The sequence below is a fragment of the Streptococcus gordonii genome, from assembly GCF_001553855.1.
Classification (GTDB): Bacteria; Bacillota; Bacilli; order Lactobacillales; family Streptococcaceae; genus Streptococcus; species Streptococcus gordonii.
Map to the genome: position 1 here is coordinate 170,693 of NZ_LQWV01000040.1, position 57,671 is coordinate 228,363.

56 protein-coding genes, 2 pseudogenes and 1 riboswitch (2 of these 59 running past the window's edge) are annotated in these 57,671 nt (G+C 40.5%); of the genes and pseudogenes, 13 read left to right on the forward strand and 45 right to left on the reverse strand.

Annotated features, from left to right (window positions below; genetic code table 11):
• Window positions 1–836: the 3' portion of a UDP-N-acetylmuramoyl-L-alanyl-D-glutamate--L-lysine ligase gene (locus tag AWH02_RS10250; RefSeq protein WP_060554120.1), read on the forward strand. Its footprint begins 610 nt before the window's first position; 836 of the gene's 1,446 nt are visible here — the last part of the coding sequence; its start codon lies off the left edge, out of view; the stop codon is at window positions 834–836.
• A 250-nt stretch (window positions 837–1,086) separates the two neighbouring features.
• Here the strand turns inward: AWH02_RS10250 and AWH02_RS10255 are convergent, their stop codons facing one another.
• The 9 genes and pseudogenes from AWH02_RS10255 to treP form a co-directional block, all read right to left on the reverse strand.
• Window positions 1,087–1,740: a DUF1803 domain-containing protein gene (locus tag AWH02_RS10255; protein WP_060554119.1), complete on the reverse strand. Its 654-nt coding sequence runs from the start codon at window positions 1,738–1,740 to the stop codon at window positions 1,087–1,089.
• On the reverse strand, window positions 1,733–2,245 hold the full coding sequence (locus AWH02_RS10260) for a YiiX/YebB-like N1pC/P60 family cysteine hydrolase (RefSeq protein ID WP_060554118.1): 513 nt from the start codon (window positions 2,243–2,245) through the stop codon (window positions 1,733–1,735). The genes AWH02_RS10255 and AWH02_RS10260 overlap by 8 nt, the downstream gene beginning before the upstream one ends.
• A 91-nt stretch (window positions 2,246–2,336) precedes the next feature.
• Window positions 2,337–3,272 (reverse strand): manganese-dependent inorganic pyrophosphatase, encoded by a 936-nt coding sequence (locus AWH02_RS10265; RefSeq protein WP_002899779.1) that lies wholly within the window; start codon window positions 3,270–3,272, stop codon window positions 2,337–2,339.
• A 135-nt stretch (window positions 3,273–3,407) separates the two neighbouring features.
• Window positions 3,408–4,217 (reverse strand): pyruvate formate-lyase-activating protein, encoded by an 810-nt coding sequence (pflA, locus tag AWH02_RS10270; protein WP_045504030.1) that lies wholly within the window; start codon window positions 4,215–4,217, stop codon window positions 3,408–3,410.
• Between the two features lie 295 nt (window positions 4,218–4,512).
• Window positions 4,513–6,597, reverse strand: a complete 2,085-nt coding sequence (locus AWH02_RS10275) for a Spy0128 family protein (RefSeq protein ID WP_060554117.1) — start codon at window positions 6,595–6,597, stop codon at window positions 4,513–4,515.
• A 371-nt stretch (window positions 6,598–6,968) separates the two neighbouring features.
• Window positions 6,969–9,308 (reverse strand): endonuclease/exonuclease/phosphatase family protein, encoded by a 2,340-nt coding sequence (locus AWH02_RS10280; RefSeq protein WP_060554116.1) that lies wholly within the window; start codon window positions 9,306–9,308, stop codon window positions 6,969–6,971.
• 201 nt (window positions 9,309–9,509) lie between these two features.
• Window positions 9,510–11,135, reverse strand: a complete 1,626-nt coding sequence (treC, locus tag AWH02_RS10285) for an alpha,alpha-phosphotrehalase (RefSeq protein WP_060554115.1) — start codon at window positions 11,133–11,135, stop codon at window positions 9,510–9,512.
• Window positions 11,136–11,270: 135 nt separating this feature from the next.
• Window positions 11,271–11,723, reverse strand: a pseudogene (locus tag AWH02_RS11340) (PTS sugar transporter subunit IIA); the annotation flags it as partial.
• A gap of 11 nt (window positions 11,724–11,734) precedes the next feature.
• Window positions 11,735–13,279 carry a PTS system trehalose-specific EIIBC component gene (gene treP, locus AWH02_RS10290; protein ID WP_398576983.1) on the reverse strand — a complete coding sequence of 515 codons (1,545 nt, stop codon included), beginning with the start codon at window positions 13,277–13,279 and terminating at the stop codon, window positions 11,735–11,737.
• 179 nt (window positions 13,280–13,458) lie between these two features.
• Between treP and treR the strand changes: the two genes are divergently transcribed.
• Window positions 13,459–14,169 carry a trehalose operon repressor gene (treR, locus tag AWH02_RS10295; protein WP_045504045.1) on the forward strand — a complete coding sequence of 237 codons (711 nt, stop codon included), beginning with the start codon at window positions 13,459–13,461 and terminating at the stop codon, window positions 14,167–14,169.
• A 393-nt stretch (window positions 14,170–14,562) separates the two neighbouring features.
• On the opposite strand, the gene AWH02_RS10300 is transcribed toward treR, so the two are convergent.
• The 3 genes from AWH02_RS10300 to AWH02_RS10310 all read right to left on the reverse strand — a co-directional run bounded on the left by AWH02_RS10300 (window position 14,563) and on the right by AWH02_RS10310 (window position 18,865).
• Window positions 14,563–15,903 carry a hemolysin family protein gene (locus AWH02_RS10300; RefSeq protein ID WP_060554114.1) on the reverse strand — a complete coding sequence of 447 codons (1,341 nt, stop codon included), beginning with the start codon at window positions 15,901–15,903 and terminating at the stop codon, window positions 14,563–14,565.
• A gap of 91 nt (window positions 15,904–15,994) precedes the next feature.
• Window positions 15,995–17,641 (reverse strand): phosphoenolpyruvate carboxykinase (ATP), encoded by a 1,647-nt coding sequence (locus AWH02_RS10305; protein ID WP_060554113.1) that lies wholly within the window; start codon window positions 17,639–17,641, stop codon window positions 15,995–15,997.
• 99 nt (window positions 17,642–17,740) lie between these two features.
• Entirely contained in the window at window positions 17,741–18,865 is a 1,125-nt protein-coding gene (locus AWH02_RS10310) for an AI-2E family transporter (RefSeq protein WP_045504054.1), read from the reverse strand.
• 74 nt (window positions 18,866–18,939) lie between these two features.
• Here AWH02_RS10310 and AWH02_RS10315 point away from each other — a divergent pair, with 74 nt between their 5' ends.
• From AWH02_RS10315 to AWH02_RS10325, 3 genes are all read left to right on the forward strand, one after another.
• On the forward strand, window positions 18,940–19,734 hold the full coding sequence (locus tag AWH02_RS10315; protein WP_045504834.1) for an ABC transporter ATP-binding protein: 795 nt from the start codon (window positions 18,940–18,942) through the stop codon (window positions 19,732–19,734).
• Window positions 19,731–21,293, forward strand: coding sequence for a hypothetical protein (locus tag AWH02_RS10320; protein ID WP_060554112.1), 1,563 nt, complete (start codon window positions 19,731–19,733; stop codon window positions 21,291–21,293). Before AWH02_RS10315 ends, AWH02_RS10320 begins: the two co-directional genes overlap by 4 nt.
• Before the next feature lie 112 nt (window positions 21,294–21,405).
• Window positions 21,406–21,780: a hypothetical protein gene (locus tag AWH02_RS10325; protein WP_060554111.1), complete on the forward strand. Its 375-nt coding sequence runs from the start codon at window positions 21,406–21,408 to the stop codon at window positions 21,778–21,780.
• Window positions 21,781–22,048: 268 nt separating this feature from the next.
• On the opposite strand, the gene mnmM is transcribed toward AWH02_RS10325, so the two are convergent.
• The 6 genes from mnmM to AWH02_RS10355 form a co-directional block, all read right to left on the reverse strand.
• On the reverse strand, window positions 22,049–22,591 hold the full coding sequence (gene mnmM / locus AWH02_RS10330) for a tRNA 5-(aminomethyl)-2-thiouridylate-methyltransferase MnmM (protein WP_060554110.1): 543 nt from the start codon (window positions 22,589–22,591) through the stop codon (window positions 22,049–22,051).
• Window positions 22,585–23,532, reverse strand: coding sequence for a tRNA modification radical SAM protein MnmL/YtqA (gene mnmL / locus AWH02_RS10335; protein WP_060554109.1), 948 nt, complete (start codon window positions 23,530–23,532; stop codon window positions 22,585–22,587). Before mnmL ends, mnmM begins: the two co-directional genes overlap by 7 nt.
• Before the next feature lie 59 nt (window positions 23,533–23,591).
• Entirely contained in the window at window positions 23,592–23,900 is a 309-nt protein-coding gene (locus tag AWH02_RS10340; protein WP_060554108.1) for an MGMT family protein, read from the reverse strand.
• Window positions 23,901–23,995: 95 nt separating this feature from the next.
• A complete protein-coding gene (locus tag AWH02_RS10345; protein WP_060554107.1) occupies window positions 23,996–24,646 on the reverse strand; it encodes a phosphatase PAP2 family protein in 651 nt (216 codons plus the stop codon).
• A complete protein-coding gene (locus tag AWH02_RS10350; RefSeq protein ID WP_048777591.1) occupies window positions 24,636–25,193 on the reverse strand; it encodes an ECF transporter S component in 558 nt (185 codons plus the stop codon). The genes AWH02_RS10345 and AWH02_RS10350 overlap by 11 nt, the downstream gene beginning before the upstream one ends.
• 131 nt (window positions 25,194–25,324) lie before the next feature.
• A riboswitch (FMN riboswitch) is annotated at window positions 25,325–25,475 on the reverse strand.
• 55 nt (window positions 25,476–25,530) lie between these two features.
• Entirely contained in the window at window positions 25,531–26,037 is a 507-nt protein-coding gene (locus tag AWH02_RS10355; RefSeq protein WP_060554106.1) for a tRNA (cytidine(34)-2'-O)-methyltransferase, read from the reverse strand.
• A gap of 360 nt (window positions 26,038–26,397) precedes the next feature.
• Between AWH02_RS10355 and trkA the strand changes: the two genes are divergently transcribed.
• Both trkA and AWH02_RS10365 read left to right on the forward strand, forming a co-directional pair.
• Window positions 26,398–27,747: a Trk system potassium transporter TrkA gene (gene trkA / locus AWH02_RS10360; RefSeq protein WP_045504082.1), complete on the forward strand. Its 1,350-nt coding sequence runs from the start codon at window positions 26,398–26,400 to the stop codon at window positions 27,745–27,747.
• Between the two features lie 4 nt (window positions 27,748–27,751).
• On the forward strand, window positions 27,752–29,194 hold the full coding sequence (locus AWH02_RS10365) for a TrkH family potassium uptake protein (RefSeq protein WP_060554105.1): 1,443 nt from the start codon (window positions 27,752–27,754) through the stop codon (window positions 29,192–29,194).
• A gap of 368 nt (window positions 29,195–29,562) precedes the next feature.
• On the opposite strand, the gene yidD is transcribed toward AWH02_RS10365, so the two are convergent.
• From yidD to AWH02_RS10420, 11 genes are all read right to left on the reverse strand, one after another.
• Entirely contained in the window at window positions 29,563–29,817 is a 255-nt protein-coding gene (gene yidD / locus AWH02_RS10370; RefSeq protein WP_008809589.1) for a membrane protein insertion efficiency factor YidD, read from the reverse strand.
• The gene (locus AWH02_RS10375; protein ID WP_045504091.1) at window positions 29,814–30,542 is read right to left on the reverse strand and encodes a pseudouridine synthase; all 729 of its coding nucleotides are present in this window, start codon (window positions 30,540–30,542) and stop codon (window positions 29,814–29,816) included. The genes yidD and AWH02_RS10375 overlap by 4 nt, the downstream gene beginning before the upstream one ends.
• Window positions 30,543–30,578: 36 nt before the next feature.
• A complete protein-coding gene (gene scpB / locus AWH02_RS10380; RefSeq protein ID WP_060554104.1) occupies window positions 30,579–31,145 on the reverse strand; it encodes an SMC-Scp complex subunit ScpB in 567 nt (188 codons plus the stop codon).
• A 2-nt stretch (window positions 31,146–31,147) separates the two neighbouring features.
• Complete coding sequence (locus AWH02_RS10385; protein WP_060554103.1) at window positions 31,148–31,849, reverse strand: segregation/condensation protein A; 702 nt, start codon at window positions 31,847–31,849, stop codon at window positions 31,148–31,150.
• Window positions 31,849–32,577, reverse strand: a complete 729-nt coding sequence (xerD, locus tag AWH02_RS10390) for a site-specific tyrosine recombinase XerD (protein ID WP_060554102.1) — start codon at window positions 32,575–32,577, stop codon at window positions 31,849–31,851. The genes AWH02_RS10385 and xerD overlap by 1 nt, the downstream gene beginning before the upstream one ends.
• Complete coding sequence (cbpB, locus tag AWH02_RS10395) at window positions 32,574–33,035, reverse strand: cyclic-di-AMP-binding protein CbpB (RefSeq protein WP_060554101.1); 462 nt, start codon at window positions 33,033–33,035, stop codon at window positions 32,574–32,576. The genes xerD and cbpB overlap by 4 nt, the downstream gene beginning before the upstream one ends.
• Entirely contained in the window at window positions 33,032–33,553 is a 522-nt protein-coding gene (locus AWH02_RS10400; protein WP_046165219.1) for a metallophosphoesterase, read from the reverse strand. Before AWH02_RS10400 ends, cbpB begins: the two co-directional genes overlap by 4 nt.
• Window positions 33,529–34,506, reverse strand: coding sequence for a nucleoside-triphosphate diphosphatase (locus AWH02_RS10405; RefSeq protein WP_060554100.1), 978 nt, complete (start codon window positions 34,504–34,506; stop codon window positions 33,529–33,531). Before AWH02_RS10405 ends, AWH02_RS10400 begins: the two co-directional genes overlap by 25 nt.
• The gene (gene racE / locus AWH02_RS10410) at window positions 34,503–35,297 is read right to left on the reverse strand and encodes a glutamate racemase (protein WP_008809597.1); all 795 of its coding nucleotides are present in this window, start codon (window positions 35,295–35,297) and stop codon (window positions 34,503–34,505) included. The genes AWH02_RS10405 and racE overlap by 4 nt, the downstream gene beginning before the upstream one ends.
• A 71-nt stretch (window positions 35,298–35,368) precedes the next feature.
• Window positions 35,369–35,617 (reverse strand): YneF family protein, encoded by a 249-nt coding sequence (locus AWH02_RS10415; RefSeq protein WP_008809598.1) that lies wholly within the window; start codon window positions 35,615–35,617, stop codon window positions 35,369–35,371.
• A 54-nt stretch (window positions 35,618–35,671) separates the two neighbouring features.
• Window positions 35,672–36,922, reverse strand: a complete 1,251-nt coding sequence (locus tag AWH02_RS10420; protein ID WP_060554192.1) for a diaminopimelate decarboxylase — start codon at window positions 36,920–36,922, stop codon at window positions 35,672–35,674.
• Between the two features lie 340 nt (window positions 36,923–37,262).
• Between AWH02_RS10420 and AWH02_RS10425 the strand changes: the two genes are divergently transcribed.
• The 5 genes and pseudogenes from AWH02_RS10425 (at window position 37,263) to serS (ending at window position 42,040) form a co-directional block, all read left to right on the forward strand.
• Complete coding sequence (locus AWH02_RS10425; protein ID WP_060554099.1) at window positions 37,263–38,252, forward strand: PTS sugar transporter subunit IIB; 990 nt, start codon at window positions 37,263–37,265, stop codon at window positions 38,250–38,252.
• Between the two features lie 118 nt (window positions 38,253–38,370).
• Entirely contained in the window at window positions 38,371–39,174 is an 804-nt protein-coding gene (locus AWH02_RS10430; protein ID WP_045504115.1) for a PTS mannose/fructose/sorbose transporter subunit IIC, read from the forward strand.
• A gap of 17 nt (window positions 39,175–39,191) precedes the next feature.
• Window positions 39,192–40,105, forward strand: a pseudogene (locus AWH02_RS10435) (PTS system mannose/fructose/sorbose family transporter subunit IID).
• A 70-nt stretch (window positions 40,106–40,175) separates the two neighbouring features.
• Window positions 40,176–40,550 carry a DUF956 family protein gene (locus AWH02_RS10440; protein WP_048777611.1) on the forward strand — a complete coding sequence of 125 codons (375 nt, stop codon included), beginning with the start codon at window positions 40,176–40,178 and terminating at the stop codon, window positions 40,548–40,550.
• 212 nt (window positions 40,551–40,762) lie between these two features.
• Entirely contained in the window at window positions 40,763–42,040 is a 1,278-nt protein-coding gene (gene serS / locus AWH02_RS10445) for a serine--tRNA ligase (protein ID WP_060554097.1), read from the forward strand.
• A 497-nt stretch (window positions 42,041–42,537) separates the two neighbouring features.
• Here the strand turns inward: serS and AWH02_RS10450 are convergent, their stop codons facing one another.
• The 16 genes from AWH02_RS10450 to AWH02_RS10525 form a co-directional block, all read right to left on the reverse strand.
• Window positions 42,538–43,602, reverse strand: a complete 1,065-nt coding sequence (locus tag AWH02_RS10450; RefSeq protein ID WP_060554096.1) for an acyl-CoA dehydrogenase family protein — start codon at window positions 43,600–43,602, stop codon at window positions 42,538–42,540.
• 18 nt (window positions 43,603–43,620) lie between these two features.
• On the reverse strand, window positions 43,621–44,169 hold the full coding sequence (locus AWH02_RS10455; RefSeq protein WP_060554095.1) for a carboxymuconolactone decarboxylase family protein: 549 nt from the start codon (window positions 44,167–44,169) through the stop codon (window positions 43,621–43,623).
• A 244-nt stretch (window positions 44,170–44,413) separates the two neighbouring features.
• The gene (locus tag AWH02_RS10460) at window positions 44,414–45,130 is read right to left on the reverse strand and encodes a hypothetical protein (RefSeq protein ID WP_223358741.1); all 717 of its coding nucleotides are present in this window, start codon (window positions 45,128–45,130) and stop codon (window positions 44,414–44,416) included.
• A 118-nt stretch (window positions 45,131–45,248) separates the two neighbouring features.
• Entirely contained in the window at window positions 45,249–46,019 is a 771-nt protein-coding gene (locus AWH02_RS10465) for an acetyl-CoA carboxylase carboxyl transferase subunit alpha (RefSeq protein WP_060554094.1), read from the reverse strand.
• A complete protein-coding gene (accD, locus tag AWH02_RS10470; RefSeq protein WP_046165208.1) occupies window positions 46,016–46,879 on the reverse strand; it encodes an acetyl-CoA carboxylase, carboxyltransferase subunit beta in 864 nt (287 codons plus the stop codon). The genes AWH02_RS10465 and accD overlap by 4 nt, the downstream gene beginning before the upstream one ends.
• Window positions 46,880–46,946: 67 nt before the next feature.
• Window positions 46,947–48,326 carry an acetyl-CoA carboxylase biotin carboxylase subunit gene (locus tag AWH02_RS10475; protein ID WP_045504130.1) on the reverse strand — a complete coding sequence of 460 codons (1,380 nt, stop codon included), beginning with the start codon at window positions 48,324–48,326 and terminating at the stop codon, window positions 46,947–46,949.
• A gap of 17 nt (window positions 48,327–48,343) precedes the next feature.
• Window positions 48,344–48,766: a 3-hydroxyacyl-ACP dehydratase FabZ gene (gene fabZ, locus AWH02_RS10480; RefSeq protein ID WP_008809611.1), complete on the reverse strand. Its 423-nt coding sequence runs from the start codon at window positions 48,764–48,766 to the stop codon at window positions 48,344–48,346.
• A complete protein-coding gene (gene accB / locus AWH02_RS10485) occupies window positions 48,763–49,251 on the reverse strand; it encodes an acetyl-CoA carboxylase biotin carboxyl carrier protein (RefSeq protein WP_045504132.1) in 489 nt (162 codons plus the stop codon). Before accB ends, fabZ begins: the two co-directional genes overlap by 4 nt.
• Before the next feature lie 6 nt (window positions 49,252–49,257).
• Window positions 49,258–50,490: a beta-ketoacyl-ACP synthase II gene (fabF, locus tag AWH02_RS10490; protein WP_045504135.1), complete on the reverse strand. Its 1,233-nt coding sequence runs from the start codon at window positions 50,488–50,490 to the stop codon at window positions 49,258–49,260.
• 89 nt (window positions 50,491–50,579) lie between these two features.
• Complete coding sequence (gene fabG, locus AWH02_RS10495) at window positions 50,580–51,314, reverse strand: 3-oxoacyl-[acyl-carrier-protein] reductase (protein ID WP_045635035.1); 735 nt, start codon at window positions 51,312–51,314, stop codon at window positions 50,580–50,582.
• 9 nt (window positions 51,315–51,323) lie between these two features.
• The gene (fabD, locus tag AWH02_RS10500; RefSeq protein ID WP_045635034.1) at window positions 51,324–52,244 is read right to left on the reverse strand and encodes an ACP S-malonyltransferase; all 921 of its coding nucleotides are present in this window, start codon (window positions 52,242–52,244) and stop codon (window positions 51,324–51,326) included.
• Window positions 52,237–53,211 carry an enoyl-[acyl-carrier-protein] reductase FabK gene (gene fabK / locus AWH02_RS10505; RefSeq protein WP_008809616.1) on the reverse strand — a complete coding sequence of 325 codons (975 nt, stop codon included), beginning with the start codon at window positions 53,209–53,211 and terminating at the stop codon, window positions 52,237–52,239. Before fabK ends, fabD begins: the two co-directional genes overlap by 8 nt.
• Window positions 53,212–53,499: 288 nt before the next feature.
• Window positions 53,500–53,724, reverse strand: coding sequence for an acyl carrier protein (locus AWH02_RS10510; RefSeq protein ID WP_012130750.1), 225 nt, complete (start codon window positions 53,722–53,724; stop codon window positions 53,500–53,502).
• Window positions 53,725–53,778: 54 nt separating this feature from the next.
• Window positions 53,779–54,753, reverse strand: a complete 975-nt coding sequence (locus AWH02_RS10515; RefSeq protein WP_045635033.1) for a beta-ketoacyl-ACP synthase III — start codon at window positions 54,751–54,753, stop codon at window positions 53,779–53,781.
• Window positions 54,753–55,187, reverse strand: coding sequence for a fatty acid biosynthesis transcriptional regulator FabT (fabT, locus tag AWH02_RS10520; RefSeq protein ID WP_041789771.1), 435 nt, complete (start codon window positions 55,185–55,187; stop codon window positions 54,753–54,755). Before fabT ends, AWH02_RS10515 begins: the two co-directional genes overlap by 1 nt.
• A gap of 138 nt (window positions 55,188–55,325) precedes the next feature.
• Window positions 55,326–56,117 (reverse strand): enoyl-CoA hydratase, encoded by a 792-nt coding sequence (locus AWH02_RS10525; protein WP_045635032.1) that lies wholly within the window; start codon window positions 56,115–56,117, stop codon window positions 55,326–55,328.
• Window positions 56,118–56,368: 251 nt separating this feature from the next.
• Between AWH02_RS10525 and AWH02_RS10530 the strand changes: the two genes are divergently transcribed.
• Window positions 56,369–57,671, forward strand: the 5' portion of a protein-coding gene (locus tag AWH02_RS10530; protein ID WP_060554093.1) for an aspartate kinase. Its footprint extends 68 nt past the window's final position; only the first 1,303 of its 1,371 coding nucleotides appear in the window; the start codon lies at window positions 56,369–56,371; its stop codon lies off the right edge, out of view.

Genomic DNA, 57,671 nt, shown 5'->3' on the forward strand with positions numbered 1-57,671 from the left:
GTGTTTTTCTCAATATCAGTCCTGATCATATCGGGCCAATTGAACATCCCACTTTTGAAGACTACTTCTACAACAAACGGCTCTTGATGGAAAATAGCAGAGCAGTGGTTGTCAACAGTGGCATGGATCATTTCCAAATCGTGAAAGAGCAAGTCTCTTCAATAGAACATGATTTCTATGGAGAAAATTCTAGCAACACCATCATAGATTCTCAAGCCTTTAGCTTTGAAACAAGTGGCAAGCTAGCCGGAAAATACAACATTCAGCTTATCGGGCGTTTCAATCAAGAAAATGCTCTAGCTGCGGGCCTCGCCTGTCTTAGACTAGGTGCTAGCTTAACAGACATTCAAAAGGGAATTGCTCTTACTCGAGTTCCGGGGCGAATGGAAGTACTGACCCAAAAAAATGGTGCTAAAGTCTTTGTTGATTACGCTCATAATGGAGACAGTTTAACCAAACTGCTCAGTGTAGTCCAGGAACATCAAAAAGGCCAGACCGTTCTTGTTCTAGGAGCAACTGGAAACAAAGGAGAAAGTAGACGAAAGGATTTTGGAATCTTACTCAATAAACACCCAGAGATTCAAGTCATCCTGACTGCTGACGACCCTAATCGCGAAGATCCTGTAGCCATTGCCAAAGAAATCGCTAGTTATATATCCCACGATGTCACCATTATCGCTGATCGTGCAGAAGCAATAAAGGCAGCAATGAGTCTTACTAGGCAAGAAGGAGATGCTGTTATTTTAGCTGGTAAAGGAGCCGATGCTTACCAGATTGTCCATGATCAAAAAGTAGCCTATCCAGGTGACTATCAAATCGCAGAAAAATATCTATAAAAATAAAAAGAGAGTTAACATTTAACTCTCTTTTTGGTTACAATTATTTATTCAAGCTAGGGTTAATACCTTAAACTGCGTCTTCGACAGCACCTTTGGTAGCTCCTGCAACTTCTTTTGTTTTGGCAACTGTCTTTTCTAAAAGACTGTCAGCTTCTATCTAGTTTTTCTAAAACTTTTCCTTGCTTTTCTTTTTAAGCTGAAAAATCTCTCATTTTCAAAGCTCAAACGTTCTGATTCTTTTAAAACATCAGTTCAAACGAAAACTCAACTTTTCCTTGTCAAAGCTAGCCTCTAGCTCGTATTTGCCAGTTTCGTTTTGCCGAATATAGCCCAAAATCACTAGGCTATCGACAAAAATGTCCCGCCTCTTCTGCATGAGTTCATCCTTGCGGACATACTTGAGAAGAAAGGTCGTCATATACTTGAGTGCATACTCTGGATTGACATCGCCCAAGACAGCATAGAGGGGCTTTTGTGCTTCAGAAAGAGGATATTGATGCTGCATTTTATAAAAATAATTAGCCAAGGTCAGCTTATCCCGCTGAAAATCTGTCTCTTCCAGCAAAACCGCAGCATTGGTCTGATTGGAAAGCTGGGTCTCAAAGCGTAGCTCCAACAGTTCTTGATAGAGGGGACTGTCATCACGGATAAAGACTTCCTGATCCAAACACAAGTCCTCCAAACTTTCCACAAGAGGCAACGACAGGTCATATCGCTTGTTCTCCCGCCGGATGTAGCCAGCTTTGATATAGTCCTCTATTGAGCGGTCAATATTAGCCACGCCCTCAAACGCTCGCTTAATCTCCCGCAGAATCACTGCCTCATGCCGATCCAAATAATCAATCAGTTTCTGAAAAAAAGGCTGGCGCGTCAAACGGCTGGGATTGATGATTTTAATCATGGAGTTCTCCTTTATAGATAAGTTTTCTTGACTGAGCCAACTGGCTAGGGTTCGTCCCAGGCTGATCTACAGGAACCGCCAAGCCCAAATCCCGATAATATTCCTTCCAAAAATCAGAAATCAGATTTTCCTCATCGCCAAACTGCATGGGAATCGTATCAAAAATCGGCAAAATCTCTGCAATATACTCCGAACAGTAAAAACCATCAGCCTGAGGATAAAAGCCGAAATTGTAAGGCTTTCCTAGATGTAATTTGGCCCTTTTAAAGACAGCTTCTACTTCAATAGCTGGATAGCAATACACGTCATAAATATCCTTATCCTGCAAAAAATCAGACAAGTCTTGATTGACAACACCCTTCTCATGGGTTGCATGATAAATCTCACCATTAAAAAAGATGGCCACGTGGCTATATGAACCAGTTGCTGCTCGAATGGCTTCAGCAATTTCTGAAGATCCGACTGTAAAAATCAAATCTCCATTTTGTAAATCTTGAATCTTCATTTCTCTCGCCTATCAAAAAAGGAGTCAAAACTCCTTTTAGGTATGAGGGGAATAGCCCCCATTTAGTAATTTATTTCGTCATTTGAGCTCTTTAAGCATTAAAACTTTCTGTCAGCTGAGGTACCACTTGTTTCTTACGAGAAACAGCGCCTGCAAGGAAAGCATGGTTGTTTTCAAGAACAAAGTTGAAGGCTGCTTCGACCTTGTCCATATTGCTTCCGATAGCCAAAATTTCTGAGTTTGAGTTGATGATGTCTGTAATCATCAAGACGAAGTCAGAGTAGCCATTGTCAGCGATTGCTTTTTCAATAGCCGCTTCGATTTCTGCTTGACGCTCCAAAACTTCTGCAATGTCAACAGTATTGACCTGTGCTACACGGACATTGTTTCCATTCAACTCAAATGTTTTCGCATCGATGTCGATCAATTCTTCTGCAGACTTGCTAGCCAAGTTTGTACCTGCCTTAAGCATAGCCAAACCGTACTCTTCCAAGTTGACACCAGCCAGCTCAGCCAATTCTGGTGCAATGACCTTGTCAGTCGGATGAGTCGTTGGCGACTTGAGCAAGAGAGTATCAGAAATCAAACCAGACAGCATCAATCCTGCAATTTCTTTTGGAACTGCTACGCCATGTTCTTTGAACATACGATAAACAATAGATGAAGCAGAACCAACTGGCTCCAAACGCATGTAAAGTGGACTAGCTGTTTCAAAGTTAGCAACACGGTGGTGGTCCACCACGCCATAAACTTCAACTTCAGCGATATCAGCCACAGACTGCTGGAATTCATTGTGGTCTGTCAAGATTACTTGCTCAGCTCCCTCTGCTTTAGCAGAAGTAATCACGCGCGGTGCCGCCACGCCAAAGTAATCCAAAACAAAGGCAGTTTCTTCATTAGGCTCTCCCAATGCAACAGCTTCTGTATCCAAGCCATAAGCTTCGCGAGCCAAGTAAGCAAATGCGTAAGATGAACCGATAGCATCTGAATCAGGATTTTGGTGACCGAAAACTAAAATTTTAGACATGATAAACCTCTTTTTTATATAAACTTTATTGCATTTATTTTACCACAATTACAAGCATTTCACAAAAACAGAAGAAGATTTTTTGAAAAAAGGACTGGTCAACTCACCAGTCCTTTTATTGATACTCAAAACAGATCAGCTATTATGTACCCGGTTCATATACTCTGTATAGGACTCTGTCTGCATGAGCTCCTTGGCATTCTTGACCCGATCAGCTGTCGGAGGCTTAACCCCTTCCAGCTTGTAAGGAATGCCCAGCTCCCGCCATTTGAATTCTCCCATGGTATGATAAGGTAGAATTTCAAACTTATCAACGTTCTTCAGTGTCTTAACAAACTTACCTAGCTCAATCAGGTCATCATCACGGTCGGTCAATCCTGGTACCAAGACATGACGGATCCAGACTGGTTTTCCAATATCAGACAAATACTTGGCACAGGCCAAAATATTTTTGTTGGTCTGGCTGGTCACGATTCTGTGCTGTTCTTCATTAATTTCCTTGATATCCAAAAGGACAAGGTCGGTGACCGCCATAAGTTTGTCAAATTTTTTCAGATAGCGTGGTGTATTTCTGAAGGGAAGGGCACATGTATCCAAGGTACAGTGGATACCCAGCTCCTTAGCCTTGGTAAAGAAGGCAATCAAAAAATCAATCTGCAACAAAGCCTCTCCACCACTGACAGTGATGCCACCTTTGTTACCCCAGAAGCCCTTATAACGGAGAGCTTCTTGCAAGACATCATCCACTGTCCGCAGCTGAGATTTGTTGGTCTCCATTTCCCATGTATCCGGATTATGGCAATACTGACAGCGCATATGACAACCTTGTAAAAAGACAATGAAACGAATGCCAGGTCCATCTACAGCACCAAAACTCTCGGTAGAGTGGACCATGCCCGTCACCTTTCCATAATCAATAGTTTCTTCATTTTTCTCTTCAACCATAACACAACCTCTTCACTCTGAAAACGTTTTATAACTATTTTTATTATAACACGATTAATGATAAAAATGACTTCATTTGCCTATTTTTTAGAAAACAAACTGTTTTTCAGTTTCATTTTCATTGTCTTACAACAGATAAGCTTCAACTTTTTTTCTCATCTCTGATACAAGAAATTAATCTTTTCAGGCTCTAGACTTAATTTTTTTATTTCAAATAGCAAACTCACTTTCAACCCTCCTTCTCCCCCTCTCTATTCCAATAAAAAAGAGGGTTTCCCCTCTTTATATTTTCTTCTTAACTATGTTTTTTCTTCCAAACCAAACCAAGGAGAACAATCGTTGCAAGTCCTGCTACAAAGATAAATTTGCTGTCTGACGAACCTGTATTTGGAAGTTCTTTCTTGCTGTCCTTGCTTGATGGAGTTTTTGATTTAGGATTTTTCGGTGGTTGGTAACTGTTGGTAAAGCTATCTTTTCCTCCTTCATAAGAAACTGTTGAAAGAAGATTGCCATTCTCATTCGTTACAGTAATCGTTACTTTAATTTCACTGTTGTCATAAGCAACGCCTTGTGCATCACCCTTTACTTCGCGAATTGTATACGTGTATGTTCCAGTTTTAGTAAAGGCAAGAGTCTTGAAATCTACACTTCCATCTGCCTTATTTTTAACTGTTTCAATTACCTTACCTTTAGCATCTCTTAGTTCAAATGAGAACTCGCCATCTTTCAAGTCACGACCTGTTAAGAATTTCTTAACTTTTAATTGAGCTGTTGTTGAACCTGGGACATAAGTATTGGTAAACTGTTTTTTGTTATCGTCATAGCTAACTTTTGCCACCAACTTGCCTTGATTATCCGCTTTTACTTTAATTTTAGCAGTTATTACAGATGAGTCATATACGACCCCACTGATATTGCCAGATTTTTCTCTGATTGTGTAAGTATAAGTTCCAGCTTTTGTAAAAGTTAAAGGTGAGAATTTAATGGAGCCATCAGCCGCATTATTAACAGTCTCAATTTCAGCTCCATTCTTATCATACAAGGTGAAAAAGAACTCGCCACCATTTAGATCACGACCAATCATGACTTTTTGAACCATCAGCTGAGCAGATGCAGAAGATTGTTTTCTATCAACAATTGTTTTTGAAGCCATTTTAAGAGTGCTATCAAAGTCGTCCGGACTTACTTTAACATCATCCGCCAACTCATATCCAGCAGGGGCTTCCGTCTCTCTAATTGTATAGTCATCTTTCAAGAGATTGCTGACTTCTGCAATACCTTGGTCGTTTGTCACTACTTGAGCAACTACTTGACCAGAACGATCACGAATAATATCAAATTTAGCACCTGGCAAAGCTGAACCATCATCTGATACTTTTTTAATTTGAATTTTATAAGTGTATCCTTCTGCCTCGCCATGACCTAGGTAATAAGTATAAGTTGAATTACGACTGTCTTCAACTCCGTTTGTCGTTGTCAAAGTAGCTGCATTTAAAAAGTTTTCGCCATCTGAAGGTGCATATGGCAGTTGAACCGAGTAATTAATCCGAATTCCTTCATTAGCCGAAAGATCTGGTAATTGAACAGAAAAATTATCATCAGTAAAGTTTACAGTAGTTTGGCCTGTAATGTCTACAGCGTTATCTAAAACCCAATCGCCATCGCGGAAGGCCCAAACTCCCTTATAAACTCGGAAAGTATCTTGTTTATAAGTAGCACCTGGGATTTTTAAAACGTCTGCTATTTTTACACCAGACATAGCTTTTCCGCTTCTGTTGACTGAAATCGAATAGCGTCCAATTGTTGGCTCAGCTACATCCTGCCAACCAACTTTGTTTAAGTCTTCTTTTTTAGCTTGACCAATTCCGGTGAAGTTAATCTTACCTGCTGGGAAGAGTTTTCCTCCGACGGTAATATCAATTGGTACTTCTTTTTCTTTCTTAATCACATTATGATCTGCACGAACATAAAAATAAAAGGTTCCTTTTACATCCGAATGTGTTTCAACATAAGGTTCATAAGTAATCGTTACTACCTTTGTTTGCTGATCTACAACTGCCTTGGCAACAACATTTCCATCTTGGTCTTTTATGTCAAAGCTACCAGTACTTGCTAAAGTAACAACATCCGGTAGTTGAACATCCGTTGTGTCTCCTGCCTTTATTTCATTATTGTGTAATTTAAACTCCACATTAATACGAAATTCTTGCCACTGATCAACATTAGAAGAAGTGAGCTCGTTTCCCTTGCTATCCGTCAGATACATCCGAGTAATGACATCTCCATGTTCTGTAGCAAAGACCTTGTTTCCTTGAGTAACAAATAGACTGAATAGTAGAGTTAGGGGAAGAAAAATCATCATCAAGATTTTTTTATTCATTTTATCATCTCCTTTTCCAAAAAAATATACAACAACAGGATCGTTTTATAACAAAACTATCACTTCATTATAAAATAATTTCCTTGGATTTTCAAGCATTTTCTAAATTGCTTTCACAAAGAGCTCTTTTGCTAGGCACCTATCTTCAAACAAACTCAAAATAAAAAGCTATATCAATCTTATGGCAAACTGGATCATTTTATTGATCCACTGATTACCATAAGAAGATATAGCGAGTCTATCTTAAGCATCCGATACTTCAGCTCAAGAGGCAGATCATAGTTGATATGATGAACTACTACTGTCACTTTATTTTCAACCCAAAATACTTATTCTGCTAAGAATAGATGAGGGTCGAAGATGTTTAGAGCTTACTCTAGGTTAGATGACTTTTTTGATTTTCTAGATAATGGATAAGCAAAGATTAAGACTAAGAAACCAAAGGCTACCCAATGCCCTCTTTGTTCACCTGTAGCAGGCAAACTCTTTTTGTTTTCACCTGAATGCTTATCTGTTGTTTTTTTGTCTTTTTGATTTGTTTCTTCTTGGTCAGCTTGCTTGGCTTGACTTGTCTCAGATGAAGAAGCTTGGCTTGAACTTTCTCCCTTATCTCGACTAGATGAATCTGTTTGGCTGTCGCTAGTGCTTGGAGCAGTATGATTCGAGCCCTGGTTGGACGAGCTAGATGAAGAAGATGTATCTGGCTGGTTAGTCTGATTTGAAAAGTCTAACTGCACCACTACTGGATCATGGTCTGAAGCTCTGCCATGCTCTTCCATGAAAGAAGCATTGATATGGACAGGGGCAAAAATCGCTTTGCCAGCCAGGTTCTTAGATATGAAAATATTATCTAAGCTTTGGTTGCTTCCGCGGTAGAAGTAAGAGTAGCGGTCAGCCGCATCATGTTCCTGCATGAGGTTAATGAGTTCATTTCCTGCAATAGCTTTAGCGGTTTCAGAGAATTCAAAGTCATTGAAATCCCCAGTCAGAACAAACTTAAGATTTGGATTCTGTCTTAACCCTTCTTGAACAAAATTATTTAAGATTTTAGCCTCTTCGATCCGAGCAGCTTGAGTATGTTGGACAGCCGGCTGGCTTGAGCCATATACAGCATCATCCCCTAGCTTGGATTTTAAGTGGTTGGCAATAACGACAACATGTTGTCCCTTAAATTCAAATTCAGCTGCTAAAGATTTACGAACCTTAGTAAAAGCAGGATTAGTTGGATCAATTCGGGCTGGATTCTTAAGCAAGTGGCCACCTGAGAAGCTAGCTGCTTCGTCACTCTTACCAGCTTCTTTTTCAACTAATTTTACACGATCTGGGTTATAAAGGAAGGCTACACGGATATTAGAACCAGGTTTACCACCATCTTGGCCATCAAGAGGTGCAACTTCAGTATATTTGTAGTTTTTACCTCCCAATTCCTTGATTCGAGCTGCTAATTTTTCACCACTCTTCACACCGCTGGTCGTTCCATCATTGACGCTACCGTTATCATCTTGAACCTCGATGAGCGTGATGATATCTGGACTATGGATTTCATTGATAAAGGAATTAGCGATTTTGGTCACCTTTTCGTCAGGTGTTTCACCTTTTTGTGTATTCGCAGAGAAATTTTCAATATTATAAGATGCTATTGTTAGCTTATCTTCACTAGGATAGAGAGGAGAAATCTGTCTTTGCAGACCACCGTCTACCAAATCAGGCAATTGTGTCGGATCTAGTTTATAAATTTTACCACGATAGGTAACCACTCCAACTACGTCACCATTGAAATAGTCCTTGGCCTTGGCAATAAATTTATTTCCAACGTAGACAGGGATGGTCGCTGTATTTTGGGCGTTCGGACGTAGATTGACACCACCGATATTATTTAAGGGAAGAGCCTGGTAACCTTCAGGTAAAACATAAATATCTCCCCGATACTGTGGCCCTAAGATATGTGGTTTTTTAACTGTCGTTAACATGCCTTCTAAACTTTCCCAATAGTCCAAAGCTTCATTTTCTGGCTGATAATTATTCACATCATTATCTACTGTATCCTGAGGCATCTTATCTACAATATTAACAGGAATCGGTAGGTCAGCCTTACCATCCTTAGTAACTGTTGAAGCCTCCAACATCGTGACGGTCAAACTGCCACTTGGCTTGTTAAAAGTTTGTCCTTGACGAATGCTGAGCTCTTCCATGTAGCCTTCTTTTACTCGACCTTCAAGAGTTAATTTATCCCCAACGTCAACTTGCTCTTTAGAGACGACATAAATCGCATCTGAAGTCTTACTATTCCCGTCAGGTGCCACATCTTGAACGTAAAATCCATAGCGATCTGTCTTTGTAACAACAACATTTGAAACTCGGACATCTTTATCCTGATAAGGAGATACTTGCGATTCACCTTGAATCGTTCCTAGATTGGCAACAGTCTCTGCAGTGCTTGATACGGCTTGTGCAGCAACTGTCTCTTCTTTTTTATCTGCTTCTTCAGCAGACGTAGCTCTTGAATCTCCTGAAGAATTTGTATTTTCTGCAGAACTACTAGCTATTGACTCACTGACTGCTGAACTTTCTGCAACAGTTACTGGAGCTGAACTCGAAGAATTTTCCGTCTCTTCAGCTCCGACTGGAACAGCCAAGGAAAGCAAAGGCAGAAAAGCACTTAATACTGCTGCTGAATAAAAAAGACGCTTTTGATAAGCATGTTTCTTCATAAAGTTCTCCTTTTCCAAATGAAACTTAATTACTATACTGTTTATATTATATAGAAAAAACAATATTTTCGCAAACGCTTTCCTTAATTCTTATTTTCTTTCGTTCCTACCTATCAGTTTTTGTTAAATCAGTTAATATTTAAAAACAGCGAAGAAAACTGATATCTGGAATTCAGCTTTCCTCACTGCAAAATAGTATTTTTAATTAACAAGAATAGCTAGAGTTTCATAAGGTTGTAAAGTCAGAATATGATCAATCTGAGTTCTACCATAGTTGGACAGAAGGACCTGGCCATTTTGATAATCCGGTAAGATATCCACTGTAATTGGATCCTTATAAAAGTTGTTCAGGACTAATAGTTTTTGTCCTTGCCGCTCCCGCTCAAAGGCATAGACCTGGGGACTGTCCTCATAGGCTGGCTGATAGCTTCCTTCTGCAATGATCGGCAGTTCCTTACGCAGGGCAATCAATTTCTGATAAAAGCTAAAGATCGGTCCCTTGATTTCATTTTCCACATTGATGATAGGATAGGATTTGCCAGCTTTTAGCCATGGTGTGCCAGTTGTAAAACCTGCATTGGCTGAATCATCCCACTGCATAGGCGTCCGAGAATTATCACGAGATTTAGCCTTGATAATCCTGAAGGCTGCTTCTGGCGATTGCCCTTCAGCAAGCAGAGTCTGATAAGCATTGAGAGACTCGACATCCACATAATCTTCCATGGAGTCGTAGTCAGGGTCCACCATGCCAATCTCCTCACCCATGTAGATATAAGGCGTCCCGCGCGACAGATGAATACTGGCTGCCAACATGGTTGCCCCTTCATTTCGGAAATTCTCTACATCGACAAAGCGGTTAAGAGCTCGCGGCTGATCATGGTTGTTCCAAAAGAGGGCTGACCAGCCATCATGGTCGCTCATTTCCTTGCCCCAAGTATGGAAGAGACGTTTTAACTCTTCAAAGTCAAAAGCCTTAAGAGTCCATTTCTGTCCAGATTCATAGTCCACCTTGAGATGGTGGAAGTTAAAGGCCATAGACAGTTCCTGCCGGTCTGGTGCAGTGTAAAGGATGCAATTTTCAATCGTCGTTGCGCTCATCTCACCAACCGTCATAACGGACTCGTCCTGACCAAAGGTTGCTTCGTTCATCATACGCAGATAGTCATGGACGATTGGCTTATCGGTATAGGCTGGCTTCCCATCTTGCTCTGGGCAGTCCTCCAATACCTCGTCCTTACCAATCAAGTTGATCACATCAAAGCGGAAGCCTTTGACGCCCTTGTCCCGCCAAAAATTCACCACTTTAAAGAGCTCTTGACGAACATTGGGATTGCGCCAATTGAGATCCGCTTGGGTGATATCAAAAAGGTGCAGATAGTATTTGCCCGTATCGCCAAATGGCGCCCAGGCACTGCCACCAAACTTGGACAGCCAGTCCGTCGGCTCATCCCGCAGGATAAAGAAGTCCTGATAGTAGGAATCCCCCGCCAAAGCCTTCTGAAACCAATCATGCTCAATTGAGCAGTGGTTAAGAACCATGTCCAGCATAAAGTCAATACCATGCTGCTGGCCGACCTTGACCATCTCTTCAAAATCTGCCATATCTCCAAAGATAGGGTCAACAGCAGTATAGTCAGAAATATCATAACCATTGTCCCGCTGCGGACTCGGATAGAAAGGATTGAGCCAGATCATGTCCACTCCCAGCTCTTTCAGATAGGGAAGTTTTTCAATAATCCCGCGAAAATCTCCTACTCCGTTCCCCGTCGTGTCTTTAAAAGATTTTGGATAAATTTGGTAGACTACCTTTGTTTTATCTAATGCCATGTTTTTCCTTCTTTTGAATATAAAAGAGGTGGGATGAATATTTCATTCCTTGAAAGGAATAGAATTTCTCATCCCACCCTCAAGAGTCTGGAAGCCCCGTCTCATAAGAGAACTCCAACTTCCATCATGTAATTCTTAAATTTTTGTTGCTGTCATCAGGGCGTCCCCAACTGCTATCTGGCGTGGCAAACTGCCCAATGCATCCGCTTGGTATTGATCTTGATTGGTAATGATGACTGGAATTTCTGTCACATAACCTGCATCTTTAATGAGATCAATGTCAAAACTGATTAATTTATCGCCAGCTTTTACTCGATCTCCTTGACTGACATGAGCTGTGAAACCTTTACCTTCAAGATTCACCGTATCCATACCGATGTGCATAAGCATTTCTACACCCTGATCAGACACGACACCTACAGCATGTTTGGTTGGAAATAGAACTGACACAACGCCGTCTACTGGGGCAAGCAACTCTCCTTGGCTCGGTTCAATCAGGACACCTTGCCCCATAACCCCTTGAGCAAAGACAGGATCTGTTGCTTGATTAAGTTCTTTCACTTGACCAGATAAGGGACTTGCAATTTCAACTAAGTCAGCTAAAGGCGCAGATTTTTTGCTTCTGTCAGGTCTTCAGCTTGTGGCGCTTTAACTGCTTCATCTTCTACTTTGGTAAAGAGTCCCAAGCGACGGAAGAGCATGGTCAGTACAAATGGAACAGCGATTGCAACTAGCATAATCGCAGCAAAAGCTAACATATATTTAGGTTGGATTGACAAGATACCTGGAAGCCCACCGACTCCGATAGCATTTGCCTTCACATTAAAGCTTACAGACAAAAGACCTGCAATGGAGGAACCCATCATTCCTGCTACAAAAGGATAGATATATTTTACGTTGACCCCAAATAGAGCTGGCTCAGTTACGCCAAGATATGCAGAAATCGTAGCTGGAAGGGCAATTTGCGCTTCTTTTTCATTATGACGATTCATCCAATAATAGGCAAAAACAGCTGACCCTTGTGCAATATTTGACAGAGCAATCATTGGCCAAAGTCCAGTACCACCTGCATCTGCCACTAACTGCGAATCAATCGCATTGGTCATGTGATGCAAACCTGTAATAACAAAAGGCGCATAGAGAGCTCCAAAGACAGCCCCAAAGAGCCATTTAACAGGACCAGTTAGACCTGCAAGAACGATCGTAGATAGCCATTGACCTAAAGTCCAACCAATTGGCCCCAAAACTGTGTGAGCCAAGATAATCGCTGGCAAGAGAGATAGGAAAGGCACGAAAATCATGGAAACAACTTCTGGAATCCGTTTTCTCCAAAAGATTTCCAAATAAGACAAGGAAAGCCCTGCTAGTAAAGCTGGAATAACCTGAGCTTGGTAGCCTATCCGTTGCACTGTAAAGAATCCAAAATCCCAAACCCAATTTTTAGCAATTTCTGATTGGGGTGTTCCTGCTACTAAATAAGCGTTCAAAAGCTGAGGAGACACCAAACAGATTCCTAAAACAATCCCAAGAATCTGGCTAGTCCCCATCTTACGACTTACGGACCAAACAATTCCAACTGGTAGGAATTGGAAAATCGCCTCACCTGGCAGCCAAAGGAAGTGGTTTACTCCAGCCCAGAACTTTGATACATCCACAATCGTTTTATAAATCGGCTCTCCATCTTTAGTAAACTGAAGTACACCATCAACGACTTTTTGACCAAAAGCTTGAATTTGCACACCTTCTAGGATATTACGGAAGCCAAGAATCAAACCACCAACGATAATCGCTGGAATAATTGGCGTAAAAATCTCAGCTAGCATGGTCATGACGCGCTGAACCGCATTTTGATTGATCTTAGCAGCAGCCTTAGCTGCTTCTTTTGAAACACCTTCAATTCCAGAGACAGCTGTAAAATCATTATAGAATATTGGCACATCATTTCCAATAATAACCTGGAATTGCCCTGCATTCGTAAAGGTCCCTTTGACAGCTCCAATTTCTTCAATAGCTTTTACATCAGCTTTTTTCTCATCAATAAGTACAAAACGCATCCGAGTGGCACAGTGGGTTACTGCAGACACATTTTCCTTACCACCAATGGCGTCCAATAAGACTTTCGCCTCTTTTTCAAATTTGCCCATTTGATTATTGGCTGGAAAACCAGCACTCTCCTTATATTTATTTGTTAGTTTCCTAACTGCTTTCTAACACCAATTGTAAACGATACCAAAGTTGTATGCAAGATGTCCGTTGATTTTCCCCTTATTTTTTGCTAAAATTTCAGCAGTTGTATGATAAAAACAAAACAAGTAGGTCAATTATGAAGAAATACCAACAATTATTCAAACTAATCGAGCAAGATATCCTGAGCGAGAAATACCCCGTTGGTGAATTTTTGCCAAGCGAGAATGAATTAACTCAGATTTATAAAGTCAGCCGTGATACTGTCCGAAAAGCTCTGGAGCAACTTCAAAAAGAAGGATTAATCCAAAAATTTAAGGGACAAGGATCCAAAATCGTCAAACAGGAACACATCAATTTTCCAATCTCCAATCTGACTAGCTACCAGGAACTCGTCCTACAAAATAAACTAGACTCTAAAACCAATGTCATCAGCCTAGAAAAGATAACCGTAGATAAAAAACTTGCTAAGCTAACTGGTTTTCCGGAATATCGCTTGGTTTGGCGAATTGTTCGACAAAGAGTTGTTGATCAGGTTGCTTCCGTCCTTGATATTGATTATTTGGATAAAGAGCTTGTTCCTACGATGACGAGAGAAATTGCAGAGCATTCTATCTATCATTTCATTGAAAACAATCTTGGACTTAGCATCGACTATGCAAAAAAGGAAATCACCATTGATCATGCAACCAGTCGGGATAAAATTTTGCTCGATATTGAGAGAGAAAGCCATGTCGTTTCCGTCAAATCTCAGGTTTATTTGGCGAACGGACAACAATTTCAGTTCACAGACAGCAGACACAAACTCGATAAATTTCGCTTTGTTGATTTTGCTAAAAGGCACGGTTAAGAAAAAGAGCTGGAAGTTTTAAACTTCCAGCTCTTTCAGATTTATTTATTTAATTTAGGAGATTTAGATGAAAAAATTTTTTTAAAATATTTTATTTGCTGCTTTTGCTTTTGTATTTACTACTTATGTTTCTTGAGTGGGGAAAAGTGAAAAGTTTGGGGAACTATGATTATTTATTGTCATTGGACTGTCCTCTTTTCTTTTAAGATGAATATAGTATAACCAGCAAAGCTTAAGGAAGACTTATAGATTTCTTGAAAAAAGCTTAAATATTGATACTGTTTGCGAAAGTGCACTTGTTTGTTTTTCCGTTTGGTTTTGCAGTTTCTTCCATTTTAACAATCAAAAACAGACCTTCTTTATCGAAAGTCTGTTTGATTTACACATAGGCAACTATTTAGTAACTTCTTCATCTGCTTCTACTTGTTCAGAAATTTCTACTTTAACCTTGGTGACACGGCCATTTTTAACCTTGTCATTGGTTAAAATCAGTTTCTTATTCTGACTTTCCACCTCAAAGCTGATGCGTTCTTTTGGATCTGGAATAGTTCCTACACCAGTCAAGTAGTAACCCGCGATCGTATCCACATCGTCACTTTCAATTTCAACTTCAAAGTATTCATTAAAGTCATTGAGGGTCATAGTTCCTATGACAATGTAGGTATTCTCACCAATTTCATGAACTTCAATCTCAGCCTTGTCAGTCTCATCATCGATCTCACCAACAATCTCCTCCAAGAGGTCCTCAAGCGTGACCAGACCAGCCATACCGCCATACTCATCCAAGAGAATCGCCATTTGATTTTGCGTGTTACGTAACTCCTTGAGCAAATCATCGACAAACATAGTCTCCGGTACAAAGAGTGGCTCCTGCAGGATCTTGCGCAGAACGATATTGTCAAAACCATTGATGAATCCTTCATTAAGCAGTCGCTTGGTATGAATCAGGCCGATGACATTGTCCTTATCCCCATCATAGACAGGAATCCGCGAGAAACTCTGCTTGAGAATGCTTTCGATGATTTCCTTGGTATCATCCTGAATGTCTACCATAAAGGCATCAGTACGTGGCACCATTAGTTCACGCGCCATTAGCTCATCCAGCGAGAAAATCCCCTGTAGCATCTCAATCTCATCCGCATCCAAAGTCTCCTCACTCTTGGTCAGCATATACTCAATCTCATCTCGAGTCATCTTTTCGTCCGCATCATCAAACTTCATCGGCGTAATGCGACTTAACAGATTAGTTGAGGCCGACAAAAGCCAGACAAAGGGACTAACGAGCTTGCCCAAAAAGATGATAAAAGGAGCTGCTCGAACAGCCAAATCATCTTTCAGATTGAGTGCGATCCGCTTAGGATAAAGCTCACCAAATACAATAGAAACATAGGTCAAAAGGGCCAAAGCTAGAAAAGACGCTATGGCATGCGCTGTTTTAGAATTGCCCATCAAACTTGAAAATACACGACCGAGAGTATCAGCAAAGCTGGCCCCTGATAAGATATTGATGAGGGTAATACCTACCTGAATAGTAGATAAAAAGTTATTGGGATTTTCTAAAACATGTAATAGACGAATGTACTTTTTATCACCTTCCTCTGCCTTCTGCTCAACACGCGCCCGATTGAGTGACACCATGGCCATCTCTGCCGCGGAAAAGAAAGCATTTAAAAAGGTTAAAACGACTAATAATAAAAACTGTAACAAAAGGGTCTGACTGCTGGGGTCTTCCATGAGTTTCCTCTCCAAAAAAGTATAATCAACCCTGATTATAACATATTTTTGAGTTTCGTGCACACGTATTTTATGGAAGCTTGTGTTCTGATTAGGATTCTAGATCTTGTAAAACCTTTTCCAGTCTTGAAATAGCTCCAACTGGTAGGGCAGTCTGAGGATACTTTTGGTTAAAGGCCAACAAGAAGTTTAGCCGAATCTGCATTCTTTCTCGAATCAATTTCTTGTAAGCTTTATCAAAATTAGGAAGGGGATATCCCTCGTATTCGAGATAATCAAAACCTACTATCGGGCCAAAGGGTTTGAAATCTGCTGTCCCATCCACTACCTGCTCAATGACATCTAAAGATATTTCCTTTGAGACAGTCTTCCCCATATAAGATCCAGTATTGATAATATAACAGGATACTCCCGACTCAAATAAGCGACAGAATTTTCGGTAGTCTTCTACCAAAGGATAGACACGAAAAGGATTTGCATAAGGTTCAATCACCAACTCATCATGTAAACCTAGAACATTTTCTGCATTGGAGCGTTTGGTCATCAAGGTACAACCCATCGTGGAGGCCATCAAAGGATCGTGAATTCTGACTAGAGGTGGTAGAGAGTCATCTTTCATAATCCAGAAAATAGCATTGATAGCTTCGTCAATTCGATCCACTCGATTTGGAGTCGAAAAGCGAGACTTGACCGTTCGACCATTTCCATTACGGATATCTTCAGTAACTAACACCTTTCTCCCATTTTCGTCTAAGGTCACTCCGCAGTTTTGCACAGTGATAAAGAAATCTTGTTCCCTATGTCCAGTCGGATAGTCACTCGTCTTATCAAAATAGGATGGTTCTAAAGCAATAGAAGATCCGTCCTTGATAGAGATAATAAAAGCATCATCATGGAGAACCTTGATGTCATATTTTTGACCATGTTTGGCGTGCGTAAGAGTGGATTTTCCAGAACCAGATAGACCAAAAAATGAAGCAACAAAATCTTTCTTATCATTATTTTGCTTAAATATTTTCAGACCACCGTGACAAGCTACGTAGCCATTTCTAGCAGCAGTTGCCCAGGCCAAAGTCAGAGTGGCTTTTTTCAATTCTCCAAAATAATTCAAACCTAAAATAACTGCACAGTTGTGATTAGTATCAAAGTAAACAAGACCATCTGGATATTCTGGATGCTTCCACTTGGGATCAAAAAAGACAAAGATATCATTTTCCTCATATTTTTTTGAAATTCTCAGACGGTTCTTAAATTCTTCATCTAAAATTTGGAAATTTAGTAGCCATGAATAGAGATTGTTTATTTCTTCTTTAGGAACCATGAGGTGGGCACAGACCATAAAGTCTTCATCCAGCCCAACAACAGCATCCGCTTTGTAAAAATCTCTATGATGAGCTTGGTAAATAGCACTACGAACTAGAAAAAGTAAAGTTTCATCTTCTTGACTATCTCTACCATAAATCCTTCTAGCCTTTGCCGTTCGTCCAACGACCGCTCCGGAATTCGTCAGTAAAACCCGTGCATAAGAAGGAAGACCCAACTCCTTTGTATGAATCACAGGCATATCTAAGACCACTGTTCCAGCTGCTGCTGAAGCTAACTGGTAGGCTTCTTCTACCGTTTTGATAGACTGAACCTGATTCTCATAAAAGGCTGTTTCCACGATAGTCTTCAGAGGGGAAAAGTAAGAAGAATTTTTCCTTATTTCTTGTGGGGAAAATTTACGACGTGTTACCATGACCATACCTCCTTTATCCTATTACTACCATTTTAGCATAAATATACTATTTTGTGTTATAAAAATTCAAATAAAAAGTAGGAGAAAGATTCCTTTCTCCTATTTTTTTATAATCCCAAATTCTTCATTCTTCTTAATCTCCTGAGCTTCTTTATGATTGTCATAAAGGTTAGCTAGGAATTTTACAATTTCTTTGATGATGGAATAGGTCGGAATAGCTACAATCATTCCGATAATACCATAGATGTTACTAGACAAGAGCAAGAGAACCATGATAGTAATCGGATGGACTTTCATAACCCCTCCTACAATCCGAGGGTAGAGGATATTTCCATCAATCTGCTGAACAATCAGCATATAAATAACTGCTATCAGCATTCTCTTTGGATCTGTAAAGGCATGACTGATGATCATTGGGATCAAACCAATACTTGGTCCAACATAAGGAATCAAATTAGCCAAGCTAGAGAAGATAGCAAATACTAAAGCATATTTAATTCCAATAGTACTATAACCGATATAGGCCAGGCAACCGATAATCACTGCATCAATAGAAATTCCGCTGATATATCGTGAAACTGTTGCATTTAGATTCTTCAGCAAGGAAGAAATGTTGAGTTTGTCTCGCTTTAAAATACTGCGTTCCAGCATTGGCAGAAGCTTATGACCATCCAGTAAGAAATAAACAAGGAAAATTGGAGTCATAATGATGATAAAGATAGTATTGATTACAGCCGATACCACACTGCCCAGGCTGTTCGTTACCCCGTTTAGAATATTTCGCAGAATATCAATATAAGATAGATTCAGTTGTTGCAGGGTAGATTGGATATTAAGATTTTTGAATACAGGATTTTGAGCTAAGTCATTGACCCAGCTATAGACATAGCTATAAAGATTTTGGCTCGAATTAATCAAGCTAGTCAGCTGAGTGACTAAGATAGGTAGGAGGTAGATAACTGCTAAAACAATAGACCCAAATAAAATTGTCAATGTCAGCAGGACACCTAAGACGCGATTTAATTTCAGGTATTTTTCCAAAAAGACCACTAAAGGGTTGGCAATATAATATAAAAAACCTGCTATTAAAAAAGGTATTAAGATGGTATTTACAACACTGATCACTGGAGTAATCAAGTCTCCCATCATTCTCCACAGGAAAAAGACAAGCGTTGCTAGTAAAACTTCCACTGTCCAAAAAAATAACTTACTCTTATAAAACATTCTTTTCCTCCTATCAGCTATTTTACCATAAATTTTGTTATAATAGAGGGGATTTAATGAAAGAAAGAATAAAAATGGAAAAGATTATCAAGCTGAAAAATGTAAGCTTGGCAAAACAAGGCCAAACCATCTTAAAAAATCTCAACTGGCAGGTAAACAAGGGAGAGCATTGGGCCATACTCGGTCTTAACGGATCAGGAAAGTCAACTCTCTTACGACTACTCATGGCCGAGCATTGGAAGACCCAAGGAAAGGTGACAGTCCTAGGGACGGAATTTGGTGCTGGTGATATCCCTCAGTTGCGAACTAAGATTGGAGTAGTTGGTTCCTTCATTGCGGAACGCCTGCCCAGTCATCTCATTGCCGAAGAAATAGTTTTAACAGGTAAGTATAAAAGTAGCATTCTCTATGCTGCTTATGGACAAACCGAACTAAACCAGGCTAGGGAAATGCTGACCTCTATTGGCGGGCAAGACTTAATTGGCCGGAGCTACATCAGTCTGTCTCAAGGTGAAAAGCAGCTCTTGTTGATTGCCCGTAGTCTCATGGAAGAGCCAGAACTACTTATCTTAGATGAAGCAACCAGTGGATTGGATCTCTTTGCTCGCGAGCGCCTGCTAAATCAGATCAAAAAGATTACACAGATGAGTCAAGCACCAACTATCCTCTATGTAACTCACCATGTAGAGGAAATTACATCTGCTATAGACCATGTCCTACTTCTAAAAGAAGGTGAAATTATAGCCCAAGGCCCAAAAGAAGATATCCTCCAAAAAGATGTCATGGACCGCTTTTATCCTCAGCCAGTCGAGCTGATTGAATTGGGAGAAGGTCGTTATTTCATCAAAGCAGAAGGCAACTCCTTATGAGGCAACTTTTTAACATTATTTTCAATCTGGGCTATTTCCTGATTCTGATCATGACTGCGATTGCCTTGCTTTTCCTGTCTGGGCAGATTCTGCTGTCCCACACATACATCCCTTTGAGAATTGCTGAAGGAGTCCAATTCGTCAGTAATCCTTGGTATTTCTACCCTATCCTCCTGCTCTTTCTCTTCTGTCTCTTTTTAATCCGCCCCCTGCTAGAAAAGGTTCAGACCAAGCATCTTTTTTGGATCCTATCCCTCATCTTTATAGCAACTGCGATTTTTCTGATAACGGCCTACGATGGCCGCATCCGAGCTGACGCTAAGCACGTTTTCAATGCAGCGCTAGCCTTTAATCGAGGGGATTACAGCTCACTGACAACCGTCGGAAGCTACATGTACCGCAATCCCCATCAGCTAGGGCTGATGACTCTGGAGCGACTTTATGCTTTTATTTCTCCGACTACTCAGTTTGCCTTTAGCATGAATGTCGTCTGGACTTTACTCAGCCATTTCTTGATTTACAAGATCTCTGCCCTCCTCAATGCCAGAGAAATAATCCAGAAATACACGATTCTGCTGACATTTCTCTTTCTACCACAGCTCTTTTTCGTTCTCTTTGTCTACGGCACCATTCCTGGGCTCTTCTTTTGTCTGCTCAGTCTCTATGCTTTTATCAAGCTGGATCAGAAAGGAAACCTACTCTATGCTTTGCTGGGAGCTACCAGCATCAGTCTGGCCTGCCTCTTGCGCAACAACTACATCATCTTTGCTATCATGCTGATTGGAGTCTACTTCCTGTCCATCTTTTATAAATGGTCTTGGAAAAAACCGCTAGCTATCGTCCTGATTTTAGCTGGCATCTTCCTTTCAAACAAGGGTCTGACGGCCTACTATGAACAGCTGATTGGCGGAAAGATCGGTGTCGGCACCCCAAAAATCGCCTACATCACTATGGGCCTGCGGGATGATCCTAATCGGCAGAGTCTGGGAGGTTGGTACGATGCCTACAATACCAAGATTCTTAAGCGCAACAAGTACAATGAAAGTTTGGCTACAGAAATGGCCACTCGGGATTTGAAAAATATTTTGATTCACTTCAGCAAGGATCCTGCATATGCGCTGAAATTCTTCTACGAGAAGGTCAAGTCAACCTGGACTGAACCGACTTTTCAGTCTATTTGGACTGGGCCTCAGATTGAGCGCCAGCAATACATGAAACCAACCGTTCTGCGCAGCATTTATGAGGAAAGAAAAGGTTATCAGATTGTCAATTTCCTGCTCTTGACCCTGCTAGCCAGCATCTATCTGCTCTCCTGTTTCTTTATCCTGCATAAATTTTTTGTCACTGAGAAAAAGCTGACTCCTTTTGACCTCTATCCCTTCATCTTTCTCTTGGGGGGTGGTCTCTTCCACTTCTTCTGGGAAACCAAGAGTCAGTACGTCTATATCTATGTCCTGCTCCTCATCCCTTCCGCCGCTCAATCCTTAGTCGACCTGAGCGATTGGTGGAAGAACAAAGGAAAAGGGAAAGCAATAGACCAGCTTGAGAAAGGCCTATAAAACTTGATAACTTGGGCAGAACTTTGCCATAATTTTATAAGAGTAATGAGTGAAACAAAGTTGAATTTGTAATTAAAATTTTTTGTATTTTACGAAGGGAGAATAGTGATTTATGTTTTCCATATTAGGTGCAGTATTATTTGGAGTTATAGCAATTATGACAGTTCTTGTTGCTTGCGGACTGCCTTTGGGCGAATATACTATGGGTGGACAACATAAAATCTTACCTAAGAAATTTAGACTTGCGGCAGTCATTTCGATAGCTATCCAAATTTTTGCCATGATCATTATTTTGCAAGCCGGAGGTTTGCTCCCCTTGTGGCTGCCTTTTAAGGTGACTAAATATATTTGTTTCTTCTTTGCCGCTTACCTATCTTTGAATACGATTATGAACATGATTTCAAAAAGTAAGAAAGAAAAATATGTTATGACTCCTCTTTCAATTATAGTTGCAATATGTTTTTGGATAACAGCATTTCAGATGTAGTATGTGAAATGAGGATCGTCTTCAGTGCATCAAATTAGAGTTTAGCAATAACATCTCTATACATGATTACCAATGAGATTATTGTGCTATCCTGAATGCTGGAGTCGCAAAGACGATGAAACATAAGAATTTGTCTAATCAAATAGAAGAATTTTTAAAGCAGTAAATCACAAAGGTTTACTGTTTTTTTGGTCATTTTCCAAATAAAATCGTCAGTAAATTAAAAAGGTACTTGACCAAACGCTTCCTGAGGCGTTTAGCCAAGCACTCATCTCAATTTCTCAATCATAACCAAGAAAGGCGGATTGTTAATCTGATTGATGGTCTTGTAGAGGGTAACGGTGAAGTCCTGCTGAGGCAGCTGACTGACGAAGTCTAGCACCGCATCTTTTTCAACTTCGCCACCTTCATGCCCATAGTAAATCATGATGGCTGCTCGGCCACCTTTTTCCAAGCCTCGGCAGACCTTTTCCAAAGCTTCCAGCGTCGTATCAGGTCGGGTAATGACAGACTTGTCCGCCGAAGGCAGGTAGCCAAGATTAAAAATAGCAGCCTTGAAATGGTCCGTGTATTGGTCCAAAGTCTCATGGCCAGCCAAGATTAGCTGGGCATTGTACAAGCCAGCTTCTGACAAGCGCTGGCGGGTCTTTTCCAAGGCCTGCTCCTGAATGTCAAAAGCATAGACTTTCTTGGCCAACTGAGCTAGAAAGAGGGTGTCATATCCGTTGCCCATAGTGGCATCCACCACGATATCTTCCTTGGTCACCACTTCTGCCAAAAAGGCATGAGCCATCTGTAAGGGTCTTAACATACGAATCTCTGCTCCTTTGCTTTACAGCCTTGCTTGCTGCCACGACGACGCATTTCTGCCTCGATGGCATTGAGAACTTCCCATTTATTGAGGCTCCACATAGGGCCAATCAACATATCCCTTGGAGCATCGCCTGTGATTCGGTGGATGACGATATGCTCGGGGATAATCTCCAACTGGTCGCAGATAATGGAGACATACTCCTCCTGACTGAGCAGCTGCAGCCGCCCTTCATGATAATCCCGCTGCATACGGGTATTAGTCATTAAGTGGAGTAGGTGAAGCTTAATTCCCTGGATGTCATTATCCGTCACACAGCGGCGGACATTCTCCAGCATCATCTCATGGGTCTCACCCGGCAAACCATTGATCAAGTGAGAGACAATCTCCGCCTTGGGAGCTAGCTTACGGACTCGCTGGACCGTCTCCACATAAAGCTCATAAGAATGGGCACGATTGATGAGGTCTGAGGTCTCCTCATAGGTAGTCTGAAGGCCCAGCTCTACAGTCACATGCATACGGTCGGACAGATCAGCCAAGTAGGCGATGGTCTCGTCAGGTAAGCAGTCAGGCCGAGTGCCGATATTAAGTCCAACAACGCCTGGCTCATTAATGGCTTGCTCATAGCGCTCGCGGATTACTTCAAGCTTTTCATGAGTATTGGTGAAGTTCTGGAAATAGACCAGATACTTGCGAACATCTGGCCACTTGCGATGCATGAAGTCAATTTCCTTATAAAACTGCTCGCGAATGGGGGCATCTGGTGCCACAATGGCATCGCCAGAGCCCGAAACGGTACAAAAAGTACAGCCTCCATGCGCTACCGTACCATCTCGATTGGGACAGTCAAAGCCTGCATCAATAGGCACCTTAAAAGTCTTTTCTCCAAAAAGTTTACGATAATAATCATTCAAAGAATTGTAAGATTTCATACCTTTCATTCTACCACAAAAAAGAGTTTAGAAACAAAAATTCCCTCCTTCACAAGGAAAGAAGGAAATCACCGTTCCCACAAATAAACTTTCAAATCCACACAGCCATTAGCCTTCAGGTCCACTCCCTCCGCCCAGAGCAAGTGTGTCTGGTCTTCCCAGCCGGGTGCGAGGCGCCCTGCTGCATTGACTACCCGATGGCAAGGATGTGTACCGCCATAAAGTTCCGATTGACTGAGAATCTTTCCCACCAAGCGGGCATTTTTTGGCCGACCAATCAAACGAGCAATTTGGCCATAGGTCGCCACGCGCCCAGAGGGAATACTATCTACTAATGCTAAAACAGCATCAACGAGTTCTTGATCTAAAAGAGACATTCTGACCTCCTAATCTTGTTTGCTCCTATCTTAAAGAAAGGGATTTTCTTTGTCAAGACAAAAAGGCCAGCTTGGCTGGCCTTTCTTATCTAGACTTATTTCTGCTTTCCCTTGAAACGCCACTGAAAGCGTAATTTATCATAAAAGGGAAATTCGATATTGAGAATGGCAAAGCCCATCAAGGCTCCTCCGATTACATCTGTCGGATAGTGCACGCCCAGATAGACTCTGGAGGCCATAACAGTGAAAATATAGAGTAGGAGCAAAGCTTGTACCAAGCGCTTAATATGCTGGTTCTGAACCCGTTGCTGAACAATGATAATCAAGGTCCCAAGCACAATGGCTGTCGCCATAGAATGTCCGCTCGGGAAAGAATAACCTCCCTCTTCAACTAAATGTGTGATAGAAGGCCTGCTTCTTTGGTAAACAAATTTGATCAACTTGATTAAAATTCCATGTAAGACCAGATTTCCTGCTAGTAAAGCAGCTTCTAATTTCCATTTTTTATACAGGAAAAATAGGACAAGGGCAGAAACCCAGATGATAATATCCAATGGATCAATCACACTGGTTACAAGTTTAAAAAAAGTTGTCAAAGCTACAGGTAAATCTCCACGCAACCAGGTCTGAATCGGGGTATCAAAATGAGTCAGCTGGTCAGGATAAAATTTGACCATATAACCGAGTATAACGAAAAGTAAAAGGGCAAAAGTGCCCTTTGTTAGATAAGATTGTTTATTTTTCATAGCGTTTTAGAACAGGCTGTAAAAGTGTGTAAATTAGCCAAAAGACAACAGCCCAGATCACTCCTTCTAATAGATTAAAAGGGACAATCATAGTCAGCAGATACTTGGACATACCATATGTTTTATTAATATCAAAATTAGCAAATCTCGCAAAGAGTGGAACTGCATAAATGACATTTAAAACGATCATAGTGACGGTTAGACCAAGCGTTGCCACCAGAGAGGCCTTCACATAGTCAGACAAGCTCTTCCTCTTTTTCCATAAGAGTGCAAAAGCAGAAACAAAAACAGTTACCGCCAATATATTCATGGGGAGACCGATAAGAGTGCCTATACCATGATTATTCAAAGCTAGCTTTAAGGCCGAGCGAATTAAGAGTACAGCCATTGAGCTTTTGAAATCCAAGACCACCAAAGCCAGTAAAATCGGAATAATTGAAAAATCCAACTTTAAGAACTCGGTTATCAAAGGAATCTCATAAAGCATGAGTAGAAATGAAAGTGCAGATAAAACTGCTACAATCGCCAATTTACGAGTATTTGTCATCACAGGTTCCTCCAATTTATAAAAATTAGAGAAGCTGGAAAGGCTACCGAAAAAAGCTTGTCAGCTAATGATTATTTAGTATAAGGCTCAGCCCTTAAATAAAGATTAAATGGCAAAATAAATTCAATGCCCTTCGTCTTCTCCCATCCAGACTATACTGTCGGTTGTGGAATCTCACCACATCAGCTTGCGCTCGCGGACTTGATTTGGCATTGAGAAAAAAACATTTCCAATCCAAAAATTACCGCCGGTCGGGAATTACACCCTGCCCTGAAGACTCTTTTATGATACCAAAAAGAACCTGCAATAGCAAGTTCCTTGTTTGGTGTAATACAAATTATTTCAGCTTATCCGCTTCATACTCATGTACCAGTTCAAGGCCAATAAAATTCTGCTGACGCAGGGCCTCGTAGATAATCATACAAACTGTATTTGAAACATTAAGGCTTCTGACATGCTGATCGTTCATTGGAATACGCAGAGCTTTTTCTGGGTGCTGACGCATGAATTCTTCTGGCAGGCCTTTGTCTTCACGGCCAAACATAAAATAATGTTTGCCCTCCTTGGAAAAATCCTCTTCAGAATAGACCTTTTCAGCAAACTTTGAAACCAAGTAAAGCTGGCCATCCATTTTTCCCATAAAGTCTTCCAAACTCTCATAATAACTAATATCCAGCTTATCCCAATAATCCAGACCAGCTCGCTTCATCTTACGGTCATCAATAGGGAAGCCCATAGGCTTAATAATATGCAAGGGAGCATTTGTTGCTGCACAAGTCCGAGCTATATTCCCAGTATTTTGTGGGATTTGAGGTTCAAATAGTACAATGTGATTTTCTAGCATCTTTCTCTTTTCCTAGTCGTCATTTGTATAAAAAAATAGCCACACTGCCCGGAGTCAAGCTCAGCAAACAGCGTGGTTAAAGCTTCATTAACTTACATCACAACAGGTTTGAGGTAAATCAATGATAGCACTTTTCTAGTATATCATTTTCCTTTGACATGTCAACTTAAAGAGCTTGAAAATGAACGATTTTTTTATTTTTTCCAAATTATATAAAAAGAGAGCTTTAATTTTTCGAACAAATGGAGGAAGAACTAGAAAAAATCCTCTCTTATTCCAGGCAAAACCACTACATTGAAGCAAAGAGATGAAATTTTTTGCAAAATAGAGTATGATAGATACATATCTCGGAGGTATAAGATGAAGATTATTCTTGTTGGTGGTGGTAAAGTTGGAAGCGCCCTTTGCCGCTCGCTTGTTGCTGAGAATCATGATGTGGTTCTTATCGAGCAGGATGAGGCTGTTCTCAACCACTTGACCAAACGTTACGATATTATTGGTATTCTAGGAAATGGAGCCAACTTTAAAGTTTTAGAGCAAGCAAATATTGAATCTTGCGATATTTTTATCTCTATGACTGAACACGACGAAGTCAATATGGTTTCCGCAGTTTTAGCAAAGAAAATGGGAGCTAAAGAAACTGTTGTCCGCGTCCGCAATCCTGAATATTCCAATCCTTTCTTTAAGGAAAAAAATATTCTTGGCTTCTCTTTAGTTGTCAATCCTGAACAATTGGCTGCACGCTCGATTGCCAATATTATTGACTTCCCTAATGCCCTATCTTTTGAGCATTTTGCCAATGGACGGGTTGCTCTGATGGAATTCAAGGTAAAGGAAAATAGTCCCTTGTGTCAGACAACTATTTCTGACTTCCGGAAACAATATGGAAATGTCATTATCTGTGCTATTGAACGGAATAATGAACTGACTATTCCTGATGGAGATGTCAGCATCCAGGCAAACGATAAGATATTCATGACCGGAAATCGCTCAGAAATTATGGCTTTCCACCATTACATCCGCCCTCGCGTTATCAAGAGCCTGCTGATTATCGGAGCAGGTAAGATCGCCTACTATCTTTTAAACATTCTGAAAGATAGTAAAATTGATCTTAAAGTCTTAGAAATTAATCGTCAAAGAGCTGAATGGTTCAGTCAGGAATTTCCTGATATTTACGTTGTTCATGGTGACGGTACTGCCAAAGATATTCTTTTAGAAGAAAGTGCGCCAAATTATGATGCTGTTGCTACTCTTACAGGTGTCGATGAAGAAAATATTATTGCGTCTATGTTCCTAAACAGCATCGGTGTTCAAAAAAATATTACAAAAATCAATCGAACTAGTCTGCTAGAAATTATTGATAGTCAAGATTTTGCTAGTATCGTTACACCAAAAGGAATTGCTGTAGATACCATTATGCACTTTATCCGCGGTCGCTACAATGCACAATTCTCTAGCTTAGAAGCCTTGCACCATGTTGCTAACGGTCGCATTGAAACTCTGCAATTCCAGATTAAAGAAGAGAATAAGATGACAAATCGACCTTTGTCTCAGCTGAAACTGAAAAAAGGAGTTCTTTTGGCAGCTATCATTCGTCAAGGAAAAGCCATCTTCCCAACTGGTGACGATCAAATTAAGGCTGGAGACAAAATTCTTGTCACAACCTTATTGCAAAACATCACCAAAATTTATGACTTGTTAGAGGAGTAATCAGATGAATAAATCCATGATTCGTTATCTTCTCTCTAAGTTGTTACTGATTGAAGCCTGCCTGCTTTTAGTGCCAGTTGTCATCGCTATTATCTATCAGGAGCCAGCTAAAGTATTTCTATCTTTAGGCTGTACAATCGGTATTTTATTAATTTTAGGTGGAGTTGGTATTTTCTTTAAACCCAAAGACGCTCACATCTACGCTAAGGAAGGCGTCTTGATTGTTGCTCTCTGTTGGATTCTTTGGTCCTTCTTCGGTGCCCTACCTTTTGTCTTTTCTGGACAAATTCCAAATATTATTGATGCTTTCTTTGAAGTCAGCTCAGGATTTACTACAACTGGTGCCACTATTCTCAACGATGTTGGTGTCCTCTCCCACTCTCTGCTTTTCTGGCGTAGTTTTACCCACTTAATTGGTGGTATGGGAGTGTTAGTCTTTGCCTTAGCTATTATGGATAATGCCAAGAACGGTCACTTGGAAGTCATGAAGGCTGAAGTTCCAGGTCCTGTCTTTGGCAAGGTCGTCTCCAAACTTAAAGACACTGCCCAAATTCTCTACATCATATACTTGGCCCTCTTTGCCATCTTTACTCTTCTTTATTTCCTAGCAGGAATGCCATTATTTGATAGTTTCATTATTGGTATGGGAACAGCTGGTACAGGTGGTTTCACCGTTTATAATGACGGTATTGCCCACTATAACAGTCCACTGATTACCTATCTGGTTAGCTTTGGAGTCTTGACTTTTGGGGTCAACTTTAACCTTTACTATTTCTTCCTGATCAGAAAATTCAAGGCTTTCTTTGCGGATGAAGAGCTAAAAGGGTATTTGACAATCGTCGGGGTTTCTACTCTCCTCATCACCTTCAATATTCTCCATATTTTCCACGGAAATATTGCTGACAGCTTGGAAATGTCATTCTTCCAAGTCTCCAATACCATCACTACAACAGGTTTTGGTTTTGGAAACACTGTTGATTGGCCTCTCTTTTCACAGTTTATCATCTTACTTTTAATGTGTATCGGAGGCTCAGCAGGTTCTACCGCCGGAGGATTTAAAGTCATTCGTTGTATGATTTTGGCAAGGATTGCAAAAAATCAGATTCTATCAACCCTTTCTCCAAATCGAGTATTGACTTTGCATGTCAACGGAAATGTACTAGATAAAGATACCCAGCATAAGGTCTTAAAGTACATGGTTGTCTATATGATGATCATTGCAGCACTTATTTTTATCGTTAGCTTTGATAATAACAATTTTATGACCGTTGTCAGTGGAGTACTAAGCTGTTTTAATAACATTGGACCGATGATCGGAACAACTGAGAGTTTTTCTATTTTCAGTCCCCTTTCTAAATTCCTCTTATCCTTGGCTATGATTGCTGGACGACTGGAAATCTATCCAATGCTCCTGCTCTTCCTACCCAAAACTTGGTCTAGAAGATAGGACACATTCAGGGAATACCTGTCTATCAAAAAAGTCTTACTAAATAATGTTAGCTCTCTCATTTCTGTAGTGGTTCAACAACTATAAGCATGAGAGAGCTTTTTAATTACAAAGAATAGGCCTGGTAAAACTATAATAAAAACAAATTCTCCATCATCAAAAAGTTACCTAGAGGACCTAGACGAAGCTCTTACTCAAGAAAGATTTCCCAACTTCGTCTATAAAAAACAGAGAGACTAGAGCCCTATGCCCAGCCTCTCTGTTTGACTTGTTTTTTTGCATAATGAAGGCTCACTATTTTCTCTAGTGTTTAAAAGCACTAGAGAAAATAGTGAGCCTTTCGATTAGAGATAAAGAACTATACGTATCTAGTGAGACTGTTTTCTTGTATCGTTTCTTTTCAGGCTAAAATGGTCCGGTACGGGATCTTCTCCCGGCTGAGACCAAGGATGGCAACGAAAAATCCGCGCCAAACCCATCAGGACACCTTTGGCTCCATGCTTCTGGATAGCCTCAATCATATAATTAGAGCAGGTGGGCCGAAAACGACAGGAAGGTGGAAATGCAGGTGAAATAAAACGTTGGTAAAAGCGAACTGGAGCGATTAAAAGCTTTTTAATCATTTTCCAGCCTTTGTAATAGCCAAATTATGAAGCTGGCTTATTTCTTTCTTATTGAGGCGTCTTGATTCACCTGGTCGAAGTCCTGTCAAATCCAAATGTCCGAAGCGAGTCCGAGACAGCTTGTCTACCTCTAAGCCGACCGCTTGGAACATCTTCTTCACTTGATGATTCCGTCCCTCATGGATAGTCAACTGAACGACAGATCGATTTTTGACAGGATCGACTTTTATGATTTCATAAACTGCCGGTTTGGTCCTTTTACCATCAATTTCTACACCACGAGTCAATGGGCGAAGATTTTCTTTGTTGGCGATTCCTTTTACACGAGCAACATAAACCTTGTCAATTTCATTACGCGGGTGAATCATCTCGTCTGTAAAATCGCCATCATTCGTCAGGATAAGAAGTCCAGAAGTATCCCAGTCTAGACGACCAACAGGATAAATCCGTTCTTTGACTTGAGGCAACAAGTCTACCACCGTTTTACGTCCCTTGTCATCTGTCACACTAGAAATGACGCCACGAGGCTTATTCAAAAGGTAATAGACCTTTTCCTCATTATAGATAGGCTGCCCTTCTACTTCGACTTTGTCACCTGTTTTAACCAAGGTCGCCAGTTCTCGAACCACCTGACCATTAATCGTCACAAGGCCTTGCTTAATCAGCTCTTCTGCTTTCCGGCGACTAGCCACTCCTGCATGGGCAATATATTTATTAATTCTCATCTTTCATCCTTTCACAAGATACACAGTTCAGCCATTTTATTCTAACTCTGATTCGGTCGCTTGACCAAATAATTGGCTTTCTTCTGCTATCAATTCAGTATCTGTCACGACTGGTAATTCTTCCAAATGGTTGATCCCCATGTAATCTAAGAAATATTCTGTTGTCACATAAAGATTAGGTCGACCAAGAACCTCCTTTTTACCATCTTCTCGAACCAGCTCAAATGCTAATAACTTGGCAAGTGCCCCGCTAGAATTAACCCCACGGATATCATCAATCTCTACCCGAGTGATTGGTTGTTTATAAGCAATAATTGACAGAGTTTCTAAAGCAGCACGCGAAAGGCTCTGATTAATCGGCGATTTAGAATAAGCACGCAGGAGTTCTGCAAAAGCTTGTTTGGTAACTAATTTATAAGTGTTAGACGTTTCAAGTAAAGCCAGGCTACAATCAGCATCAGCTTCGTACTTAGCTGCCAATTTTTCTAAACTTTGGCTAACTCCCGTAGGAGGAATGGACAAAATTTCAGCAATCTGCCGAACTTTCAAGCCGTCTTCCCCTGCCACAAAAAGAAGCGCTTCTATTTCTGATAACTTACTCATGTTTACTTCCTAATTAGATAGATACTTCCAAAATTTTCTTCTTGGAGCAATTGAATCTCCTGTACTTTCACTAATTCCAAGGTTGCCAAAAAGAGTGTGATAACCTCATTCATGTCTTTGGTCTCAGTAAATAACTCCTGTAAGGCCAACTTTTTACGACTCTTACAACGTTCCAAGACCACATCCATCATATCTTCAATCTTGTATTCGTCTTTGACAATGGTAGTATGACTATGACGAAATTCTTCTCTTTTTTTAGCTAATAAGCCAGAAAAGGCCAAAAACAAATCAATGGCTGAGCGGTCATGCACCAACTCAGCATCTTCATAGACTAATTCAATCTTAGGTTTAGAATAATATAGAGCCCGCTCTTCGTGCTGCTCCGCCATTTTCTCACCAAGAAGTTTAAATTTACGATACTCCTCGATTTGACTCAACAGGTCATGTTCTAAATCTTCCTCTAAGTCAATATCATCCGCTACTTTAGGTAGAAGTTTGCGGCTTTTAATAAGCATAAGCTGGCTAGCCATGACCATATATTCCCCAGCCACCTCCAGACGCATGGCCTGCAAGGTCGCAACATAGGCTAAATATTGTTCAATAACCTCTGTAATTGGAACATCATAAATATCCATCTGGTACTTGGAAACTAAATGGAGTAGCAAATCCAGGGGTCCCTCAAAATCTTTAATTTTTATATCCATTATCTATATTTTTCTAATGTGGTAATACTTTTCAACCCTAGGTCACGAGCGATATCATGCAGGCTTCGCTTATCTTTCAACTGTCGCAAAATATATTGTTCTCTCAAACTCTGAGCAGACAAACCTGCCTGCCCTTTTTCTGATAAAAATGCCTCTAGTTGACGAAAGGCCCACTGTCTAGAATAAGGTTTTCCTTTTTTTTCAAATAAATAGGTCCCTGAAGCCATCCTACTTAATTCTTCTGTCAGTTTGGAAGAAAGTTGGACAATCCTCTTTTGCCCCGCTTTCTCAACACTTAAAATCTGAAAATCCAACTGGATATCTGCGACTTTTATAGGCAAAATTTCACTCGGTAATAGACCATTTTCTAAAATCAGAAGGGCAATTAAACGTCCCTGAGGCACTTGACTCTCCTGCCAAAAAAAAGATAAATCAAGAAGCGAACCTTGTGAAGAGCTTTCTTTCTGATCCTTTGGGATTCTTAATTTGTAGTAATGATCTATATATTTCTGATCATAAAGAAAATACAAAAATTGGTTAACTGCCGATAATTTCCGTTTTTGCACAGAAAGCTTTAAAGACTGCAAAGAAGATTGATAGAGTCGCAGACTGGTATCATTTATTGTTCCAACTTGCTCAAGGAATTGTTCCAAATCGTATGTATAAGCAAGTCTGGAATTTTTAGATAACTGTTTTTGCTGTATAAACTGGTCGATTGCTTCTTTCATTTAGCTTTCATCTCATATTGACTTGAAAAATCATGCAAGAGGGCATTAACTGCTTTGAGAATTGACTTTCTCGTGATAATTCCATGAAAATGCTGATCTTCTCCTACCACAGGCAAGAAGGACTCATCTATCAATTTATGCAAAACTTCAGAAATTGTGTAATTCACTCCTACAGTTAAACCATCTTTCCTAGTCATGTGAACGATGTCCATCGCCATAAATTCTTCTTCTGGAAGATCATGCTGCATCCGATAAGCCATAATATCCGTCAGAGAAATGGTTCCGACAAACTTCTTTTCATCCGTCACAACTGGAATCCGAGAGTAGGTCATCTGACTCAACAACAAAATGGCGTGATCAACATTGTGACTGTCTACTAACACTGCTAAATTTGCAGCAGGTGTCAGAAAAGCACCCTCTTGTTTCACAAGATAATCTTCAAATGCCTGGGCTATCATCTAGCAAACTCCTTTGACAAACTTGGGTATAGTTGATGCTGACGAGTGAAATAATCCACTCTGAAACGATCTTCCTCAATTTCGACCTTAGCATAAAGACGCTCCGTAATCAAACCGCGTGGCTGACTGATAGACCCTGGATTTAAAAATAGAGTCTTCCCTTCCATCCAAGCATCCGGAATATGTAGGTGGCCATAAAGACAAATGTCCGCATTTTCTTCTTGGGCCCACAAATCTAGCTTTTGAAAAGAAAAGTTGATTTGGAATAAATGACCGTGAGCTTGAGCTATACGAGTCCCATTCAAATCTGTCACTAGTCGATCCGGATAGCCATCATAAAAGTCCATATTGCCAGCAACAACGTGAATCCCCTCCCAAACAGGGTCATCGCTTGGCAATTCAGAGTCACCATTATGGAAAATGCCGTCTACCTTACCTAAGTAATAATTTTTTATCTCCTCAACAATTGCTCGATCACCGTGAGAGTCGCTCATTACAATGATTGTTTGCTTTGCCATGCTGGAAATACCTCCATTAACTTTTTCACCGCCTGAGCGCGATGAGATTGCTCATTCTTCTCCTCTACTGTCAGCTCAGCTGATGTCTTGCCTGTTTCACCAACCAAAAAGAGAGGATCATAACCAAAGCCGTTTTCTCCCTTTGGTTCAAAATTGATATAACCAGGCCAATCAGCCTCGACTACTAAACTTTCTTTTTCGGGACTAGCCACGACCAGTGTTGTATGAAAATGAGCTGCACGATCCTTTAATTCAAAGACCATTGCTAACTCATGCAAAAGCTTGATATTATTCTCCGTATCGGTTGCACCTACTCCAGCAAAGCGAGCGGACCAGACTCCAGGAAGTCCTCCAAGAATATCAACTTGTAAACCCGAATCATCAGCTAAAACCATTTTCCCAGTTAGCTGGCTAATGGTTTCTGCCTTGAGCCGAGCATTTTCTTCAAAGGTCATTCCTGTTTCAGCCACTTCTGGCAAGTCGGGGTAGTCATTGAGATTTTCTACCTTGTAGCCTATTTTTTCAAATAACTTTCGAAACTCTTTCGTTTTGCCTTCATTTCGAGTAGCAATTAAAAGAGTATCCTTGACTTCTTTAGCTCCCAAAAATTCAGTCAATGAAACTCCGCCTCGAGGTATATAAACATACAAAAGTTGACCCGACTCCACTACAAGTATAGCCCCCTGGCGCTGGATCAGTTCTAGCTTTCTTTTAGCCTCTTCATTGATAAGGTTTACTAAAAAGACCAATAAGCGATATGCGGAATGGTAGCGTAAAATCGCCACCTCAATTGGGAAAGTATGTCCATCCTTATTCAGAGCCACTTGCAAATCTTCTAATATTTTGCCAGCTTCAGCTGATACCTGCGAAAAATTGCTAAAAGATTCCGTTTCGCTCCACTTAGTGATATACCAGTCTTGGTCATCCTTATATTCGTATATTTTTTCACTCATAAATCTATATGCTCCACGCTTACCTTCTGTCCTAGCCAATGTTCAGCAATCTCAGCAAAACTCTTAGCACTAGCTGTTGTATAAAAACGATGCTGCAAAGTCTGTTCTTCTCGACTACGATTAATTTCAAAGTAGTTTAAAAGAACAGAGATATCCCTTACACACTCTGCCCCACTGTCAATCAGTTTAACATCCGGTCCCATCACATTTTGAATAATAGATCTCAGGAGAGGATAATGTGTACAACCCAGAACAAGCGTGTCCACCTTCCCTGCTAACGGAAGCAAGGTCTCATAGACAACTTTTTTTGTAACACTGGACGTTAGCTCATTTGACTCAACTAGAGGAACAAACTTAGGACAAGCCAAGCTACTAACCTCCATCTCAGGTGACAAAGCTTCAATTTTCTTGCGATAGATATCTGAAGTGACTGTCATTGGTGTCCCAATCACTCCAATCTTTCCTGAATGAGTTGACTTTATTGCTGCAGAAGCCCCAGGTAGAATTACTCCTAAAACTGGAATATCTAGTTTTTCTTTAATCTCTTCCCAGACAACAGCTGTCGCTGTATTACAAGCAATAACTATCATTTTCACATCTTTAGTCAAAAGAAAATTGACCAGTTGCCAGGTATAGTCTCTGATTTGCTCAGCTGGTCTTGGTCCATAAGGAGCACGAGCAGAATCCCCGATATAAATGACTTCTTCGTGGGGAAGTTGTCGCATCAATTCACGTACAACCGTCAAGCCGCCCACTCCGGAATCTAGAAAACCAATCGGTCGATTATCCATAAAATCTTCTTTCTAAATAAGGGATTGGGCCTACAGCCCAAATCCCCTTTTGATATTTAATAATCAAATGATTATTTTTTCTTTTTGCTGTTAGCTAAAGCTGATTTTTGTTGGTTGATAATTTGGCGATAAACTTGTTGGACTTTTGCCTCACTTGGACGCTGTCCACTTGCTCCAAGCAAAGTACGAACTGCTTCCACATTCAAACGCGGATTTTCAGCAAATTCTTTTTCGACTTGCTTACGAAGGATATACATTCCTGCAAATACACCACCTGCAAAAGCAAGAATAATCAGCAAAATTGCTAAAAATAAACTCATAAAATAAATCTCCTATTTCCTTTTTTGCGTTGCTTTCATTATACCAAATCTTCTTTATTTTTCAAAGTCAAATCCATAGAGAGTCGCAAAATAATCTTCTGGTCTTTCTGCCCGACGAATCATACGAACATTTCCGTCTTCTTCCAAGAGTATTTCGCTGGAACGAAGTTTGGCATTGTATTGATACCCCATTGAAAAGCCATGGGCACCTGTATCGTGAATTACGAGTGTATCACCGATTTGGCTGATAGGCAGCGGACGATTAATGGCAAATTTATCATTATTCTCGCAGAGACTACCGACAACATCCACAATCTCCGTCTCACCCTCAGGTCGATCCATATTGGTAATGTGGTGATAAGAACCGTACATAGCTGGACGCAACAGATTAACCGCAGAGGCATCCACTCCCAGATAGGTTCGATAGGTCTGCTTCTTATGCGTGACCTTGGTAACAAGAAGACCAAAAGGTGCCAACATAAAGCGACCCAGCTCTGTATAAATCTTGACCTGTCCTAGGCCAGCAGGTCTCAGAATAGCTTCATAGGCCTGACGAACTCCTTGACCAATGACCGCAATGTCATTTTCCTCGCCATCAGGCTGGTAATTGATACCAACACCACCAGAGAGATTGATAAAGTCCAGCTCAACTCCTGTTTCAGCAACTACTTCTACAGCCAACTCAAAAAGCTGACGGGCCAGTTCAGGATAGTAATCATTGCTTACTGTATTAGAGGCCAAGAGCGCATGGATCCCAAACTTCTCAGCTCCCAACTCCTTGAGTTCTTTGAAAGCCTGAATCAGCTGGTCCTTAGTCATACCAAACTTGGCTTCTTCTGGATTATCCATGATGCTGGTTCCCAGCTCAAAGACACCGCCAGGATTGTAACGACAGGAAATGACCTTTGGAATACCAGCGACTTTCTTCAGAAAAGCCACATCTTCATAGGCATCCAGATTGATAGTCGCTCCTAGGTCACGCGCAAACTGAAATTCCTCAGCTGGTGTGTTATTGGACGAAAACATGATATCCTGTCCAGCAAAGCCTAACTTTTGGCTCATGAGCAACTCAACATAGCTGGCACAGTCCACCCCACAGCCTTCTTCTTTGAGGATTTTTAAAATAGCTGGATTTGGGGTAGCCTTGACAGCAAAATACTCTTTAAAACCTGGATTCCAAGAAAAGGCCTCATGCAGGGCACGCGCTCTTTCCCGAATTCCCTTCTCATCATAAAGATGGAAAGGGGTTGGAAACTGAGCCGTAATCTCATCTAACTTTTCACGACTAATAAAAGGAGTTTTCATAATATGCCACACTTTCATTGTAATTCACTCTATTATACCATAAGTATCTCATAAGCTTTCCACCCCAGTACATCTCCTTCATATCTATCATTTTCTATCACCTTCATTCATATATTAACCGATCTTTTTCGAACTAGTCTTTTATTTTTATATTTTTCTACTATTTAAATATTAAAAAATGTACTTGTAGCAATATTTTAGAGTACTTTTATTCCTTGAATGAATTTGATTCATTTTGGCGCCTCCCCCTTGTTTTTTTTCTGAAAACGTTTTATAATAAGATAGTCTTAAACTTTTCTTAAAGTTTGGTCAAACATTTTAATAAGGGGGAATGTCAATAATGAGTATTGGAATCATTATTGCAAGCCATGGTGAATTTGCTGCTGGCATTCATCAATCAGGTTCTATGATTTTTGGCGAACAAGAAAAAGTACAAGTTGTTACTTTTATGCCAAATGAAGGCCCTGATGATTTGTATGCTAAATTCAATAACGCTGTGGCACAGTTTGATGCGGACGATGAAGTCTTAGTCTTGGCTGACCTTTGGAGTGGTTCTCCATTCAACCAAGCTAGCCGTGTAATGGGTGAAAATCCAGATCGCAAGTTCGCTATTATTACAGGTTTGAATCTGCCAATGTTGATTCAAGCATATACAGAAAGAATGATGGATGCTAACGCTGGTGTTGATGCCGTCGTAGCTAATATCATCAAAGAAGCTAAAGAAGGTGTGAAAGCTCTGCCTGAAGAATTGAATCCAGCAGAAGAAGTTGCAAGCGCTCCTGTAGCTACAACTGCTCAAGCTGCTATTCCAGAAGGTACTGTTATCGGTGATGGCAAGCTCAAAATCAATCTAGCGCGTATCGATACACGTTTGCTTCATGGACAAGTCGCAACCGCTTGGACACCAGATTCAAAAGCAGACCGTATTATCGTAGCTTCTGACTCAGTAGCTAAGGATGAACTCCGCAAAGAGTTAATCAAACAAGCTGCACCAGGTAATGTGAAAGCAAACGTTGTGCCTATCGACAAACTGATTGCTGTTTCAAAAGACCCACGTTTTGGTAATACTCATGCTTTGATCCTGTTTGAAACTCCTCAAGATGCTCTTCGTGCTATTGAAGGCGGTGTGCCAATCAAGACTCTCAATGTAGGTTCTATGGCTCACTCAACAGGTAAAACAATGGTTAACAACGTACTATCAATGGACAAGGACGATGTCGCTACTTACGAAAAGCTTCGTGACCTTGGCGTTGAATTTGACGTTCGTAAAGTACCAAATGACTCTAAGAAAGACTTGTTTGACTTAATTACAAAAGCAAACGTTCAATAATACATTAATTGAATAAAATTTGGACAGATAGTTTAGCAAAACTGTACCTCTCAGTTCTTTCTAGGTTTTGCCTGACTATTTTACGTCCTCATATCTCATGAAAGGATAATTATAAATCATGTCTATTATTTCTATGGTTTTAGTGGTCTTTGTTGCCTTCCTTGCTGGTCTTGAAGGTATCTTGGACCAATTCCAATTCCACCAACCAATTGTTGCATGTACTTTGATTGGTTTGGTAACAGGTAACTTAACTGCCGGTGTTATTCTGGGTGGTTCACTTCAGCTAATCGCTCTTGGTTGGGCGAATATCGGTGCTGCCGTAGCTCCAGATGCTGCTCTTGCATCAGTAGCTGCTGCTATCATCATGGTTCTTGGTGGAGATTTTTCAAAAACTGGAATCGGTGTAGCACAAACTGTTGCTATTCCTCTTGCTGTTGCTGGTCTTTTCCTCACTATGATCGTTCGTACACTTTCAGTTGGTTTGGTCCATGCTGCTGATGCTGCCGCTAAAAAAGGTGACATCAAAGGAGTTGAACGCGCTCACTTTATCGCCCTTCTTATGCAAGGTCTTCGTATCGCCATCCCAGCCGCTCTTCTTTTGATGGTTCCTACCCAATCTGTTCAAGCAGCTCTTAACGCTATGCCTGACTGGTTGAAAGACGGTATGTCTATCGGTGGTGGTATGGTTGTTGCCGTTGGTTACGCAATGGTTATCAACATGATGGCAACCCGCGAAGTATGGCCATTCTTTGCGATTGGTTTTGTCTTAGCAGCTGTTTCAGATATCACTTTGATTGGTTTTGGTGCAATTGGTGTTGCTTTGGCTCTTATCTACTTGAACCTATCTAAAAAAGGTGGAAACGGTGGCGGTGCTGTCGCTTCATCTAACGATCCAATCGGCGATATTTTAGAGGACTACTAAGAAAGGAGAAACGAATCATGACTGAAAAACTGCAATTAACAAAATCAGATCGTCAAAAAGTTTGGTGGCGTTCTACTTTCTTACAAGGTTCTTGGAACTATGAACGGATGCAAAACTTGGGTTGGGCTTATTCACTAATCCCAGCAATTAAAAGATTGTATACTAAAAAAGAAGACCAGGCTGCAGCCCTTGAGCGCCACTTGGAATTCTTCAACACTCACCCATATGTAGCTGCTCCAATCATGGGGGTTACTCTTGCTCTTGAAGAAGAACGCGCTAACGGTGTTGAAATCTCGATGATGCTGCTATCCAAGGGGTTAAAATCGGTATGATGGGACCTCTCGCTGGTATCGGAGATCCAGTCTTCTGGTTCACTGTTCGTCCTATCCTTGGAGCTCTTGGTGCTTCTCTTGCCTTGACAGGGAATATCCTTGGCCCGCTTCTTTTCTTCGTTCTTTGGAATGCAATTCGTATGGCCTTCTTGTGGTACACTCAAGAATTGGGTTACAAGGCAGGTTCTGAGATTACAAAAGACATGTCAGGTGGTATCCTTCAAGACATTACCAAAGGAGCTTCAATCCTTGGTATGTTCATCCTTGCTGTCTTAGTGCAACGTTGGGTAAACATTAAATTTGCTTTTGATGTTTCTAAAGTTCAACTAGATGAAAAAGCTTATATCCACTGGGATAAATTGTCTGACGGCTACAAAGGTATTCAAGAAGCTTTTGCTCAAGTAGGTCAAGGCTTATCTCAAACACCTGAAAAGGTTACAAGTTTCCAACAAAACTTGGATATGCTGATTCCTGGACTTTCTGGATTGTTGCTTACACTCCTTTGCATGTACTTATTGAAGAAGAAAGTGTCTCCAATCGTCATCATCCTTGCACTCTTTGCAGTCGGTATTGTTGCTCACTACTTCAAGATTATGTAATCAAAAAGAAGGTTTCGGCCTTCTTTTTCTTGTGGTATAATAGAAAGAGATTTACTTTAAAGGAGCAATTATGGCGCAATCACAAAACAAAACAATCGATTATCAAACAACAGGGGTGTCCTACCTTGGTGCATTTGGTGGTAAAGTAGGGAAATTTCTTATCGGTGATCAGGCGCTAGAGTTCTATGCTGATGCTAACGTAGAGGACTACATTCAGCTTCCTTGGGCCAATATCACAGCTATTGGCGCTAATGTCTCAGGCAAGAGCATCAGTCGACATTTTGAAGTCTTTACAGATCAAGGAAAATTCCTCTTTGCTTCCAAAGACTCTGGTAAAATTCTCAAAATCGCAAGAGAGTATGTTGGAGATGATAAGGTCGTTAGACTTCCTACTTTGATACAAACAATTGGCAAATTTTTTAAAAACCTATTTGCAAAAAAATAGATTTTCTAGTATAATCTAGGAAACGGATAAGTACTATTGGACACTTTTCAGAAAGTCTGCGGCGGCTGTGAGCAGATAAGGAGAAAATAGGAAATTCTACCGTTAGTTTAAAAATAAATAATTAAGCAAGTGCACTTTTGTGAAGTTGGATGGAACCGCGGCCCTGCCGCTCCAACAGTCTCATAAAGTGCTTTTATTTTTTGGAGGTACCTATGTTAGATTTAAAACGTATCCGCACTGACTTTGATACTGTCGCTGAAAAATTAGCTACGCGAGGTGTTGACGCTGCTACCCTTAACCAAATGAAAACCATTGACAAAGAACGCCGGGATTTATTGGTAAAGGTCGAAGAACTCAAAGCAGAGCGCAATACTGTTTCTGCTGAAATTGCTCAAGCTAAACGCAACAAAGAAAATGCAGATGACAAGATTGCTGCCATGCAAAAACTTTCTGCTGAGGTCAAGAACTTAGACGCAACCTTGGCAGAGCTAGACGCTAAGTTGACTGAGTTCACTACCACTCTGCCTAACATCCCGCATGAAAGTGTTCCTGTCGGAGCAGATGAGGACGAAAACGTCGAAGTCCGTCGCTGGGGTACACCCCGCCAATTTGACTTTGAAGCTAAAGCTCACTGGGATTTGGGTGAAGATTTGGACATCCTGGACTGGGAACGTGGTGCAAAAGTTACTGGTGCTCGCTTCCTCTTCTATAAGGGCTTAGGAGCTCGATTAGAGCGTGCTATCTACAACTTCATGCTGGATGAGCATGGCAAAGAAGGCTACACAGAAGTCATCACTCCTTATATGGTCAACCACGATTCTATGTTTGGCACTGGACAATATCCTAAGTTTAAAGAGGATACGTTTGAACTAAGCGATACCAACTTCGTTCTGATTCCGACTGCTGAAGTTCCACTGACTAACTATTATCGAGACGAGATTCTTGACGGCAAAGAATTGCCAATCTACTTCACAGCTATGAGCCCATCATTCCGCTCTGAAGCCGGCTCTGCTGGTCGTGACACGCGCGGTCTGATTCGTCTGCACCAATTCCACAAGGTTGAAATGGTGAAATTTGCCAAGCCAGAAGAATCTTATGAAGAGCTAGAAAAGATGACTGCCAACGCAGAAAATATCCTGCAAAAGCTGAACCTGCCTTACCGCGTTGTAGCACTCTGTACTGGAGATATGGGCTTCTCAGCCGCTAAGACCTACGACTTGGAAGTTTGGATTCCGGCTCAGAACACCTACCGTGAAATCTCTAGTTGCTCTAACACAGAAGATTTCCAAGCTCGTCGAGCTCAAATTCGCTACCGTGACGAAGCAGATGGCAAGGTCAAACTCCTTCATACTCTCAACGGTTCTGGACTGGCTGTCGGACGTACAGTAGCAGCTATCTTAGAAAATTATCAAAACGAAGATGGCTCTGTGACTATACCAGAGGTTCTGCGTCCGTACATGGGTGGATTAGAAGTCATCGCACAAAAATAAAAGCAGATTCTCCTGATACTTTGCCTATATCACTAGGTCTAAGTACAGACTTATTTTACTAAAATAAAAAAATCCGAGATCAACTCAGAGAAAATCAAAAACAGATTTTCAAAGAGTATCATCTTGGATTTTTTCTTATCTTTCTGGCCAGCAATGACTCTGTATCGTAAAAATAAACATATATGACATCTCAACAGCCAGAAAGGATATATAGCAACTTAACTGCTTCCACAAAATATATCTAGCTCGCATAGGAAATAAGTAAAAGGTAGCCTACTAAACTTGAAACAAGGAGTAAAAATCATTAATAATAATAGCTTATGTCGATCCTGTCAATTGTTTTGAGATGACAAGGCTACGTTAGTGTCAGAAATAAGCAAATCATCAAGACTATTCAAGAAACCAGAGCACCGTTAATTGCTTACAAAGTGACTCTTTTGCATCATCGTCTTAATGTCCATTCTACCAATAAATCAGCCACTGATTTGCCATCATTTCTATGAAGCTTCTAAAATATGCCGCAGCTGGACTGCACTCGGTGAGACAATGGGAAGAAAAGCTCCTTCGTTCCAACGTCGGATAAACCCAGAAGTCGAATTACTCAAGTATCCTCTGCCTCCACTAGCCTGCAGCTCCAAGAACAGACTTTGAGCCACTACATCAACTATATCAATTCGCAGCTGGAAGAGCTCCTTAGGGCGCTCAACAAAATAACCAGGCTGGAGAAGACCTCTATAGAGCTGTTCCTGGATTTCAGTCAGAGCAGCTACTTGTTCCTCCCACTCCTCTCTCAAAATAGAGCGAACTGACAGATTGGCTTCGACCTCTGCCAAAGACTTCTCCGCTAGACCAAGAGCCAGACCAAACTGGTAACCTAGAAAAGCTGGGCGATTTTCTGCCAAAAAGTCCTGGGCATCTTGTGCAAGAATCCATTCCTCTTGCAAAGGCACATGGTTAAAGGTCAGAGCAGCTGTGTTTCCCCCTTGCAAAGACACAAACTCTAAATCCGCTGAACGGGAAAAATTCTCTGCATCAGACGGAACAGCCAGAACCAGTGGCTGGTGACTCCCGTCTTCGAAACCGGCAACAAATATGCTGAGGAAGCGATCCGCGCGAGCATTGGTTACCCAAGGCAGACGCCCCTTGAGATAAAGCTGCCCGTCTTCTTCTACAATAGAGACATTTAACTCCTCCAGATCCGATAGGAATTTAACAGCATTGGACAGGGCTGTCGCACCTGCATATTCCCCTGACAGAAGCCCTTCCAAATAGTGGTCTCTAAAGTAGGGATTAGCAGACTTTAAGACGTTATCAATAAAGGTTCTTTGCCCCCAAGAGATAAAGGAAGCGGTCAAGGAATGGTGAGCCAGCTCCTTGAGCACCTCAATCACATCCGTATCATTGCCACCTCGGCCTCCCAGCTCTTCTGGAACGCCAACCCGAAAGGCTCCTTCAGCAGCGATACGCTCAATCAATTGATTGCCTGCTGCACAGGATTCTTTGTCAATTTGGTCAGCGTGGTCATCCAACCAGTTGATAAACTCTTTTGAAAAAAATGTCATTTGCCACCTCCTCAAAGACTAGGCATAAGGTTGCAATTCTGGATTAATTGGCGTGTTGGCCAGATTATTGGCATAATTGCAAAGGGTCGCAAGGCTGACACCTAGAACTACATCCAGAGCATTCTCATGTGTATAGCCCGCTTCTAGGAAGTCTTCCAAAGCCTCGTCTCCGACCCGTCCCTTGGTATTGATGACAGCAATGGTAAATTTAGCAAGTGTATCTAACTTCGGATCTGTATCAATCGGAGTACGATTGCGCAGAGCCTCCAAAAGATCATCATTCATTTGAATCTGCTTGATTGAAAAAGCTGTATGACCCGCTACACAGAAAGCACAGCCATTGGTAACTGCAGCCGTAATCTGTACTACTTCACGCTCAGTCGGTGTCAGGCTGTTACGGCGATTGATGGCTCCAACCGTCCGATATGTTTCCAAGGCCGTTGGCGCATTTGCCAAAAGACCAATAAGATTGGGAAGGTAGCCCCCGTTATCTTTTTGAACGGTTTCTAAAACTTCCTTCACTTCAGCAGGAGCAGATTCAATTGTATGGATAGTAAATTCTGACATAAATGACCTCTTTTCTTTTAATTAGCAACTATCTTAACATAGGTTCTACGGCTTGTATAATATATATTTTATATAAGTCCTATAAAGAGAATATAATGCAGTAATTCAAACTAAAATTTTTTACCTAGATTTACCATGATCAGACACAATTTTAAACCAAAAAAGAAGCCTCCTAGCTTCTTTTTTAATTTTTTCACCTCTATGGTTACTAAGACACTTTTTCATTAGCAATTCTTATAGAAGATTATTCTTTATCGCTCTCAACTGCTTCGTCAGAAACAACGGCATCTAAGCTTTTCTCTTCCACTGTTGGTTCAGACTGAACCTGTTTTTCAACTGTTTCTTCTGTTACTAGCTTTGTGGGCTCTTCTTTATTTTCATCTGCTTCTACTTTTTTAGATTCTTCAGCTGAAGCAGGTGTTTCTGTATCTTTTGGCTGATCGGTTTCTTTTTTGATTTCATTTACAGCAGTTTTTACTGTTGCAGAAGTTACACGGCCAACAGTTTGAGCAAATTCCTTACTTACATTGGCTGCATCTGTCAAGGTTTCTTTTGAAATCTTTCCTCCTGAGAAAGCCATTAATCCTAAAACAAATGTTGCAATTGAAGCAATTGAAGTCAAGTACAAACCTATACCGACTGAAATACCATAACCACCATAACCAAAATTAGCACTCATATCGCCTAAGCGAAACAGGGCATAAATAGAAATAGCTGTCTCAATAACTCCCAAAGCCACAACTCCCAGAGCAAAGTTTTTAATCAAAGGCCGAGTGCGATCTTTAAGAATAGCTAAGACAATAGCTCCGATGGCTAAAATTATAATAATCTTCCCATCCCCTTCAATTCCTGAAACACTTAAACCACCAAATCCACCTAGGTTTACAGTCCCCCAAGGCAAAACACTTCCAATTATTACTGCTACTGACGCAATGATAATGTACAAACGATTTTTTTCCATTTGACTTCTCCTTCTCTAAGCACAAGCTATCTGATTTAAGGTAAAAAAGATAGATTGTAGACTAACAATTTATAAAAAGAGACCAAGACAAGAATATCTTGGTCTTCAAAAAAGCTTCTTAATATTTTCTAAAACGCTGATAACGTTGGTCGACCAATTCTTCCACGCTCCATGAAGAAAGTTGTTCTAATTCAACTAAAAGTTCTTGTTTGATAGAAGCAATCAAATCCTGATTGCTTAAACCTGTTTCCTCAATTACCTTATCAACAATCTCCATTTGCAAAAGTTCGTGGGATGTTATTTTCATTAACTCAGCAGCTTCCATGGCTCTACTGCCATCCTTCCACAAGATAGAAGCAAAGCCTTCTGGACTCAAAACTGCATAAATTGAATTCTCTAACATCCAAACTCGATTAGCCACTCCTAGAGCCAAGGCCCCTCCAGAACCACCTTCACCAATAATAATGGCAATAATCGGTACTTTTAGATCACTCATCTCCATCAGGTTTCGAGCAATAGCTTCACCTTGCCCACGCTCTTCTGCTCCAACACCTGGATAAGCTCCAGCAGTATTGATAAAAGTAACGATTGGGCGACCAAATTTTTCTGCCTGCTTCATTAGGCGCAAAGCTTTACGATACCCTTCAGGATGAGGCTGACCGAAATTCCGTTTTAGATTATCTTGAAGATTCTTCCCTTTTTGAATTCCAATAACAGTCACTGGACGGCCGTCTAGGCTACCGATGCCTCCAATCACAGCTCCATCATCTCGAAAAGAACGATCTCCATGCAATTGAATGAAATCATCAAAAATTGCCTTGGCATAATCAAGAGCCGTCAGCCGAGTCTGATCTCTCGCTTCTCTTACAATCCGAGTAATCTTTGTCATTGCTGCCCTCCATGAAATTCCAACAATTTAGCAATCTTATCTCTTAATTTTGCTCGTTTCACAATAGCATCTACAAAACCATGTTCCATGAGAAATTCTGCCTTTTGAAAACCATCTGGTAAATTTTCACGAACAGTGGATTCAATAACTCGACGACCAGCGAATCCAACAAGACTTTGAGGTTCCGCTAAAATAATGTCACCTTCCATTGCAAATGACGCTGTTACCCCACCAGTAGTAGGGTCTGTTAAAATCGTCAGATAAAACAAACCTGCTTTAGAATGTCTTTGTACCGCCGCTGAAATTTTGGCCATCTGCATGAGACTGATAATCCCTTCCTGCATACGTGCCCCTCCAGAAGCTGTAAACAAGACTACTGGTAAGCGAAGTTCCGTTGCATATTCAAACAAGCGTGTAATTTTTTCTCCAACTACACTTCCCATGGAGGCCATGATAAAGTTTGAGTCCATTATTCCCAAAGCTGTTTTATGTCCTTTGATGGAGGCAGTTCCTGTTAACACAGCTTCATCCAAGCCAGTTTTTTCACGCATTTGGGCCAATTTGTCCTTATAATTAGGAAAATTCAATGGATCTTTCGTTTCAATGCCTGTAAATAATTCTTCAAAGGTATCTTCATCTACAGTTAAAGCAAGTCGCTCAAGTGCTGTAATACGGAAAGTATAACCACAATTAGGACAAACACGATCGCTACCTAAATCTTTTTGGTAAATGGTATGCTTACAACCAGGACATTTCGAAAAGAGCTCATCCGGTACCTCTGGTTTTTGTTGAGGCAGTTCCCTATATGAACGATTAGGATTAATCCGGATATATTTATCCTTTTTGGAGAATAAAGCCATCATTTACTCCTTTATTACTACAGTTTCCCTTTACAAAAGCTTAGCTTCCTTCGCTTTATGAAAGGTTTTATTTATCTTCTTTTAATCTTTCTTGGTAAGCAGGGAGAAATTTCTCCATTAAAAAGGCTGTATCATAATCCCCTGCAATAACCTGAGAGTCTGAAATCAAGTCTAACTGAAACTCACTGTTGGTTAATACACCATCGATTTCCAATTCATAAAGAGCTCGTTGCATCTTCATCAAAGCGTCAAAACGATTTTCCCCATGAACAATGATTTTAGCAATCATACTGTCATAGTATGGAGGAATGGTGTAACCTGGATAAACAGCTGAGTCCACACGAAGACCGACCCCACCACTAGGCAAATAGAGGTTTGAAATCTTACCTGGACTTGGGGCAAAATTAAAGGCTGGATTTTCAGCATTGATCCGGCACTCGATAGCATGACCGTGAATTTCAATATCATCCTGCGAGAAAGAAAGTTCTTGGCCATCAGCAATGCGAATCTGTTCCTTAACAATATCTACGCCAGTAACAAATTCTGTTACAGGGTGTTCTACTTGAACACGAGTGTTCATTTCCATAAAGTAGAATTCACCTTTATTTTCATCATAGAGAAACTCAATTGTTCCAGCATTTTCATAGCCGACTGACTGAGCAGCTCGTACAGCTGCATCTCCAATCTTTTGACGGAGAGTCTTACCGATAGCCACTGATGGAGCTTCTTCTAAGACCTTTTGGTTATTACGCTGGAGCGAGCAGTCACGCTCTCCCAGATGGACGACATGTCCATGCTGGTCGGCCAAAATCTGCACTTCAATATGACGAGCGGGATAAATAACACGCTCCATATACATAGCGCCATTCCCAAAGGCAGCCTTAGCCTCGCTAGAAGCAGACTCAAAAGCCGCTACCAAATCTTCAGCCTTTTCAACCTTACGGATTCCCTTTCCGCCACCTCCAGCAGAAGCCTTAAGCATAACAGGGTAGCCAATTTTTTCAGCAACTTCTAAAGCCTCTTCAGCAGTAAAAACTTCTCCGTCAGATCCAGGAATAACTGGAACATTAGCCTTAATCATTTGAGCACGAGCATTAATCTTATCGCCCATCATATCCATGATTGCCCCAGAAGGACCGATGAATTTCACACCAACTTCCTCACACATGGTTGCGAACTTAGAATTTTCACTCAAAAATCCAAAACCAGGATGAATAGCTTCAGCTTCTGTCAGAACAGCCGCTGAAAGCACAGCATTCATATTGAGATAAGAATCAGTTGACTTAGCAGGGCCAATACAAATAGCTTCATCTGCCAATAAGGTATGAAGGGCTTCTTTATCAGCTGTTGAATAAACTGCCACTGTCGCAATCCCTAATTCACGAGCCGCACGAATAATTCTGACCGCAATTTCCCCACGGTTAGCAATCAATATTTTACGAAACATGGTGAAATCTCCCTTTTCTATTGGCCAATAGCAAATGTCAAGGTGCCACTAGCTGCGAGTTTGCCATCTACTTCTGCTTTAGCTTCAACAACCGCAATGGTACCACGACGTTTCACAAATTTAGCAGTCATGATAAGCTGATCACCTGGAACAACTTGTTTTTTGAATTTGACCTTATCCATACCAGCATAAAAAACAAGCTTACCTTTGTTTTCTTCTTTAGACAATTCCAGTACACCCGCAGTCTGAGCCAAAGCTTCCATAATCAAAACACCCGGCATGACTGGATATTGAGGAAAATGACCGTTAAAGAATGGTTCATTAATTGTCACATTTTTCAAAGCAACAATCTCATCTTCGCTAACTTCTAATACACGATCCACCAACAACATTGGATAACGATGAGGAAGTGCCTCTTTTATTGCATTGATATCGATCATTTAATGCGTACCAGACCTTTCCCAAATTCAACCATTTCTTCATTTTGAACTAAAATTTCAGTGACAACACCATCTTTAGGAGCAGGCACTTCATTCATCACTTTCATGGCCTCAATAATCATCAAGGTTTGTCCTTTTTTCACTTGGTCACCTACGTTCACAAAAGCAGGTTTATCTGGTCCGGCTGCTAAATAGGCTACTCCAACCAAAGGACTTTCCACAACATCACCTTCAGCCGCGATTGGTGCCGGTGCTGCTTCAGCAGGCACTTCTTGCTGTTCAACAACTACTTCAACCTGAGGAGCTGGAGCAATTGGAGCTACTGGTGTGGCTGTAGGAAGAGGACTTGCGTTAACCTCTTGAGTTGCAATTTTTCCTTCGTTCTTACTGAATGTCAGTTCATCTTGTTGATTTTTATACGAAAATTCCCGCAAACTTGATTGGTCAAACTGTGCCATCAAGTCTTTAATTTCATTGATATTCATAAGTTATTATGCCTCCCAACGTTTAAAGGCAAGAACAGCATTATGGCCACCAAAACCAAATGTATTGGAAATAGCATAAGGAATTTCCTGTTCTTTTCCTTGGCCAAAAATGACATTGGCTTCAATGTAATCAGACAATTCTTGAGTTCCTGCAGTCTTCGGTACAAAGCTATGACGCATTGCTTCGATAGTCGCAATAGCTTCCACTGCTCCTGCAGCACCTAACAAATGCCCTGTAAAGGACTTAGTTGAAGAAACGGCTACTTCTTTACCTAATACAGATACAATCGCACCACTCTCTCCTTTTTCATTGGCAGGAGTAGAAGTTCCATGAGCATTAACATATGCCACATCTTCAGGTTTAATTTCAGCTTCTTCTAATGCTAGTTTAATAGCTTTAATCGCACCAAGTCCTTCCGGATGAGGAGACGTCATATGGTGAGCATCACATGTGTTTCCATACCCTACTACTTCAGCAAGGATTGTTGCACCACGTTTTTCAGCATGTTCTAAGCTTTCCAGCACTAACATACCGGAACCTTCTCCCATAACAAAACCATTTCTGTCTTTATCAAATGGGATAGAGGCACGAGTTGGATCTTCCGTTGTGGACAAAGCTGTCAAAGCTTGGAAACCAGCAATCGCAAAAGGAGTGATGGATGCTTCAGAACCACCAACTAACATCACATCTTGGAAACCAAATTTAATGGAACGGAAAGCATCTCCAATTGCATCATTAGATGAGGCACAGGCCGTATTAATGGACTTACAAACACCATTGGCACCAAAGCGCATAGCAACATTCCCAGAAGCCATATTTGGCAAGGCTTTTGGAAGTGTCATTGGTTTCACTCGTTTCGGACCTTTTTCATGCAAGCGGATAACTTGATCTTCAATTTCCTTAATACCACCGATACCTGAAGCAACGATAACACCAAAACGATCTTTATCAATAGCTTCCACGTCAAGACCAGCATGATTTACAGCTTCCTCTGCAGCATAAAGAGCATACAGTGAATAATTATCAAAACGGTTAGTGTCTTTTTTAATGAAGTATTTATCAAAAGGAAAATCTTGAACCTCAGCAGCATTATGAACAGCAAATTCACTGTGGTCAAACTTAGTAATTGGCCCAATACCAATTTTTCCTTCCTTAAGGCTAGTCCAAAATTCTTCTGGTGTATTTCCAATTGGGGAAGTTAGGCCATAGCCAGTTACTACAACACGATTTAGTTTCATCTCAAAACTCCTTTTTACGGTAAGATTTAAACTTAGAAAATTGCAACTAAGATGCATTCTAAGTAGATTTTTTCTATACTTTTACTAAATTATTGCATTGTCAAGCCACCATCGATAGTGATTACCTGACCTGTTAAGTATTCCTGACTGGCAAGAAAGACTGCAACATCTGCAACTTCCTCAGTATTACCAAAACGCTTCATTGGTATTTGAGCCAGAGAAGCTTCTTTAATTTTTTCTGGCAAACCATCAGTCATATCAGATTCAATAAATCCTGGGGCAATCACATTGACGCGTATATTACGAGCCGCAACCTCACGAGCTACTGACTTAGAAAAACCAATCAAACCTGCTTTAGAGGCGGCATAGTTTGCTTGTCCAATATTTCCTGTCAAACCGACCACGCTAGACATATTGATAATAGCTCCCTGACGCGCCTTAGTCATTGGTTTTAAAACAGCTTGCGTCATGTTAAATGCACCAGTCAAATTAACCTTTAGCACTTGTTCAAAATCTTCCTCAGTCAATTTAAGCATGAGTTTATCTTTAGTAATTCCTGCATTATTAACCAAAACATCAACTGAACCCATAGCCAAAGTTGCTTCTTCTACCATATGCTTTGCATCAGCGCTATCTGAAACATCCCCAATAACCGCAAAAACCTTTACAGGATAGTCTTTAAACTCTGCCAAGACGTCCTCTGAGACTTCTCCACGTCCATTTAAAATAATATTAGCTCCAAGACTAGCAAATTTATGGGCAATAGCAAGACCAATTCCCCGAGTGGAGCCTGTAATCAATACGTTCTTATCTTTTAATTCCATATTGTTTCCTCATTTTTCCAGAAGTTGTGTCAAACTAGCTTGATCTTCAACTTGATAAATAGCAGCAGACTTATCAATCTTTTTTACAAATCCAGACAGAACTTTTCCTGGACCAATCTCGATAAACTCTGTTACACCAGCTTCTTGCATTCTGGCAATACTATCATAAAAGCGAACTGGCTCCATCACTTGACGTGTTAATAGCTCCTTGATTCGTTCCTTTTCCATGACACTAGCTTCTGTATTCCCTACTAGGGGAACTTGGAAGTCAGAAAAATTGACATTTTCTAAAGCTACAGCTAATAAATCACTAGCTGGCTTCAATAAAGCAGTATGGAAAGGTCCTGATACGTTGAGTGGAATCAATCTCTTTACCCCAGCTTCTTGCAAAAGCTCTACAGCTTTATCCACTGCTTCAGCTTCTCCACCAATTACAATCTGGCTAGGTGTATTATAGTTAGCTGGAGACACTACACCAAGCGCACTAGCCTTTTTACATGCATTCTCTATCAGATCTAAATCAGCATTAAGAACTGCTACCATTTTACCAGAACCCGCTGGAGCGGCTTCCTCCATGAAGGCTCCACGCTTAGCAACCAAAGCTAGAGCACTCTGAAAATCTAAGGCTCCAGAAGCCACCAAAGCAGAGTATTCTCCTAAAGAAAGACCAGCAACCACATCAGGATGGATTCCTTCTTGAATTAACAAACGGTAAATGGCCAGAGATGTAGTCAAAATTGCTGGCTGGGTATAGCGGGTCTGATTCAGTTTTTCTTCATCATTATCAATCAAATCACGCACATCATAGCCTAAAATTTGACTAGCTTCCTCAAAAGTTGATTTCACCACGTCATATTGATCATAGAGCTCACGTCCCATACCAAGGTACTGTGCCCCCTGACCAGCGAACAGAAAGGCTTTTTTAGTCATTTCTAGTTACTCCTGCCCAACGTTTAGCTTCTTGCTGAATTCTTTCAGCAGCACCATAGTAAACATCTTTCAAAATTTCTTCAACAGTTTCTTCCTTGCTGACCAAACCAGCAATTTGTCCTGACATGACCGAACCATTCTCAACATCTCCACGGACAACTGCATTTGCTAAGGCACCCGCACCAAGATTTTCGAATACTGTTAAATCTGGATTTTCTTGTTTGAAGGCTTCTTTTTCTGCTTTTTCAAAATCCCTTGTCAGCTTATTTTTCAAAGCACGGACTGCATGACCAAAATGCTGAGCTGAAATTGTTGTATCAATATCGCGTGCCTTCAAAATCATATCTTTATAATTTTGATGAGCGTTTGATTCCTTAGCAACTACAAAGCGAGTTCCTAACTGAACTGCTTCTGCTCCTAACATAAAGCCAGCAGCAGCACCTGAACCATCCGCGATACCTCCAGCTGCAATAACGGGAATGTTTACTGCTTCTACAACTTGACGAGTAAGTGCCATCGTTGTCAATTTACCAATGTGACCTCCAGCTTCCATTCCCTCAGCAATGACAGCATCTGCGCCAATTTTTTCCATTCTTTTAGCGAGGGCCACACTTGGTACCACTGGAATGACTGTAATACCAGCTTCATGAAAACGAGCCATGTACCGACTTGGATTGCCTGCACCAGTTGTCACTACTTTTACGCCTTCTTCAATGACCAAGTCAACAATGTCATCCACGAAAGGTGATAAAAGCATGATATTCACTCCAAAAGGCTTATCAGTCAAAGACTTAATTTTATCAATATTTGCTTTAACAACTTCTTTAGGAGCGTTGCCTCCACCGATAATTCCTAAACCACCCGCTTTAGAAACAGCACCAGCTAAGTCTCCATCTGCTACCCAGGCCATTCCACCTTGGAAAATAGGATATTTAATATTTAGTAATTCTGTAATTCGTGTTTGCATAATACCTTCCTTTTATCATTGCTTAAGTAATAGCTTGATTCTCTTAAAAACAAGTGCTTTCTATACTTTGACAGTCAAACTATTACCTAAACAAGAGGGAGTGGATAAAAAATCATTTAAACAGACTTTTTCGTTCCACCCCGGCCATCTTGACTTCATCGAATCTTTACTCTATCTGTTGTTTTCTTTTAAACATTAGAAGAGATAAAAGACAGTCAAGACTGCCACCTCAAATTCGTCTTCTTTAAAAGAGGGCGAGAACGTATTCTCAGCCCCATTTACTTTTTCTTATTTAGTTTTTGATTCAACGTAAGCAACTAAGTCACCTACAGTATTCAAACCTTCCTCAGTTTCGATTTGGATGTCAAATGCATCTTCGATTTCTGAGATAACTTGGAACAAGTCAAGTGAATCTGCTTCAAGATCATCGAAAGTTGACTCAAGAGTAACTTCTGATGGTTCTTTACCAAGTTCTTCTACAATAATTTCTTGTACTTTTTCAAATACTGCCATGATAGACTCCTTTAAAATAAAATATTTTTTAATATGTGAAAACCACATGATTAACTAAATTGTAACAATAAGTGTTCCCCATGTCAAACCTCCACCGAAACCAGATAGTAAAATTTTCTGACTTCCATCTAGCTTAACAAGGCCTTGCTCGACACACTCAGAAAGTAAAATAGGGATACTAGCTGCACTGGTATTTCCATATTCCATCATATTAGCTGGAATTTTATCTCTCGAAACACCAAGCTTTTTCGCTATTTTATTCAAAATACGATCATTGGCCTGATGGAGCAAGAAATAATCTATTTCATCAACTTCCAGCGGACTAGCTTCAATCGTATCTTTAATGGACTGAGCAACATCTCGAATAGCAAAATCAAAAATTGCCCTACCATCCATTGTCAAATATTTTTCATCATCCTCAGTCTGCGCAAAAGGCGATTGCAGACCCATTAGGCAAGAAGTGAGACTTTCTCCACGAGAACCATCCGTTTTCTGGATTTCTGCAAGAAAATGTTGATCAGAAGTGCTTTCCAGCAAGACGCCACCCGCACCATCACCAAACAAGACCGCAGTGCCTCGATCAGACCAATCTACAACCTTTGATAAGGTTTCGCTTCCAATAACTAACCCCTTCTGATAAGCACCTGAAGATATGAGCTTTTCAGCTGTCGAAAGAGCAAATACAAAGCCACTACAAGCGGCTACTAAATCATAAGCAAATGCTTCATTTGCCCCAATATTAGCCTGAACACGAGCAGCTGTTGATGGCATCAATGAATCTGGCGTAATAGTAGCAACAATAATAAAATCAAGATCTTGAGCAGAAATTCCTGACTTTTTCAGCAAATCTAAGGCAACACTTGTAGCTAAATCGCTTGTCGATTCATGATGAGAAATATGACGCTTTTTGATTCCTGTCCGACTTGAAATCCATTCATCACTTGTATCCATGATTTGGGCTAAATCATCATTCGTAACGACTTGCTCAGGCGCATAATGAGCAACTTGACTGATTTTTGCAAATTTCATTATTTTAAGTCCTCAAGAAACTGATAAAGATTTTTCAGGCCTTTTTGCATGACCTGAATCTCATCCCTGCTCATACCAGCAATAATCTTGTCTAGCATTGAATGATGAAACCGTCGATGCAAACGATACAAAAGACGACCATTTCTCGTCAAACTTAAATGAACCACACGACGATCAATATCAGAACGAGTTCGTTCTACATACCCTTTTCGCTCTAGATTATTTAAGCTCGTTGTCACAGTTCCTAGAGTCACCATAAGCTCTCTAGAAATGTCACTAGGAGTTGCATTGGGAGTTTCGCCAATAACATCAATCGTATGCATTTCTTTGATAGAGACGTCATTGAAGCGACTGCCCCGCAAACTGGACTCTTCAATCACCAATACATTATTAAAAATCGACGTCAAATAATCATTTACTAATTGGTAATTCAATCATCCATCCCCCTTTATAAATATTCAAGCATCAAAACATTTGACTATCAAATTATATCAAAGTCCAAATATTTTTGCAAGCTCTTTTTGAAAATGATTTACTTTTTTTCAATTTATATCATTTCAATTAAGTAGATATTATTTTCCTTGAAATTTAGGACGACGCTTTTCTGAATAAGCACAGACCCCTTCTTTAAAATCTTCAGTGAAAGCTAACGACTTTTGTAAGTGCAATTCCAATTCAGCATATTCTTCCCAATCAGAAAATTGACTTTTCCAAATCATTTCTTTCATTGCCTTATACGAATTTCCTGAACCACGTTTTAGTTTTTTGATTAGTTGCTCTGTTGTTTTCTCCAACTTTTCAGATTCACAAAGTCGATAAAGAATCCCATATTCCAAAGCTTTTTCAGCTGTCAAAGCCTCACCAGTCATGACAAGGTGGGTTGCACGAGTTACACCAATAGCACGAGTTAGTAAATACAATCCTCCCGCATCTGGGGCTAATCCAACTCCAACGAAAGCCTGAATAAATCGAGCCTTTTCACTTGCAATACAAAAATCAACAGCAACGACCATATTAGCAGCAGCACCTGCAACAGGTCCATCAACACTCATGATGACTGGCTTAGGTAATTTCTTCATCTCGAAAGAAATAACATTTACTAACTCCGCAATCTTCACCAAGGATTGAATATCATCTGCATCAACAGCACGCTGCATTTCTGCCAAATCGCCTCCTACTGAAAAAACTTTCCCATTTGCCTTGATAAGCAAGATTTTTACACTATTGTCTGACGCAGCCAATGAAATTGCTTCTAAAATTTCTTGGCACATTGGAATATTAAATCCGTTAGAAACCTCTGGTCGGTTAAAGGTGAGTACAGCTACTTCGTCTAGAACTTCATATAAAATATTTGTAAATGTCATACAACTTCTCCAAATTCTATTTTTGCAACTTCGTTTGATATACAAATATTTTGAATGTCAAATAATTGCTTTTAGAATATTCTAGCATAAAACTATATTTTCTCAAAATAAAATCTGATAGAATAAAGCAATAGTTCGTCTTTTCCACTTTTTACTCCTAAAAAAACTGACACTATGCTTGATATTTGCTATAATGTAAAGAAGCAATATTACAATTGTTTGAATAATAACAAAACCCTTTAGGAGAAAATATGAAAGTTGTCAAATTTGGTGGTAGTTCACTTGCCTCTGCAACTCAATTAGAAAAAGTTTTAAATATTGTAAAATCTGATTCTGAGCGAAAGTTTGTAGTTGTTTCTGCACCAGGAAAAAGAGATCAAGCGGATACCAAGGTAACAGATGCACTAATCAAATATTATCGAGCTTACGTTGAAGAAGGTGATGTCACCCCACACCAAGAATGGATCATTAATCGATATGCCCAAATGATCGAAGAATTAGAGCTCAAACCTGTTGTACTAGAAAAAATAACAAAGAGTATTTTAAATCTGGCTACCTTACCAATCGAAGATAATCTCTTTCTTTATGATAGCTTTTTAGCAGCTGGAGAGAACAATAACGCCAAGCTGGTTGCTGCATTTTTTAATAAAAACGGCCTTAATGCCCGTTATATTCATCCTAAAGATGCAGGAATATTTGTCAGTAGCGAGCCTGGAAACGCAAGAATTTTGCCCTCTAGCTACGATAAAATTGAAGAATTAACCAACTTTGAAGAAGTACTTGTAATACCTGGATTCTTTGGTGTAACTAAAGATAATCAAATCTGCACTTTCTCAAGAGGTGGCTCTGACATAACAGGCTCAATCATTGCAGCCGGAGTTAAAGCTGACCTATACGAAAACTTCACAGATGTAGATGGCATTTTTGCAGCCCATCCTGGTATTATTCACGAACCAGATTCTATTCCTGAGTTAACCTATCGTGAAATGCGAGAGTTAGCATATGCAGGTTTTAGTGTTCTTCACGATGAAGCACTTATCCCAGCTTACCGTGGTAAGATTCCTCTAGTTATTAAAAATACGAATAACCCTAATCATCCAGGAACAAAAATTATTCTAAATCATACTGATAAAGCAATCCCTGTTGTCGGGATTGCAGGAGATTCCAACTTTGTTAGTATAAACATGTCAAAATATTTGATGAACCGTGAAGTCGGCTTTGGTCGGAAAGTTCTCCAAATTTTAGAAGAATTAAATATTCGTTGGGAACACATGCCAACTGGTATTGATGATTTATCAATCATACTAAGAGAAAGCGAACTAACACCAATAAAAGAAGAAGAAATACTCCGGCAACTAAGACAAAAAATTGAAGTCGATCATGCAGAAATTGAACATGGCTTATCTATCATCATGATTGTAGGTGAGCAAATGAAAAGTCATATCGGTCTAACTGCAACTGCTACAAAGGCACTATCAGACAACAAAATTAATATCCAGATGATTTCACAAGGATCTAGCGAAGTTTCTATCATGCTTGTAGTAAATTCTGAAC

Excerpts from the sequence above, each read along its gene's own strand:
- AWH02_RS10255 (WP_060554119.1), bottom strand. The coding sequence starts at position 1,740 with ATGATTAAAATCATCAATCCCAGCCGTTTGACGCGCCAGCCTTTTTTT.
- AWH02_RS10260 (WP_060554118.1), bottom strand. The coding sequence starts at position 2,245 with ATGAAGATTCAAGATTTACAAAATGGAGATTTGATTTTTACAGTCGGA.
- AWH02_RS10265 (WP_002899779.1), bottom strand. The coding sequence starts at position 3,272 with ATGTCTAAAATTTTAGTTTTCGGTCACCAAAATCCTGATTCAGATGCT.
- pflA (WP_045504030.1), bottom strand. The coding sequence starts at position 4,217 with ATGGTTGAAGAGAAAAATGAAGAAACTATTGATTATGGAAAGGTGACG.
- AWH02_RS10275 (WP_060554117.1), bottom strand. The coding sequence starts at position 6,597 with ATGAATAAAAAAATCTTGATGATGATTTTTCTTCCCCTAACTCTACTA.
- AWH02_RS10280 (WP_060554116.1), bottom strand. The coding sequence starts at position 9,308 with ATGAAGAAACATGCTTATCAAAAGCGTCTTTTTTATTCAGCAGCAGTA.
- treC (WP_060554115.1), bottom strand. The coding sequence starts at position 11,135 with ATGGCATTAGATAAAACAAAGGTAGTCTACCAAATTTATCCAAAATCT.
- treP (WP_398576983.1), bottom strand. The coding sequence starts at position 13,279 with ATGGGCAAATTTGAAAAAGAGGCGAAAGTCTTATTGGACGCCATTGGT.
- treR (WP_045504045.1), top strand. The coding sequence starts at position 13,459 with ATGAAGAAATACCAACAATTATTCAAACTAATCGAGCAAGATATCCTG.
- AWH02_RS10300 (WP_060554114.1), bottom strand. The coding sequence starts at position 15,903 with ATGGAAGACCCCAGCAGTCAGACCCTTTTGTTACAGTTTTTATTATTA.
- AWH02_RS10305 (WP_060554113.1), bottom strand. The coding sequence starts at position 17,641 with ATGGTAACACGTCGTAAATTTTCCCCACAAGAAATAAGGAAAAATTCT.
- AWH02_RS10310 (WP_045504054.1), bottom strand. The coding sequence starts at position 18,865 with ATGTTTTATAAGAGTAAGTTATTTTTTTGGACAGTGGAAGTTTTACTA.
- AWH02_RS10315 (WP_045504834.1), top strand. The coding sequence starts at position 18,940 with ATGGAAAAGATTATCAAGCTGAAAAATGTAAGCTTGGCAAAACAAGGC.
- AWH02_RS10320 (WP_060554112.1), top strand. The coding sequence starts at position 19,731 with ATGAGGCAACTTTTTAACATTATTTTCAATCTGGGCTATTTCCTGATT.
- AWH02_RS10325 (WP_060554111.1), top strand. The coding sequence starts at position 21,406 with ATGTTTTCCATATTAGGTGCAGTATTATTTGGAGTTATAGCAATTATG.
- mnmM (WP_060554110.1), bottom strand. The coding sequence starts at position 22,591 with ATGTTAAGACCCTTACAGATGGCTCATGCCTTTTTGGCAGAAGTGGTG.
- mnmL (WP_060554109.1), bottom strand. The coding sequence starts at position 23,532 with ATGAAAGGTATGAAATCTTACAATTCTTTGAATGATTATTATCGTAAA.
- AWH02_RS10340 (WP_060554108.1), bottom strand. The coding sequence starts at position 23,900 with ATGTCTCTTTTAGATCAAGAACTCGTTGATGCTGTTTTAGCATTAGTA.
- AWH02_RS10345 (WP_060554107.1), bottom strand. The coding sequence starts at position 24,646 with ATGAAAAATAAACAATCTTATCTAACAAAGGGCACTTTTGCCCTTTTA.
- AWH02_RS10350 (WP_048777591.1), bottom strand. The coding sequence starts at position 25,193 with ATGACAAATACTCGTAAATTGGCGATTGTAGCAGTTTTATCTGCACTT.
- AWH02_RS10355 (WP_060554106.1), bottom strand. The coding sequence starts at position 26,037 with ATGCTAGAAAATCACATTGTACTATTTGAACCTCAAATCCCACAAAAT.
- trkA (WP_045504082.1), top strand. The coding sequence starts at position 26,398 with ATGAAGATTATTCTTGTTGGTGGTGGTAAAGTTGGAAGCGCCCTTTGC.
- AWH02_RS10365 (WP_060554105.1), top strand. The coding sequence starts at position 27,752 with ATGAATAAATCCATGATTCGTTATCTTCTCTCTAAGTTGTTACTGATT.
- yidD (WP_008809589.1), bottom strand. The coding sequence starts at position 29,817 with ATGATTAAAAAGCTTTTAATCGCTCCAGTTCGCTTTTACCAACGTTTT.
- AWH02_RS10375 (WP_045504091.1), bottom strand. The coding sequence starts at position 30,542 with ATGAGAATTAATAAATATATTGCCCATGCAGGAGTGGCTAGTCGCCGG.
- scpB (WP_060554104.1), bottom strand. The coding sequence starts at position 31,145 with ATGAGTAAGTTATCAGAAATAGAAGCGCTTCTTTTTGTGGCAGGGGAA.
- AWH02_RS10385 (WP_060554103.1), bottom strand. The coding sequence starts at position 31,849 with ATGGATATAAAAATTAAAGATTTTGAGGGACCCCTGGATTTGCTACTC.
- xerD (WP_060554102.1), bottom strand. The coding sequence starts at position 32,577 with ATGAAAGAAGCAATCGACCAGTTTATACAGCAAAAACAGTTATCTAAA.
- cbpB (WP_060554101.1), bottom strand. The coding sequence starts at position 33,035 with ATGATAGCCCAGGCATTTGAAGATTATCTTGTGAAACAAGAGGGTGCT.
- AWH02_RS10400 (WP_046165219.1), bottom strand. The coding sequence starts at position 33,553 with ATGGCAAAGCAAACAATCATTGTAATGAGCGACTCTCACGGTGATCGA.
- AWH02_RS10405 (WP_060554100.1), bottom strand. The coding sequence starts at position 34,506 with ATGAGTGAAAAAATATACGAATATAAGGATGACCAAGACTGGTATATC.
- racE (WP_008809597.1), bottom strand. The coding sequence starts at position 35,297 with ATGGATAATCGACCGATTGGTTTTCTAGATTCCGGAGTGGGCGGCTTG.
- AWH02_RS10415 (WP_008809598.1), bottom strand. The coding sequence starts at position 35,617 with ATGAGTTTATTTTTAGCAATTTTGCTGATTATTCTTGCTTTTGCAGGT.
- AWH02_RS10420 (WP_060554192.1), bottom strand. The coding sequence starts at position 36,922 with ATGAAAACTCCTTTTATTAGTCGTGAAAAGTTAGATGAGATTACGGCT.
- AWH02_RS10425 (WP_060554099.1), top strand. The coding sequence starts at position 37,263 with ATGAGTATTGGAATCATTATTGCAAGCCATGGTGAATTTGCTGCTGGC.
- AWH02_RS10430 (WP_045504115.1), top strand. The coding sequence starts at position 38,371 with ATGTCTATTATTTCTATGGTTTTAGTGGTCTTTGTTGCCTTCCTTGCT.
- AWH02_RS10440 (WP_048777611.1), top strand. The coding sequence starts at position 40,176 with ATGGCGCAATCACAAAACAAAACAATCGATTATCAAACAACAGGGGTG.
- serS (WP_060554097.1), top strand. The coding sequence starts at position 40,763 with ATGTTAGATTTAAAACGTATCCGCACTGACTTTGATACTGTCGCTGAA.
- AWH02_RS10450 (WP_060554096.1), bottom strand. The coding sequence starts at position 43,602 with ATGACATTTTTTTCAAAAGAGTTTATCAACTGGTTGGATGACCACGCT.
- AWH02_RS10455 (WP_060554095.1), bottom strand. The coding sequence starts at position 44,169 with ATGTCAGAATTTACTATCCATACAATTGAATCTGCTCCTGCTGAAGTG.
- AWH02_RS10460 (WP_223358741.1), bottom strand. The coding sequence starts at position 45,130 with ATGGAAAAAAATCGTTTGTACATTATCATTGCGTCAGTAGCAGTAATA.
- AWH02_RS10465 (WP_060554094.1), bottom strand. The coding sequence starts at position 46,019 with ATGACAAAGATTACTCGGATTGTAAGAGAAGCGAGAGATCAGACTCGG.
- accD (WP_046165208.1), bottom strand. The coding sequence starts at position 46,879 with ATGGCTTTATTCTCCAAAAAGGATAAATATATCCGGATTAATCCTAAT.
- AWH02_RS10475 (WP_045504130.1), bottom strand. The coding sequence starts at position 48,326 with ATGTTTCGTAAAATATTGATTGCTAACCGTGGGGAAATTGCGGTCAGA.
- fabZ (WP_008809611.1), bottom strand. The coding sequence starts at position 48,766 with ATGATCGATATCAATGCAATAAAAGAGGCACTTCCTCATCGTTATCCA.
- accB (WP_045504132.1), bottom strand. The coding sequence starts at position 49,251 with ATGAATATCAATGAAATTAAAGACTTGATGGCACAGTTTGACCAATCA.
- fabF (WP_045504135.1), bottom strand. The coding sequence starts at position 50,490 with ATGAAACTAAATCGTGTTGTAGTAACTGGCTATGGCCTAACTTCCCCA.
- fabG (WP_045635035.1), bottom strand. The coding sequence starts at position 51,314 with ATGGAATTAAAAGATAAGAACGTATTGATTACAGGCTCCACTCGGGGA.
- fabD (WP_045635034.1), bottom strand. The coding sequence starts at position 52,244 with ATGACTAAAAAAGCCTTTCTGTTCGCTGGTCAGGGGGCACAGTACCTT.
- fabK (WP_008809616.1), bottom strand. The coding sequence starts at position 53,211 with ATGCAAACACGAATTACAGAATTACTAAATATTAAATATCCTATTTTC.
- AWH02_RS10510 (WP_012130750.1), bottom strand. The coding sequence starts at position 53,724 with ATGGCAGTATTTGAAAAAGTACAAGAAATTATTGTAGAAGAACTTGGT.
- AWH02_RS10515 (WP_045635033.1), bottom strand. The coding sequence starts at position 54,753 with ATGAAATTTGCAAAAATCAGTCAAGTTGCTCATTATGCGCCTGAGCAA.
- AWH02_RS10525 (WP_045635032.1), bottom strand. The coding sequence starts at position 56,117 with ATGACATTTACAAATATTTTATATGAAGTTCTAGACGAAGTAGCTGTA.